Origin of the sequence: Limnoraphis robusta BA-68 BA1, from assembly GCF_034932365.1 — a bacterium.
GTDB classification, from domain to species: domain Bacteria; phylum Cyanobacteriota; class Cyanobacteriia; order Cyanobacteriales; family Microcoleaceae; genus Capilliphycus; species Capilliphycus robustus.
On record NZ_JAYGHR010000010.1, the window covers coordinates 57,672 to 99,649 of the forward strand.

The following is a 41,978-nucleotide window of genomic DNA, read 5'->3' on the forward strand; positions in this document are numbered from 1 at the left end:
GCGAGGTTTGCTGACAATTTAAACCGCTCTCTAACAGTTTGATAAACCTCAGCTTGAATCCTATTCTTGTTCTTGATTTTAGGATTGACGGTGCTATTGATATAGTTGCAAGCATCAGCAAATGCCCCTAAAGTTGAGTCAAGCTTTTTCGCCTGTTCAGGGGTGGGTTGAATTTTGCAAACTATAGTCAATACTTGTTCCATGCCTTGATTATATCACCCAGATGAAAACTTGGCTTAGGCAACTAAAGTTGCTCGTGTCGCTACGGGTCCCCGCAATGAATTACGGGGCTTCCGCTAACCCCGGACTATTCCCCGTGAAACGACTCACTGGTCACTGTAAATTCGCCCTCGCCATTGAGTTGGCTTGCGGTTCGCCGAAACAAACAATCGCACCACCGCCAACGGGTCAGCAAATGGAGACAGCCAAAATATCCATTTTCCTTGAGCAACAGACAAATCGTAAGCTGAAGCGATCGCACCACACAAAGCAAACCGAACCGTGATCCAGAATAAATTTAAACCCAGTAAGACCCCGATCAAGGGATTGGATAAAGGTAAAAATCCCCAACATCCCAGACTCAACAACAAAATCGGTAAAGGTAAACCTTGAACTGCTAAAAGTAATCCTAAATCTCCCCACAGTTGCCCCACAGAGGAAGCATCCTTGAGATCCAGCGATCGCCCCCATCCAGACCAGGTATCCCAAAAACCATCATACATTCTGACTTTCAGTAAATTCGCCCCATCGAGAAACCCGACTTTAAACCCCTGAGCGGCTACATTACGAGCGAGAGTCACATCATCACAAAAAGAACGACTTGCACTGGTGTAGCCGTTCATCGCTTCTAGAACCTCACGCCGACAGAGAAAACATTGACCATTCGCCATCACCCGTTCCGGACTATTGGGGTTGGTATCCGGCGGCCCAAAACGATAAATCAACGTCATCAACAGTGCAGGTTGTAGCCACAATTCCCCCGGATATTTCAGAATAAACCGACAAGATAGAGAAATTAAATCATAACCTTGAGCGATCGCCGTTTGTAGGAGAGTTGCCGCTAAAGCCGGACTCGGTTGAGTATCTGCATCAATTCCCAATACCCATTCACTTTTTGGGGAACTGTGGAGAAAACCCGTGTGTAAAGCCCAAGGTCGTCCTACCCAACCGGAGGGCAAGGGATCATCGGTGATCAGACGAAATCGAGGATCACGCTGGGCTTTCGCCTGCACCATTTCGCGAGTGCCATCCGTTGAACAACTATCGACAATCAAAATTTCCCGTACTTCATAGCTTTGACGACTCAACCCCGATAAACAGGGCGAAATGCGTTCAGCTTCGTTCAAAGTGGGGACAACAATACTCACCGTTCCCAATAAATCAGGGGTTGGGGAATGAGGTTGCAATAGAAAACGACGGTTAAGAGCCTTAAATAAACGAGACAGAACAATAGCCGTAGCCGGAATTTGTACAATCAGGATCAATAAAGCCAGAGCGCCGATCCAGACAGATAAGAAGTCATTGGTCATTGAAAATTGATTTCGCCCATTAACACTTCAGAAAACAGATCTCTATCAGAAAGAACGGATGGGCGTCAGTGCGAACACAGTAGAATTCTAGTCTTTCTCGGATAGAGTCAATCCGTTTTTCCGCTAAAAATCTGTTTCTTCTGAAGATGCTTGCAAATTTAGCACAGAAGGGGACAGGCTTACTAAAGAGGGACTCCAATCAGTAAGGATGCTGTCGCCGGACTCTTCGCTATTAACAGAAAGACGATTGATTCATTGCTTGTCCCCTGACGTAGATAGAATTCCCCCCAAACAGATGCAGGCTTATTTTGCCAAAATCTCAGCCGGAGTGCGGGGAATGTCAGAGGGAGGCGAGTCAACAGAAGCAGGTTCGCTGGGCAAATCTTTGACAGTGGGTAATGTCGGCCCGCCGGCAGTCCACCAGAAAACACAAGCCGGAATGACACCCAAGGCAATACTCAGACTTACCGGGAACAAGAACCGTGCATCTAGAGAAAAAACCGTGATTGCCGCTCCGAAAACGAAGTTTGTCAAATAGACGATTAAAGGTAAAGTCAATTGAGGGCGAGATAAGACAATCGGGACTCGTCGCCACAAAATAGCGCCAACACTCATAAACACAGCCGCCGTTCCCATCCATCCGATGAGGTTGCGGTAGGGCATTCCAAAAAATTCACCAACTTCTTGGAACTCCCAGAATTTTACAGGAGCTTGACTCATTGCCGGATCGAGAACTAAATCCCAAGCCGTTAACAAAATAGCGCTCATTGCTAAAGCCGCCCAGTGACGGAACCAACTTGAACCGACAACCACTTTGAAACCTGTTCGGGCTAATAGATAACAAGTTAGCCCCATGTAAAACCAAGACAGGGGAATGGTAAACGGAACTAAGCCGCCAATCTTATAGCCTAAACCACTGAGGTATTGATAGTGACCAAAGGGAAATCCGGTACTGGTTCCTAACAGTTCACTGCCCAAGGATAAGAACACCGCAGGTATCATGAATGTAGCAGTTGCCCACAATCCTAGAGTTCGGTAAGCGTATAACGCAACGGCGATCGCACCAAAAACGATATAAGCAACTCCGCCACCTGCCATACTCCACCCGAAAACCGTCTGGCCAAAGGCGGGTAAGTTAGCAATGATTTGGGGATTAGGTAGAACAATTAACAGTCCGGCCAAGCCAAACAGGGTTGAGATTACATGGATAGTTAGAAAAAATCGTTCAGCAATTATAAGTTGCTTCATGGAACTCCTCAAGAAAATGTAAAATTCAAATGACGCTCTTTATTAGTTTACAAATCTTTAACAAAATTAAATGAAAGTTGTGATTACTTCTGAGTGATCCCCATAAGCAATCACTAGACCCAAGTTGAACCCATGATCTTGATTTGCCTTGATTTGAATCCCTTTTCCTGATCGGTTTTTTAGGGGTTGGCGGCAAATTAAATAAAATTTAATAATAACTCCCTAGATTCGCTTAAACAAAAGTTATGCAATGGAGAGCAATGATTCGACAAAGTTGCCAACTTATGATATTGATCTGGATTTGAGAGCGAGGTATCCGAATCCACTAAAATAAGTGGAGTTTAATTGGGCAAGAGGAGAGTCATGGCAAGTTTACTGATCGCAATCGTCACACTACTGGCAATCATCGCTATCGGCGGGTTATTAGCGATGGAGATTCGATATCGTCGTTTGCCTGGAAATGACCTAGAACTAACGTCTGGTCAGTGGGATCTCGCCCTCACTCAACCCAATCATTACCTGCTCGTCGGTCAAATGGAGTTCCGCAACCGCACTCGGGGCTTTGAAATCATGGTACCGGAAGTAGAAGCCCAGGTGCAACTCCTGAGTGAAGCCAGTTTAGACAAAATTGAATTAAACACTCGTATTATTCCGATCCATCCCGATGCGCCTGCAAGAGCCGATAACTATTGGTTTGCCTATATTGTCAAGCGCAAACCCACTCAAATCAAAGTTTCTATCGAAATTCAGGGAGAAAACCTCGAACCGCTACAGTCCGCTTGGGTACAAATTCACTACATCACCTATGGCCCAGACGGACGCATTCCCAAAACCCGCCATGTGATCATCCCCTTACAATACCCCGATCCCCAAACTCCCACAACCCCCCGCAAAACGCCGGAATCCGAAGTTTACCCAATTCGCACCCATCTACTCACCCACCTCGATGATCCCGTTGAGATCGTTAAACGATACGTCTTACCTCATGCTCAACCTGGAGATGCGATTACAATAGGAGAAACCCCCCTGGCTTTGATTCAAGGAAGATTTCGCCATCCAAGCGATATTCAACCGGGATGGGTTGCCAAGCGCGTTTGTCAGTTCTTCCTACCGACTTCCAGTTTAGCCACGGCTTGCGGGATGCAAAGTTTAGTGGATATTGTCGGCCCAGCACGAGTTCTATTTGCCTTTATTGTCGGAGCAGTCGCGAAAGTCTTAGGTCAACCCGGAATGTTCTATCAACTGGCCGGAGAACAAGCCCGTCTGATTGATGATGTCACCGGAACCTTACCTCCCTATGATCAATTTATCGTTTTTGGCCCGGAAAATTCCCAGCAAGTTGTTGAACGCATTCAACAAGAAACAGGTTTAGGGGCAGCGATTGTAGACGTCAACGATCTCAAAGCCGTTAAAATATTAGCAAAGACTTCCGATCTTTCCACTCACTTTCTAGAACAAGCCTTAAGAAGTAACCCGGCTGGCAATGCTGATGAGCGAACACCATTGGTTCTGATCCGTCCTCTGTCTCCTTCTGATCGGTGTTAATTTGAGTCATTCCATCGTCAGGGGCGAGTTCAGTTTGATAGAGGGAAGATGCGTCAGTTCACGAAAAGCGTGATCAGTATAAAGACTATAGAAAAAAAAGATGACTTTATCCCTATCCCCAAATTCAAATCAAGTGACTATCCGGCCCTTTCAGTATCGTGACCTGGATCAAATCGAACGGTTGTGCCAGCAAGCTTTATCGGATGTTGCCGTCAATCCTGAAACAGACAGTTCAAGTTTAGCAGCCTACGACATTCAAAAGCTTCGTCGTTGGTACGGATTCCTAAAATTCTTAAGTTGGTTTCCCAACCCCTGTCAACACCTGTTTAATATTCTCGTTGCAGAACAAGAGGATCAAGTTCGGGGCGTGATCAAAGTCTCGCCGTTTAACCTGACCCGTAGTACCTGGCGAGTCGAACAAGTGGCGGTTGATCCCGTTAGTGACCTCAATAGCATTGGCTCTCAACTGCTCCGTCATTGCTTTGAAAGTATTTGGGAAGCCCGCAATTGGTTAGTGGAAGTCAACGTTAATGATAAGGCAAATATTGCCCTCTATCGCCAAAACGGATTTCAACGTCTGGCTCAAATTACCTATTGGTCTGTTGAAGCCGAACTCCTCCAACAACTTGCTGTTACCCAACCGGATCTTCCCAACCTACTCCCGGTGAGTAATGCGGATGCTCAACTGCTTTATCAGTTAGATACAGCATCGATGCACCCCTTTGTGCGACAGGTGTTTGATCGTCACATCACCGATTTTAAATCCAGTGTTTTGGGAGCGCTGATGGATGGATTGAAACAATGGCTCAATCATACCGAACACATTAGCGGTTATGTCTTTGAACCGCAACGTAAAGCCGCCATTGGTTATTTCCAAGTTCAACTCTCACGGGATGGACGTCAACCCCATTTTGCCGAGTTAACTGTTAATCCGTCCTACACTTGGCTTTATCCCGAACTGCTGGCTCAAATTGCCCATCTGACTCACGAATTTCCCCCCCAATCCTTGCGACTCAGCTCGGCGGACTATTTACCCGAACGGGAAGCCTATTTTGAAAAAATGGGCGTGACTCGCATCGAACACAGCCTGTTGATGTCTCGGTCGGTTTGGCATAAAGTTCGAGAATCTAAGCTCTCCTTAGAAGGTTTACAACTGTCGGATGTGCTGCAAAGCTTGCAACCTTCTCGTAAACCAGTACCGAGTCGGATCTCTTGGTTAGGGCCAATGAATCATCCCTCCCCCTCGGATCGCAATTCTAACGTTTCAGACACTCTCAGTGGACAATCCAATGCCATCTCTGAACAGTCTGAGTTCGACAGTCCAAACAAACCCACCGAACAACAGTCTGATTATTAGTCCAAAGGATAGATTATGAGTGAAAACTCCTCACCTCAATTCGTTTCCGCCCTGGGGCTAGATGTGGGTCAGAAGCGGATTGGGGTTGCAGGTTGTGATGGTTTGGGATTGATGGCAACGGGTTTAATGACCCTTAAACGCAGTACCTTTGATCAAGATGTCGCCCAACTGCGAAAATTAGTCCAAGAAAGACGAGTCCAAGTTCTAGTCGTTGGTTTACCCTATTCGATGAATGGAACTATAGGGATGCAAGCGCGAAAAGTTCAAAGATATGCAACCGGACTATCGCAAAGCCTGGAGTTACCCCTAGAGTATATTGATGAACGTCTGACCTCCTTCCAAGCTGAACAAATGCTCAGAGATGCCAATATTTCGCCATCTCGCAATAAAGCACTGATTGATCGCAAAGCTGCGGCTATCATTTTGCAACAATGGTTAGACCAACGGCTCAGACAGAACCCGTAAATGCCGAGTGAGTTGCGAGCGTGTAGCTCTGGACTTGCACAACTGATTTGTAGAGCAGTAACTTAGTAGACGATTTATGGTACAAAACGGTACTATCTGTAAGATCAGATAATAGATCTATGCAACGAGCCTATCATACCAAGTTAAAACTGAACAACAAACAGAAGACTTTAATGGCGACCCACGCCGGATATTCTAGGTGGGTTTGGAATTGGGCGTTAGCGATGTGGAATGAAGCTTACAAACAGGGTTTAAAACCTTCTGCGAATAAGCTAAAAAAGTTCTACACCAATCACGTCAAACCTCAATATTCCTGGCAGTCAACGCTAAGTTCTAGAGTTTATCAATTTGCCTTCATGCACTTGGGAGAAGGATTTAGCCGATTTTTTCAAGGCATTGCTGAACATCCTAAATTCAAGAAAAAAGGCAGAAACGATAGCTTTACGATTGATAACTGTGGCAAGGTAATGAGGTTTTCGGGGAAGAGATTGAAGCTTCCTTTCATTGGATGGGTTAACACTTACGAAGCCCTTCCTGAAATTCAAACCAAACGAGTCACAATAAGCCGTAAAGCTGATTCTTGGTATCTGTCTGTCGCTTACGAATTTGAGCCAGAACAGACTGTTAAATCAAGAGTTTATCTGGGTGTTGATGTAGGGGTTAAGGTCTTAGCGACCTGTTCAGATGGTACTGTTTTTGCCAATCCAGCAGCCCACAAAAAAGCTCAAAAAAATCTGGCTCGACTTCAGCGCGAACTTTCTAGAAAACAGAAGGGTTCCAATAACAGGAATAAAGCCAAACTCAAATTAGCGAAAGCTTATCAGCGAGTCACAAACATCCGAAAAGATGCAATTCATAAACTTACCTCATGGCTATGCAAAAATCACGCAGTCATCGGGTTAGAAGACTTGAATGTTTCTGGGATGTTAAAAAATCATAAGTTAGCGGGTGCTATTGCTGATTCTGCTTTTTATGAAATTCGTCGCCAAGTTGAGTATAAGTCGGAGTGGTACGGTTCAAGAGTAGTGTTTGCTGATAGATTCTATCCGTCAACTAAAACCTGTTCAAATTGCGGTCATGTTCAAGAAATGCCACTGAAAGAACGAGTTTTTAACTGTAATAATTGCGGTGTAAGCGTTGACCGTGATTTGAATGCCAGCCTGAATTTAGAAGGTTATGCCGAGGGCTTCTTGGTGAAATGCCTGTCTGACCGGGTGCTGCTGACAGTCCGGGGTGATGCAGGAAATAAACGTTAACACGGTTTATACCGCGTTATATCAGTTTTATAAAGCAGGGGTCTGTTGAGTATAAGCTGCCTTAAGCATGATATTCTGATCGTGCAGTGGATCGATATTCGACCCATTGAAAACACCCATTCACCCAGACCTGGGGTACTATTTTAGTCTAGCCTACATGATGTTTTCATCTCAATCCCCCCAAGAGAATGGACGCTCTGGAGAAGATGTCGTCACACTCACTGATGATCAAGGGCGAACACTCGACTGCATCATTCAGTCAACTGTACAACTCGAAGGTCAGGAATATGTCTTGCTGGTTCCAGTGGATGCTCCTGTAGAAATTTTGAGTTGGCTCAGTGACGACGAAAGCGATGAGGGTGCAACTCCGATTGAATCTGAAGCCGAACTTGATAAAATTTTTCCCATTGCTCAAGTTGTTCTACAAGAGCAGAATCTAACGCTCAAACGGACTGCTGTCACCCTCACCGTCGCCGGGGAATTACCAGAGGTTGATGAAGAAGAAGATCTCGAAGACGATGCAGACGAGTCAGAAGACGTTGATTATGAGGAAATGATGTGGCTGACCAGCTTCTATTGTGAAGAACAGGAATACGGCATCTATACGCCTGTTGAACCCTTTTTCATCTTGGCTCGTCAAAACGATCAAGGTCAACCTCAATTACTCTCGGCTGAAGAACTTCGAGAAATTGAGCCACTGCTACCGTTAATCGAAGATCAGCTCTTTGACGATCTCGATTAAACTTTATCCCACTCCGGGTAACAAACCACAGACAACTGACAACGGACAAAATTACATCAGATATGGGACGGATATCAAAGATTGTTTTCTACCTGGTGATCCTACCAACGACATGGATTTTTTTAGGTTGGCAGGGTTGGTCATGGTGGAGCTGGGTGAGTTCTGCACCGATGGAGGCTGACTCCATTGATGAATCAACAGAAAACAGTACCGCCGTTCAAATTACGATTCCACCGGGAACTTCCAGCCAGCAAATAGGGCGGGACTTGGAAGCGGCGGGCTTGATTCGTTCCTCCAACGCTTGGCGGTTGTGGGCGCGTTGGCTCGTTTTTAGCGATCCAGAGGGCGAGTTTAAAGCGGGTACTTATCAATTATCTCCGACTCAACCCTTGAGTGAGGTAGCCGAAAAAGTCTGGAAAGGTGAGGTGATGCAGTTAAGCTTCACCATTCCAGAAGGCTGGTCAATTAAACAAATGGCAGAATATTTTGAGGATCAAGGCTATTTTTCGGCTCAGGCTTTTATGGATGCAGCCCAGGAGATTCCTTATGCAGATTATCCCTGGCTTCCTCAAAATTTACCGCTCCTCGAAGGCTTTTTGTATCCCGATACCTATCAACTGCTAGCTGATCAGATCACCCCCGAGGGGATTATCCGCCAAATGCTTGACCGTTTTCAACAGGTGGCGTTACCCGTCTATCAAAAGGCTAAAAATCAAACCAATCTTTCTCTTAATGAATGGGTAGCGTTGGCGAGTATTGTTGAAAAAGAAGCGGTTGTTGCCAGTGAACGTCGGATTATTTCCGGTGTGTTTCACAATCGCCTCAAACAAGGAATTCAGTTAGCCGCAGATCCGACGGTTGAATATGCTTTAGGAATTCGCCAAACGGTTGATCAACCCCTGACGTTTAAACAAGTTGAAACGCCTTCCCCCTACAATACTTATATCAATACGGGTTTACCTCCGACTGCCATTGCCAGTCCGGGTGTCGCGAGTTTAGAAGCCACTCTCGATCCTGAACCGACAGAATATCTGTATTTTATGGCTCGCTATGATGGGACTCACATTTTTAGCCGCACGGAAGCTGAACATCAAGCTGCTATTGCAGAAGTCGAACGTCAACTCTCAAATCAGTAGTTCAGAGGTTAAAAGTCAGGAAACAGTTTTGTAGGGGCGGGTTCAACTTAGATGTCTGTCTCACCAACAATTTTAATCAACCTGAACTGTTTCCTGTTCTCGGATAACTGTAAATAACCGAGCAATTTTCAGCTATGATTGAAAAGCTAAAATTGACGAATGGTTATGACTTGGGGGAATCTGTTACAACCTGATTTGATTCTAGGTGATGCCGTCATCGGTTTAAAACCTGAGATCCTAGAGCAAAATCATCTCAGAGGGTTGGTGTTAGATGTCGATGAAACTTTGGTTCCGATCACCCGATCTCAAGTGTCTGAAGAACTCAAACAATGGGTAGAAAGCATTCGACCTCTGGCGACGATCTGGTTAGTCAGTAATAATATCAGCAACGCTCGGATTGGTACCATTGCTCAAACCCTGGATTTACCCTACATTAGTGGTGCAGGTAAACCTTCTCGGCGCAAGCTTAGACGGGCTGTAGATGCGATGAATTTACCGATGTCACAAATTGGGATGGTGGGCGATCGCTTATTTACTGATGTCTTAGCGGGAAATCGATTAGGAATGTTTACCATTTTAGTCGAACCTATGCTGGACTCGACTCCAGGAAGTACACTGTATTCGATGCGATCGCTGGAAGTCTGGCTCTCGAATATTTTAGGGGCTTCTTTCAAACCTGATTAGATTGACTGCTAGTCAGGGTGTTCAGTCTCTCTCAAATCTCAGAATAATATTCTCACAGTCTCGCAAAAATTGGCATCACTGAAGGGAAAAAAAGAGGATTTGTCCGTTCAATAGACTCTAGATCAAGAAAAGCCGGAAAACACTAAAACCTGATTTTCTGCCTTTGCCAACTCCTATGTCTCAAACAATTGTTATTAAAATTGGTACATCGAGTCTGACTCAAGTGGGAACGGGGCATTTAGCTTTATCCACCCTGGCAACTTTAGTCGAAACCTTGACTCATCTCCGTCAACAGGGAGAACAAGTGGTATTGGTGTCTTCCGGGGCAGTTGGGGTGGGTTGCGATCGCCTGGGACTGACTGAACGACCTCGAACTATTACCCTAAAACAAGCAGTGGCGGCGGTTGGTCAAGGTCGCCTGATGCGGGTTTATGATGACTTATTTACCTGTCTCAACCAACCGATCGCTCAAGTTCTCCTCACCCGTAGCGACTTGGTTCAACGCAGTGGCTATGTGAATGCTTACAACACCTTTCAACAACTGTTAAAATTAGGCGTAATTCCGATTGTCAATGAGAATGATACGGTTGCGGTTGATGAACTCAAATTTGGAGATAATGACACGCTTTCGGCGTTAGTGGCGAGTTTAGTCGAAGCAGATTGGCTATTTTTATTAACGGATGTGGATAAACTTTATTCAGCCGATCCTCGTGATGATCCTCATGCTCAACCGATTGATTTAGTCACTCATATCGAACAACTTCAAGACCTTCAAGTTCAAACCGGAGACTCCCGCAGTGGTTGGGGAACAGGCGGAATGATTACTAAAATTGAAGCGGCTCGTATTGCCACCAGTTCGGGAGTTCGTACCGTAATTACTGATGGAAAATTTCCAAAAAATTTGGCAAAAATTATCCAAGGTGAAAAAATAGGTACTCATTTTGCCGCCCAAACTCGACCTGTGAATGCTCGGAAACATTGGATTGCTAATGTGTTACTTCCCTTGGGAAAACTCTATCTAGATGAAGGGGCAGTTCGTGCGATTTGTCAACAAGGAAAGTCTTTATTGGCGGCGGGAATTACTCAGATAGAAGGGGCATTTCAGGCGCAAGATTCGGTGAGAGTTTGTAATTTAGAAGGCCGAGAAATTGCCAGGGGCTTAGTTAACTATAATAGCGCAGAATTGCAAAAAATAAAAGGATGTCGTTCCGAAAAAATTCCCGAAATTCTCGGATATGTAGGAGCGGAAACTGTGATTCATCGAGATAACTTAGTTCTTTAAAGTTCTCTCTCTCAAGTTGTGAAAATTGAGTTTTAATCGCTTTTAACTCATCCCGGTTAAATTGATTGATACAATCTCAAAAATCTATGTCAAAATATGAGGATATAGCGTTTATATTATTAAATCAAAAGTGCAAGCGAGACGCTAGCAGGAGGATATTCGGTTAATTGATTCACTTTATTTGTTAATGTCAACTTCCCCAAAAGGCTAATTTTTTTATGGCTGCTACCCTTGCTCTGATTGCTCACGATCGCAAAAAAGAAGAACTGGTTGAATTCATTTTAAAATATCAAGGCATTTTTTCTCGTTATCACTTGATAGCCACGGCAACAACGGGACAACGAATTCAACAAGGAACAAACCTGACGGTTGAACCCCTGTTGTCTGGGCCACAAGGAGGAGATCTTCAAATTGCAGCACAAGTGGCTGAAGGAAAAATATTAGCCGTTATTTTCCTGATTGATCCGCTTTTTTCCCAACCCCATGAACCCGATATTCAAGCGTTACAACGCATTTGTGCGGTTCATAATGTTCAACTGGCGATTAATATTGCTACGGCTGAAGCTATTGTTGAAAAACTCCGTCAGTCACGAATTGCTCATCTGATCTTTAACCCAGTTTCTGGAAGTGGAAATTCGACTCAAGAGTTAGCTTTAATTTGCAAATTACTTGAACCTCACCTGCACTTACAGGTTCATCAAACTACCCCAGAAGAAAGTGCAGAAGAACTGACTCAAAAAGCGATTGCAACTGAACCCGATATGATTATCGCCAGTGGTGGTGATGGTACAATTTCGGCGGTAGCGGGAGTGTTAATTGGCACACAAATCCCCTTGGGTGTGATTCCGAGAGGAACCGCAAATGCCTTTGCAGTCGCTTTAGGAATTCCCGTCGCCTTGACTCCGATTAGAAGTGCTTGTCAAGTGATTATTAATGGAAATACTCGGGTTGTTGATGCGGCTTACTGCAACCAAAAACCGATGATTTTACTCGCCGGAATTGGCTATGAAGCCGAAACGATTGACAAAGCGACTCGAGAAATGAAAGAACAATGGGGTGCGTTAGCCTATTTAATTGCGGGTTGGCAACAACTGAATGAGCAAGAATTGTTTTTAACAGAAATTGAAGTTAATAACGAGGTTTATCAAATGAATTCAGCCGCGATTACGATTGCGAATGCTGCACCCCCGACTTCGGTGTTAGCCCAGGGAAAAGGAGAAGTTGTTTTTGATGATCATCTCTTAGATGTTACGATTGCAACGGTTAATATCAATCCCCAACAACTGGTTAATAATCCCAAATTACGAGCGGTTGCCACGATGATTAATATGCTGGGTTCGGCTTTAGTTAAAACAAATCCCGATCATCCTGATATTTATCATTTTAGAACTCAACGAATCAAGGTGACTGCAAATCCGCCTCAAAAAGTGGTTGTTGATGGGGAAGTGATCGGTACAACTCCTGTGGAAATTGAATGTATTCCAGATGGGTTAATGGTGTTCGTGCCTGGAAATAATATTGGTTAACGGCGATTCAAATTCAACTGAATAGCTAGAATTTGACAGGCGATCGCACCACTGCAACATTCGATTCCAAGCCCACCAACGATCCGGATCTTCAGCTTGAAGTTGAGAAGATTTACTGCTAATATAACCCACATGACCGCCATATTGGGTTAATCTCAAATCAATCGCTGAATTTTCGCGGCTAGCGGCTTGCAAATCGGGGATAATCGTCGGGTCAAATAAAGGATCATCCGCAGCATAAAGGATTAACGTGGGTTTCTGCAATTGAGGCAACAAAGCCAGCGCACTACTGGCGTTATAGTAGTCTTCAACCGATGAAAAACCCAGTCGTTCGATCACCAGTTCGTGATCAAATCCCCAAATACTATTCGCTCGTTTAATCGCTTCAGGATCAATCGCTTCAGGATGCGCTGTATAGATGCGTCTGGCTAACTTTTTCAGTTCAGAGGCGATCGCTCTTTCTAGATATTTTCCCCAGGGATGTTGTACCAAATAGGACAGAGAACGGGTAGAATCAAGACTTGGACAAATCACCGCTCCCCCAGCAAAGTCGGACTCGCTGAACTCCAGGTCATTTCCCCAGTCTGAAACCGTTTGAGCCGCTTTCACGCCCCACAGCGCCAACTGTCCGCCCAGAGAATATCCCGTAAACCAAAACGGAGGCGGACAGCCTAAAGCTTTCGCATGGGCGGCGATGCGAACAAAATCTTCTCCCTCATACAGTCCATCTGAGGTTAGCGTCGGAGAAAGTTCTGCGGTTTTGCCATGCGCCCGCCAATCAAACAATACAACGCTGTAGCCTTGAGCGTAGGCTTTACGCCCCAACAGTCTGAGAAACCATTGATTATCTAAATCTCCGGTAATGCCGTAGGTTCCGACAATTGTACCGCGTGAATGTTCGGCAATGGCATATTTACCAAAAATCGGAACATTTTCCGCACCGATAAAAATTTGGTCTTGATAAGGAGGTTCTGGGTGAGGGGTTGTTTGTTCCCAAGTTTTCTTTGCTCTCAACGCCGCATAAACCGTCATGGTTAAGCCATTTTTCAGCAAAAAGGGAGGAGTATACACAAGTTGATCCATGATCGAGAGCAGAGAATAAGTGATTACCCTTAATTAGATTAACAATTTGTTGTTTTCAGGATCGGTTTGGCGTCCAGCTTTAATGATCGTATCCACAAGGCTATCAATTAACCGTTCGGAGTCCATCGGCATCAGTCGATGTCCGTGCAGCACTTTCTGAACGAGAACGAAGTGAACTAAACCCCCGACAAAAATACGGGCGGTGGCTTCAGGATCGTTAATTTCCAGTTCTGAACAATCTCTAAAATACTGGGTTAGAATCACCGTTGAAGGTTGAATCAATTCCTGCACAAAGACTTCTGCCAAATCGGGTCGTTTGCCGGACTCAGCGATAATTAAACGGGCAAAACAAAGCTGTCCATCCTCATCAGCATTTTGTAAAATTCTCTCAGCGAGATCTCGGAGAACGGTTTCGGGTTTACCTTTGAGGGGTTTTGACCAAACCAGGCGAAATTTCTCCGAAGCAATGCGCTTGACAAGGGCGGTAAACAAGCCATCTTTATCGGAAAAATGACTGTAAAGGGTTTGTTTGGAGACTCCGGCTGATTTTGCTATTCTATCCATACTGGTGCAAGCATAGCCATGTGCCAAAAATTCGGGTATGGCACCTTCAAGGATTTGTTCGGCTTTTTCTGCATATCCGGGACGCAAATATTCGGAATTAATTATTTTAGGCATTGTTATCAATACTCCTGTTGTGTTGTGTCTATTATCTTCCTGGCTCCCTGTTAAAAAACAGCACCCAACTGTACAGTCTCAAGGTAACATTACTGACTGTTCACTGTTTCTTATCCCCTGACATAGAGGAGTACGGTTTTGTTCATCTGAAGTATCAGTCTGGAGATAGTCATTCAGCCACAGACAGCCCGCACGAATTTGATAACCTAACTGAAAACCTTGCATATTCCACAGAATCGTTGTTCCATCTTCTCGAGCGATCGCCAAAAGTTTACCATCGGGATCGAAATAGACACTATTAAGAAACACATCTTGATCAAGGGTGTAAAAAGCCTCAATTTCCCTCTGAGCGGAACAGTTTCCATCTACAGGCCAAAGCTGTTGACGATCAAGCTGCCATAGTCGAACTTTTTTATCATCACTCGCACTGGCAATCAGAGTCCCATTAGGATGAAAATCAACACCGCGTACAATGGCTTGATGTTTCAAAGGACAAGATGCTCCCCGGCTGGGACTCCAGAGGATAACCTGGCGATCAACTGCAATCGCTAATAGTCCTTCTTTGGGGGTATAACTAATCTCATTAATGGTTTGATTGGGGTAAGACAAAATCCTGCGCGACTCCCAACCTGCTTTTTGGGAACTCCACAATTGGATCGCAGATCCCGTAGAATCTGAAGTTGCCGTCGCCATCTGATTTCCGATCGCATTGAAACGAATACTCACAACCGGATGATCAAGCTTCAAAGTGTCAATTAAGCTGCCGTCGGGTTGCCAAAGCTTCACGGTGCGATCTTCACTTCCAGAAGCGATCATTCCAGTCGGACTAAACTCTACAGCATTCACGGGTTTCTGATGTCCGCTTAAGGTTTGAACCAACTCGCCTTTGAGGTTCCACAGTTTAACGGTAGGTTGTTGTTGACTAACTGTCGCCAGGGTTTCTCCGTCTGGACTCAAACTCACCCAACGCACTTCTTTTTGATTATTCAACACCAACGGTTCATCGGTTGAGTTTTTCAACGGTTCCGCACTGTCTGTCTTCCACAGTCTAACGGTTTGATCGTCGCTAGCGGTGGCAATGATTCCATTCTGACTCCAACTAATATCATTAACGGCTTGAGAATGACCTTGCAAGATTTGATCGAGGGGATTTCTGTTGCGATCCCAGAGTTTTACGGTATTGTCTGCACTCGCGGAAGCGATCGTCTGACTATCGGGACTAAAACTCACCGTCCAGACATCATTTTTGTGTCCGGTAAACGTTTGCAAAATCGCGCCATTTTTATTCCACAGTTTCACCGTGCTATCGCGACTACTACTGGCAATGGTCTGACCATCGGGGCTAAAACTCACGCCTAAAACATCACTGTTGTGTCCTTTGAGGGTTTCAACGGTATTGGTTTTTAGGTTCCACAGTCTAACGGTGCGATCGCCGCTTGCAGAAGCCAAAATCTGACCATTCGGGCTAAAACTGACTTCATAGACCCCAATGCAGTCTTCTGTCTGTCTGAGGGACTCACAATGCCCTCTGAGGGTTTTTAGGAAGGTGCCGTCTGGCTTCCAAAGTTTCACGGTTGGATCTGAATTCCCACCGGAAGCGAGGGTTTGACCGTCGGGGCTAAACTTGACATCTAAGACTCCGCCTTGATGGGCGTTGAGGGTTTTAATCAGGGTTTCCTGTTCAACATCCCAAAGCTTGATCGTACTATCACCACTCCCGGAAGCCAAAACCCGACCATCGGGACTGAAACTAACACTCGTCACCACATCCTGATGACCTTTGAAGGTTTTTAACAGTTGTCCGTCTCGACTCCAGAGTTTCACCGTCCTATCGACACTGGCTGAGGCGATCTGATTTCCATCGGGACTAAAACTCACGCTAATCACGTTATCCTCATGGGAAACAGGTTGTGAATTGAGAGACGGATCGATCAGATCTTGAATAAATCTGCCATCTTTACCCCAGAGTTTGATCACTTTTTCGTTTCCGGCGGTAGCGATGATTTGACCATCGGGACTGTAGCTTGCGGCTAAAATACTGTCTTCTTGTTCGAGTCGATTGCGCTCGTGTAAACTATTATCAAATAACTTTCGCAGTCCTTTAGCAATCTCGTCTTTTTGTTCTTTGGACGCTTGGGTTTGTTGAATACTTTCACCAATCACCAAAGTCGCTCGTAAAATGCCAATTTGATCGTTTTGATCGCCGACAATTAAAGACTCTTGAGCCGCTTGAATGGCTTCTATTCTTGCTCGGGCTTCTTGTTTTCTTTGAGCCATTGCAAATAGACCCAATCCAGCAAAGACAAATCCGGCTAAAGCCGCCATAATTCGTTCAAGTTGGCGGCTACGTTCTTCAGCTTTGCTACGACGTTCGGTTTCTTTGGCGAGGCGAGAATAGACATCTACATCTTCTTTGAGTGCTTTATTTTTTTGTTGCAGTTGCTCAAATTCTGCATCTCGATCTAAGCGATTTTTATGACGAATAAAATCAGCCAGATAATCGTGAACCAGTTGATAAAATTCTGCCCCATCTATGATTTCTCGGGAGACTAAGCCAGATTTTGCCAGAATATACAGAATTAAATCGAGTTCATATTCTACCGCTTCTTTTCCGAGTTTTCCTTTTAATTCTTCTGTTAATTCTGAACGGGTTTTTAGCGGCCGAGTGTTGTTTTCATCGGTGAGTAAAAACAGGATTAAATTCGCGGTTTGTTGATGTTCTGGGCCACAATCTTGAATGACTTCTTCGAGAAAGCGCTCGACTAATTTTTGATGGGGGCCTTGACGTTTATAGTCGGCTAAAGTAGTAATATCTTCGGCTTGAAGTTGGGCGCCGACGACTTGTAATTCTATCGGACGAACTTCTCCTAATTCCCGCGAGAGGTCATTAACTAAGGCTTGAATTAGGGCATCTTCTAGGAAAAAATGGGAGCGATCAGTTAAACTTTTGATGACGTTGTAAGCTTCTGTCGGGGTCAAGTTGCCCAAATAAAATAGAATGTCTTTATTTAAAATATCGTTGTTAACAATTTCAAAGTCTATTAATCGGGTTCCTTCTAATAAATGATGTAAGTAATCGTCTCGAACGGAGATCATCACTTTTACATAGGGTAAATTGAGACAATCTCTTAAGACTTCAAAAAAAAGGCGGCGAGTGCTGAGTCTTCGATGGGCGAAGAAAAATTCTTCAAATTGATCAAAAATTAATATCGTGATTTGATTATTGTTCGCGTTTTCTTTTAATTTGAGTAAAATATTTTCAATCGCTTCTTGATGGGTTTGTTCTGTCTTGCGGGTTGATTTTTCTGCTTCTTCACGGTTTTCTATCGTTTCCTCTTCTTCTAAAAAGGCTTGAGTTCGATCAGCGTATAATTTCTTTTCAAGTTCTTTTGCATAGGAGTTGTAAGTTCTCAGCAAGATCGGAACAATTTGACGGGCTTCCACACTCAAATCTTGCAACGCCGGAACTAAACCCGCTCGAATAATCGAACTTTTACCGACTCCAGACTGACCATAAATCACCGTTAATTTGTGTTGAGTGCTTCCGATGCGTTGGAGTAAACGATTAATTGCTTCTTCACGACCAGAGGCTTTGATTTCATCGGTAACAGTGGCTTCAGTTGACACCGTTCCTAACATCGGATCAACCGCTTGTTCTCGGGGTTCGAGTCGTCCGGCGCCAATAAAAGCCGTATAGCCAAATGCACTCGATTTTGTACGATGTTCTTTTTTAATATCAAAGGCTTCTCGATATTGACCGAGTTCAAAATAGAGTCGGCGCAACATTCCTAAGATTTGCAGATAAAATCTAGGATTGTATTTAGGAGCGGTTTCTTTGTAGGCAATTTCTAACTTTTCTATAGCCTCCCAAGGTTGGCTTAACTGTTCTAAGGCTTGAGCCAGTATCCAGTAATATAAACCTTGATTTTTATTGGTGAGCGGATCATCAATAATTTTCTGGGGATTTTGATTCAGGATTTCTAAGGCTATTGAGGCGAATTCTTTGGTATTTTGCCAGTCCGATTTATGCCGATAATATTCCGCTAAAAAGCCGTAATCTTGAGCGAGTTGTAGCGGTTGAGAGTTTTGTTGTTGATGTAATTTGCGCGATTTTAGAGCGAGTTTAAACAGAGCGTCCCAATCTTCCAGTTCCCGCAGAATTTCACCCAGTTGATTAATAAATTTTGCGACTAAATCGGGTCGTTTTGCCCTTTCAAAATAGTCTAAACATTGCTCAAAATACATTCGGGCTTCTAGCCATTCTTTGTGACTACTGTGCCTGAGATGTTGTTCGGCTTGGTAAGCTGAACATAACCCTAGATGATACAAAATAATACCCTGCCAAATGAGCGGATTTACCGCAGGGGAAGAATGAACCAATGGATATTCAGCCTCAAAAGCCGATGAACGAGATGAGAGTTTTGTACTCTCTTGTTGCCAAAAGTTCCAACTGAGGTTATAGTTTTCTAGCGCTTCTGAGATGTTTTGATGAGCGTAGTAATGTCGAGCCAGAACGAACCTTAGACTAGCCGTTAAAGCGGGTGTTAAAGTAATTTTTCGGTTTGTTAAATCTTGATAAGCCAGTTGCAGTTCCGAGGCGGAATGTTCACCCAAAATTTTGCTATTGGAAACAAATGAACACCCCCCTAGTTCTAAAATGGTGGTGAAGAGTTGCTGAGATTTGCTCGAAAGAAAGTGAATTAATTCGCTAGAACTTTGTTGAAAAACATAAGTCGTCGCGTAGCCAGTAAAATCCGGCGCTCGTCGATTTAACTTTTTCCACAGTTGATCATTAATCCACAGCAATACCGGAAAGGGAAAGTTTAAAAAGGCTTCTCTCGCTAAGTTAGTCGCCGCTAAGACTTCATCTAGCGTTTCCACCCTCTCTAAACCAAACACCATGACAACAGCAGGATGTTCTTCTGAGAGTTCTGTTTCTAGGGTACGATAGAGGTTATCAATAGAAGCACTCAGATGAATTTCTCGAATGGGTAAAGCTGATTTTTTGTGGAGTTGCTTAACAATTGTTTTCCGCAGACTAATATAGTTACAGCGAACCAACACCAATGAGAATTCTCCCTCTGACAGTTGTAAGGTTCGAGAGAGAGTATCAAGCTGGCTTTGATTGTGGGTTACTGTATCATCTTGGGGATATACATTCATTGGGCTGGTCAATTTTTTCTCCGATACGCCTAGATTAGCTTGATCTCAGATTGATGAATATAAAAATATACTTTAGGATAGCACTGCTTTATAGAGACTCGGAAAAGCCATAAAATATCTTTACTTGTTTGCATCGGGAACTTTTTAGGCGATCGCATCGTCTACTCCGCTATTGCCCATACCATATATGACATATGTTAAAGTATAGGGGATGAAAGTAGTCAGATCGGACAAAATCATAGCAGTCTGTGGTCAATTCTTCAATCTCGGGAAAATGCTTTCAGTCGAATCAGATACAATGAAAGCTTACCCAATGAAAGCCAATCGATCGAACAATAAACTCCTCACACGATGAGTTTTTGCTGTTTTTAGCATTTCCCGTAGAGTTTACAGGGTGTACGATCATAAAGAATCTCAGGGGAGAGTAACTTCTCATCCTCAAAAGAAGTAGAATCTTGGATCTCCATTTGCAAAACGCCATCCGGTTGGGAGATCGGGGGTTTTATTTTCCCGCTATCTGCCAAGCTAGAATTTCCACTGAGCATCAGTAGCATTGGAAGTGCTATCATTAGATCTAACCTTTTGGGTGTCATCGGAACCATTTTGCTCACCTCGTTTGTTATTTGAATTTAGGGTTCATCAGGGTTTGATTGTTCTGCGTTCTTCTCTACTTTATTCTTCTCAATCTCCCAACTTTAGCCGGAATTTTAGGGAGATTATCCCCCTGTATCCGTTGTTTGTAAGCGTTTTAGCGATTGACGGATTAATTGTGATGTTTGCAAGTCAATCCTTTCTCACCTGTTTAAGAAGTGACGAGTGACAAGCCAAGAAACGGGAAACCCACTCTGATCAAGCTGTTAACAGATCATCAATTTAAAGAGTAGGTTCTTCTTCAGCTTGAGGGAACGAGAGAGAAAAAAAATCATCCGTAGGGATGAAAGCCTCAAGACAACTTTTCACGAAAATATACTGACAGATAGAACAGGATTATTGTTCCAATCATCTAGTCGGAAAATAGGGCTTGAGACGGCACAAAATTCGGGTTAAGTCGAGAACAGCAAAGGATCAGTTTTGGGAATATAGCAGAAGTCAGGAGACAGGAGACACCCTTCGGGTTCGGCAGTTGCTCCTCAACGGAAACCGCCAAGTCCGCACTGCCTCACCGAGACAGGAGACAGAATTGAAACCTTTATCATAAAAGGATTTGACAGAAAAACACTGTCCTAATCAAAGGCTTCGACTGCTATATAACCCAATGGTTTAACTGTTCGTTGCTATAGAGAAGGTCTACTTCATCAATCTACAAGAGTATTGACACCAAAATCCGGAACATTTATCACCTTTACTTAATGTGTTCCAAAAACCCGATTTCTCCAAGAAACCGGGTTTCTCTGTATACTTAGGTAATAACAGTGGGTTCTGTACGACCTGTTATCGACTTAATTTGAGCAATTTCATCGGCAATTGAAATGAAATCCCCTAACGCTACTTGTGGATCTAAACCCTGTTTACTGGCATCGGGTTCATAACTTTCTAAATACAGTCGTAATGTTGCCCCTTTTGTTCCAGTGCCAGACAGTCGAAAAACAATCCGAGAACCATCAGTAAACCCAATGCGAACCCCTTGTTTATCAGAAACACTATTATCAACCGGATCGGTATAACTAAAGTCGTCCGCGTATTCCACTTCATAACGTCCGAACGTTTTGCCTTTCATCGTCGCTAAACTCGAACGCAAACGAGTAATTAACTCATTGGCTTTATCGCTTTCGACTTCTTCGTAGTCATGGCGAGAATAGTAATTTCGCCCGTAAGTTTTCCAGTGTTCTTTGACAATATTCTCAACGGATTCTCCCCGAACTGCCAGAACATTCAACCAAAACAAAACCGCCCACAAACCATCTTTTTCGCGGATATGATTTGAACCTGTTCCGAAGCTTTCCTCACCGCAAAGTGTGGCTTTTCCAGCATCTAATAAATTCCCGAAAAACTTCCAACCTGTGGGCGTTTCATAGCATTCTATTCCCAATTTTTCCGCGACTCGATCCGGTGCTTGAGATGTTGGCATCGAACGCGCAACCCCCGCCAAACCATCTTTATAACCCGGAACTAAATGAGCATTAGCCGTTAAGACTGCTAAACTATCACTGGGAGTCACAAAAAAGTTGCGACCTAAAATCATATTGCGATCGCCATCCCCATCAGAAGCCGCTCCGAAATCCGGTGCATTTTCGCCAAACAAAACTTCAACTAAATCGTGAGCATAAACTAAATTTGGATCAGGATGACCGCCCCCAAAATCTTCTAAAGGTTCACCATTTTGTACCGTTCCTTTTGGCGCACCTAAACAGTCTTCAAAAATCGCTTTAGCATAAGGCCCGGTAACAGCATGGAGCGAGTCCATACACATTCTAAAATTGCCGGAAGTTAGCATTTGGCGAATTTTGTCAAAATCAAATAAAGACTCCATTAATTCTCTGTAAGGCGCAACAGAATCAATCACCTCAACTGCCATTGTTCCGAGTTTAAAACTCCCCGGACTTTCTAAGTTGATATCAGCCGCTTCTAAAAGTTTGTAGGAGTCAATAACTTTGGTGCGTTGATAAATTGCCTCGGTGACTTTTTCCGGTGCCGGCCCGCCATTGCTGGTATTAAATTTAACGCCAAAATCTCCATTGGGGCCACCTGGGTTGTGACTCGCCGAGAGAATAATCCCCCCCAAGGCGTTATGTTTACGAATAATACAAGATGCAGCCGGAGTTGAGAGGATACCGCCACATCCAACTAATACCTGTCCAATACCGTTAGCGGCCGCCATTTTGAGGATAATTTGAATGGCTTGACGGTTGTAGTAGCGACCATCTCCCCCAACCACAAGTGTTTGACCCTCAAGGCTTTCTTGGGTGTCGAAGATAGATTGAATAAAGTTTTCTAGATAATGAGGTTTTTGAAAATCAGGAACCGATTTGCGTAGCCCAGAGGTTCCAGGCTTTTGATCCGAAAAGGGCTGAGTTGAGACCATGCTTATATTCATACCAATCTTACAGCAGGAACTTCTGCCCACATTGTATCGGGAATGATCCCCTTTTCTTCAAGTTTTCTATCTTCGGAGTGATAAGCCAGAGGCAACAGGCAATCTTGCAACAGGCAAAAGGCATGAGGTAGACAAGAGTTTCTAGGAGTAGACTTGAGAGCTTTATTATGGTGTATAACAAAAAGAGTTGAGAATTTCTGAGTTTGGTCAGAAGTTAGAAGTCAGAAGTCAGAAGTACCTTTTTCAGCGTTCATAATTTAGTTTTTATTGTTTCATTTGACGTCTTAACTGTTCTAATTCGTCTTCGGTTTCCCAACGTTTAAATTCTTGTTCTAACGGGTCTGCTGCGGCGCTAAAACTGTTATAATTAGGAGTCTGATTCCATGCTTTTGTTTCCCATTGTTGTTGCTGTTGAGTGGCTTTAGCTTGGGTGCGGGCTTTAACGGCTTCTGCGGCTTTAACGCTCACTTCTTGGCGACGCAGTTTAATTTGCTGATAAAGTTCTTTCGACTGTTCGATGCGTTGTTTAACGCCTTGCATTTGTCCCCAACGTTGGTTTCCCTGACGTAATAATACCGCTTCTCTTTCTCTAGCGGGTTGGGCGAGATCTTGACGGTTAGCGGCTTCAGCTTTAGCGATGCGTTCATGCCAACGTTGAATATCTTGAGCAATTGTGAGAATTTGGTCTTGTAAACTTTTTTCCTGACGTTGAAGATCGGCAATTAAACGTAATGTATCTTCTTGTTGTTCGCGAAGTTGTTCTTCTAAAGCTTGCAATTCTAGATGAGGATTAGACCGTAAAAATTCCTCTAATCTTGTTTCTAAAAAGCGACTAAAATCATCAAATAAACCCATAACTTTAATTCAAATTTCTACTTTTAAATATAGCGCTAATGTTGGGTTTCGTTCCTCAACCCAACCTACAGTTGTGATACCGTATTCGATAGCGTAGGTTGGGTTAAACGAGTTTAAAATGTAGCAGACGTAGGTTGGGTTAAACGACAGTGCAACCCAACAAAGCCTTGCCTATTTTGGATTTCGTTCCTCAACTAACCTACTATTTTAGCCCTAATGTTGGGTTTCGTTCCTCAACCCAACCTACTTGATTGTATTCGATTGTCAAGTTGGGTTAAAACTGCTGTCCGACATAGATGGTGAGAACTTCGCCATTTCGACGAATCACCGCTTCTTGGTTAACGACTTCTACTAAAGTCCAACCACTGGCAGCAATACTTTCTCCCACATAAACCCGACGCGCCACCCCGTTGACTTCAAACAACGCCGCAGAGCGATCGCCCAGTTCCAAAATACCGACTAATGTATGAATTGATCCCTGAGTTGGGTTCGTCGTTGCTGCTGCGGTTTCGCTGGGTTGTTCTTCTGCGGTAGGAGCGGGAGCCGGTTCTGGGGCGGTTTCTGGGGCGGGTTCTGGGGCGGGTGCAGGAGCCGTTGCCGGAGTCGGTATGGAGACAGACGCCGTTGCAGGTTGCTGTTCGGCTTGGGGTTCGGGTTGGGGTTGCGGTTGCGCTTGGGGTTGGGGTTGCGGTGTAGCGGTTGGCTGTTGAGTGGCTTGGGGTTTGGCTGGAGTTGGTGAAGCTTGAGCCGTTTGAGTCGCAGGCGCGGAAACACTACCGGAAGTTTGTCCGCCCGGAGTGGGAGTCTGAACAGGCTGTTGGGCTTGAGGTGTAGGTTGTTGCTGCTGCTGGGCTTGCTGTTGTAACGTCTGCATCACCTGATTAGACAGGCTAGCGGTACGGTTTGAAGCGTCTTGAATCGAGTCAGCCATGCGATTAATCGCAGCAATTAAATTATTGGTGTCGGCGCCGAGGGGTGTATTAGTATTCGGAACGGGAATCGGTGCGACATTCTCAACCGGAGGGGTACCCGGAAAGGGCGGTAACAGAGGTATCGTTTGGGGGGCGTCTTGTTCAATCGCAACTAAGGAGCGTTCGATATAGTCAGCGAATTTTATATCGGCTTGGGTTTTGGCACTCAACGGTTTGTCCGCCGGAACTGCTACAGGTGCGGGGGCAAATAAACGATTAATTCCGCCGCGAGTTGCCACCCACAGCGATAACGTAATCAGCAACGATGCAAAAGCGGTTCCGAGTAAAATCCGATCAAAGGACTGATCTTTTCCGGCGCTGGCATCGCGTAGTTTGACTTCTGTATCAATCGCGCCATCCTCTCCATCCCGACGCGCCAGGGGAGGGAGTATAATTTGAGGAACTTTTATCGATTTGAGGGAGATGAACTCGGGTTCTACCGGGTCTTTGGGCAGTTTAGCGCCTCCGTCGAGAACTCGTTCAACATCATCAAAGATATCGTCCATCAGTCGATCTGCGTAGATCTCGATGGATGCTGGATCTCTAATCAGTTGTTCTTCTGACAGGGTTTGAGTTGTTTGGTTCATCGTTGTTGTTTCTTGAGGCATTGTCACTGCTCCCTCACGCTCGTTTACCAAAAATTGCCGCACACGCCCCTACCTTTAGGTATGGGGATACAAGGCAAAGAAAATGCTATAATAATTATACTGGTAGGGTATTCAACCAGGTTAAAAACCCAGCATCTAATCGATGCAATGAATCTTGAAAACTTAAGGTATGGGGTTCTTGCTAGGAATGCTTTGGCCTGATAAAACCTTGAAGCACCAAGTACAGAGAACAAAGCATTTTTTTCTCAAGTACGGTAGGGCATACCGAAACTATCTCTGAAATGGGATGAACGACTGGGGAGACTCACCCCTCTGGAGTTGATTGGGAAACCAGTTGGCTGTAAGGGTTGTCAATGAACCAGTAATCCAAATCCGCTAGTGTTTGGAGAATCCCCTTTCTTTAGAAATGGGGAGTATGTCAATATGAAATCCCTCAACTGGGCTAATTTCACATAATTTTAAGAAGGCAATAGGCCAAATTTTTGTAGGGGCGGGTTCAGAACAGTTATCAGTTATCAGTTATGCAGTGACCAGTGAAAACAGTTTACAGTTCTTGCAGATATTCGTGATCAAGATTCTCTGTTCACTGTCTACTGTTCACTGTCTACTGTAAACTGTTTAAACCCGCCCCGACGTTGTGAAAGGGCGGGTTTTGTTGGGACGGGTTCCGCGCTCAATGTATGTCTCCCATCAATAACTTATAGCGGTTTTCAATTGCATGAGGCACACTGGGGATTAAAAAGCAGGTTTGTCAATAGAAACCGGCTTTTTGGGATGTACCTGATCGCAACGGCACTGATTTCACATAATTTTAAGCAGGCAAGAGGGAGTTTACAGTCACCAGTCACCCTCCGGTTGTTAATTTTAATTGATTTTAAGACAATGATTACAATTCTCGAAAAAATGAATAATTTTTATTGATAGTTGTCGAAAATACTTTTTTTTGTTAATACTTATGAAAGACTGTTCATGTATTTAACTTTAGATAAAATAATCAATGAATACCCAGTCAGAATCTCAAGGCTGTTGTAGTTGTCATCAAGATAATAAGCCTAATTCTAATTCGACCCCAGAGTTTGACCTGAAAGAAGAACTCCTTCCCATTATTGCGGTTGTTTTACTGTTGGTTATCGGGTTAATTTTCCAAGAACAACTGCAAGCAACACCCTATTCTATTGGTGAATATCTTGTGTTTATTTCCGCTTATATTTTAAGTGGTTGGACGGTTCTTGCTAAGGCGGGAAGAAACATTTTACGAGGGCGAATATTTGATGAAAACTTCCTGATGACGATTGCTACATTGGGAGCGATCGCGATACATCAACTCCCCGAAGCTGTAGGCGTAATGCTATTTTATCAAATTGGGGAATTAGTTCAAGAATTAGCCGTTAGTCGTTCCCGTCGTTCGATTAAATCTCTGTTAGAAATTCGCCCCGATACCGCCAACCTCAAAGTTAATGATTCTGTTAAAAAAGTTTCTCCCGAAACCGTTAATATTGGGGATATTATTCTCGTTAAACCGGGTGAAAAAATACCCTTAGATGGGGAAATTATCGAGGGGAATTCTCAAATTGATACCTCAGCTTTAACGGGTGAACCCGTACCCCGTAGCGTGAAAGTTGGAGAAACTGTATTCGCAGGAATGATTAATAAAACCGGAGTTTTAACCGTAAAAGTCAGTAAAACGTTTGGGGAATCTTCCATTGCCAAAATTCTGAATTTAGTTGAAAATGCCAGCAGCAAAAAAGCAAAAACGGAGAAATTTATTACTCGGTTTGCCCAATATTATACACCAGTTGTTGTATTTTTGTCTCTGGCTGTTGCGCTGTTACCGCCTTTATTTATTCCCGGTGAAACTTCAGCCGAATGGGTTTATCGGGCTTTAATTTTATTGGTGATTTCTTGTCCTTGTGGGTTGGTGATTAGTATTCCTCTCGGTTATTTTGGGGGAATTGGAGGGGCGGCTAAAAATGGAATTTTGGTGAAAGGAGCGACGTTTTTAGATACGTTAACTGCGGTGAAAATCGTTGTTTTTGATAAAACAGGAACGCTAACAAAAGGGATATTTAAAGTGAGTAAAATTGTTTGTAAAAATAGCTTTACTGAAACGGAACTACTCAAGTTAGCTGTTCATGCTGAATCCCATTCTAATCATCCTATTGCCCAATCTATTCGAGAAGCATACAGTCAAGAAATAGATGATAAAATAGTTAGTGACTATGAAGAAATTGCAGGTCATGGAATTAAAGCAAAAGTCAAAAATCAGGTTATTTTAGCGGGAAATGATCGCCTCTTACATCGAGAAAATATTAACCCTGATAGCTGTAACGTTGCTGGAACAGTGGTTCATCTGGCTGTTGATGGGCAATATGCGGGTTATATTGTGATTGCAGACGAACTGAAAGAAGATGCAGCAGAAGCAATTTATAGCTTGAAACAAATCGGCATTGAACAAACAATAATGCTGACGGGAGATAACAAAACCGTTGCTCAGTCTGTAGCGGAAAAATTGGGTTTAGATCGCTATTTTGCAGAACTATTACCGGAAGATAAAGTAGACTCTTTTGAAGAAATTATCCACAAAACGGGAGCCAAAAATAAAGTGGCTTTTGTGGGTGATGGAATTAACGACGCTCCGGTTATTGCCAGGGCAGATGTGGGGATAGCAATGGGCGGATTGGGTTCGGATGCGGCGATAGAAACGGCAGATATTGTGATTATGACGGATGCGCCTTCTAAAGTTGCAGAAGCGATTAAAATTGGCAGAAAAACCCACAAAATTGTTTGGCAAAATATTCTGTTTGCCTTGGGAATAAAAGGGTTATTTATTCTGTTGGGTGTGATCGGAATTGCGACATTGTGGGAGGCGGTTTTTGCTGATGTGGGTGTGGCATTATTGGCGATTTTAAATGCGAGTCGCGTGTTACGAACTTAACCCTAAAACCCCTAAAAACAGAAACCGGGTTTTTGATCTACAAAAAGAACGGTTAACCGTAATCAACAATTCTAGAAATAGATTAAAATAACCATTACTGGGTGAAAGTGAAAAAAGGTGCTAAAATATGGCTCAGTTAATACTCTTGCGTCATGGTCAAAGCCTGTGGAATGCTAGCAATAGATTTACAGGTTGGGTAGATGTTCCCCTGAGTGAACGAGGACGGGCAGAAGCAACCATCGCCTCTTGTAAACTGAGAAACTATCGCGTGCAGGTTTGTTTTACCAGTATGTTAATGCGGGCGTTAGAAACTGCGGTGATTTGTCTAACGGAATGTGATGAAATTTGTGGGGGTAAAATTCCCATTATTAAACATAATGCAGATGACCCCCAATGGCAGGGTTGGGATCAATATGGAGGGAATGTAAATGATGAATTACCCATTATTCCCAGTGCGGCTTTAGATGAACGCTACTATGGAAATTTACAGGGACTCAATAAAGCAGAAACCGCCGAAAAATATGGCGAAGATCAGGTTTATCTGTGGCGACGCTCTTTTTCTGAACGTCCTCCAGGGGGTGAAAGTTTAGAAGATACGATGAACCGCACAGTTCCTTTTTTCAAAGATCGAATTCTCGCACACATTAAACAAGGAGAGAATGTATTAGTTTCCGCTCACGGGAATTCGTTGCGTTCTATTTTGATGTATCTCGATCATCTTTCTCCCGAAGACGTTCCCCAGTTAGAACTGAAAACAGGTGTACCCATTGTGTACGAAATTGATGCCAAGGGCGAAGTTCAAAGTAAAGTCATTCTCAACGACTAAAATTTAAAAAATTTTCCCGATTTCTCAGGAAAAGTGAAACTCGTTTCTCTCAGGGAAATTAGTTAGCTTGTCCAGAAATTGAGAACTGATAGGAATGCTGACCAGAAGCGCGATCGCCAACATAAATGTTATAAGTCCCAGAGGGAGCATATCCTGAAAATTGTAAATTTCCGCCCGCTCCTTCTGGTAAGACACAATAGCGTCCAGCAGGTCCCTCGATCAACAAGGTTGGCGATCCTGAAGTTTGTACCCGAATTAGCATATAGGCTAAATCTTCAGCAACATCAATGGTATGATTGGGGGCGGCAGCAACAAAACCACAATCTCCGCTATTACTTTGTCCACCCGAAGTCCCCGCAGCCGTCAAAGATGCCCCAGGAGTAAGGGTTTGTCGGTCTGCAAGGGCGAGATCAGGCGTTCCCAAATGGATGGCAACAGTCAGTGCAACAACAGCCAAATAGCCTAACTTCATTTTTTCCTCCTCTCAATAGCAACAAAGCCCTCAGTAAAATACAGAAAGTCAAGAACTTAAGCAGGTGAGTTTGCGGAGTCGAGTTAGACCTTGATGAAAAAGATCAATTTTTGTAACCTTCTGTATCAACAGTCTGTGCCTAAATCTCTTAAAATTTTCAAGCAAGACCCTAAAACCTCAACTCATCGGAATCTCTCCTGGTTGTGAACTTGAACCTTTAAAACTCCATCAAACAAACTCCTATGAATTACCCACAAGACGATCCTAACGTGAAGCGCAGATTAGAAGAGCTAGAAGCCGAACTCAAGCAACCTCAGCCGGTCAGTAGTAGTAGTTCAAGCCCCAATTTCATCGAAACCGTCAAAACCCTCTATAATCAGTTCCTGGTCTGGTTTAAAGAACTCCCCAAACTCGGACAAGCGGCTATTGTTGTCGTCGGTTTGGCAATGGGGTTAACCCTACTGCGAACCCTGGCGGAATTAATTTCTTTAGCGATCAGTCTTGCAGTTATCGGGGGAATCCTGTACATAGGATACAAAATCTTTAAATCATCCAAATTCTCAAAATAGAGAATTCTTGTTTAGCCCGTTATCCACAACTCAACTATGACCAGCCCAACAGCAAGCAGAGATACAGAGATTCATTCATCCGATCCGTCGTCTTGGCCTCTTCAAGTCAGACAACTTCCCCTGTGGGTTCGTAGGTGCGGGGCTTGGGCTGTCGAAGTTTCATTAGTCGTCGCCAGTGGGGTAATTCCCTACAGTCTGGGTGCCTTAGCTAACCGTACTCCAAGCGTGCCTCTCAATCCGGTTCTGCGAACCACAGGCCAAGCTGTCGGCGCGACACTAGGCTTACCTGTGCGCGATCGCAATCCCCAAGTCAATCCTTTAACGAATCTCTTTTGGTGGGGGGCGTTGTTGACACCCACCGTCATCGGGGGATGGCAGGTTTATTTATTAGCCACACGGGGACAAACTCTGCCCAAACGGTGGTTTGGGGTACAGGTGATTAATGGGTCTTCTATCGCTCCTCCGGGCTTGCTGCGGGCTTTTTATCGTGAGAGTGTGGGGCGTTGGGGAATTCCGGTGGGAATTGCCTATATCATTTGGCGAGCAACAGGGGCTTTCCCGAATTTAGTCATCCTCACAGGCTTATCGGGTTTGATGATATTGGCTGATGGGTTAATCGCTAAACGCCTCCAGGGTCGAACGGGACATGATCTTTGGGCGGGAACGAGGGTGCGAGAAGTTCATCTTCCGAGTTCTAATCCCTTTACCAGCTACGACTGGAGTAGCTCTCAAGAAGCAGTCCGGGCGATTGTCTTCCGCTCGGAAAAAGGGGGGACGGCGATCAACCTCTGGGCTTGGATGCGCCAACATCCCGGAACGACTCTAATAGCGGTGAGTAGTGCGAGTATGGCGGCGGTATTGGGAACGTTTGTCGGAACTCAGGTTTATATTCAAAATCAAGCCAATCGTCGGGAATTTAAACACCAAGATAACGAAGTGTTTTTAGCCTTGGTCAGCAAACTTTCGCCCAGTGCGCCCACTGATCCGGCTCAACGTCGAGGGGCGATTTTAGCCTTGGGAACGTTGAATGATTCCCGTGCCATTCCCTTATTAGTTGATTATTTGGGACAAGAAAGTAATCCTCTTTTATTAGACTCGGCTCAACAAGCGCTCGTCAGTACAGGACCTGAAGCTCTGCCCTATTTGCGACAGTTAAATCAAGCCCTGAAAAATGATTTAGAATCAATGCAATTTGGGGCAAATGCGAAAGATAAACAACTCGTTGCTCAACGTCAACAAGCCACTCAAAGAGCGATCGCCAAAATTCTCACGGTTCACGAAGGAAACATTCACAATATTGATCTCAGTCGTGTTAATTTAGGTCAATCCACGACACCTCCGACCCAATTTACATTAATTCTGGAGCAAATTGACTTATCTGGTTTTAATTTTAGAAGCAGTATTCTCAACAATGCTAACTTCAAAAATAGTACCTTTTATGGCACGGGTGAAGATGGTCGGTACGGTACATTTGATGATTGGATTTCTGACTTAAGCGGCGCGGATTTAACGGAAGCCAATTTGAGCGGTGCTTTTCTCAGTCATATTGATATGAAACGGGCGAATCTCCTCAAAGCCACTTTAAATAAAGCAGATTTATCTCAAGCGGATTTAACCGGAGTTAACCTCAGCAGTGCTAAATTAATCGGAGCGAATTTAGCAGAAACGAAGCTAAAAGAGGCTAAATTAACAGGCGCCGATTTAGCGAATGCTAACCTGTCTAATGCTAATCTTAGAAATGCTAGTCTGAGTCAGATGAATGCTCAAGGTGCTTTGTTCATTTCTGCTAATTTAGAGGACAGTCTGTTACAAAATGCTGATCTTTCTGGTGCAGATTTGAAGGGGGCGAATTTAAAGAATGCTGACTTGAGTTCGAGTTTACTCACAGGTGCGAACTTTAGAAATGCTGACTTGCGAAATGCCAATTTACAAAAGGCTGATTTGAGTTTAGTGAGTTTGAAAGGAGCAAATTTAAGGGGTACAGATTTTCAAGGGGCAGTCTTTTCTTGGAGTAAGCCGGAACAGAAAAATCCAGACCCATTTATTGAAGATGTGGGAACTCAGACTCAATCAAATCGCATGAAAGGAGTTAATTTTTCTAAGAGTAAAAATCTCAGTTCAGAGCAAATTAACTATCTGTGCAATCAAGGTGCAATTCATCCGGACTGCAATCAATAATCAATCAGGTAAGGCAAAAGGCAAAAGGCAAAAGGCAAAAGGCAAAAGGCAAAAGGCAAAAGGCAAAAGGCAAAAGGCAAAAGGCAAAAGGCCATCTTGCGTTCATGCAAAATTTGGGAGGAATTTAAAGTGCTACTCTAGCAATCGAATTTGGTATTAATATTAAACTCTAACCCATTCTATAAAATCATCAAGCCACCCCCCTGAAAATTAACGAAATTGTCTGTTGATCAGGACTCTTAATCAATGGCGAGGGGAGTTCTCTGAAATCCTTTAATATTTGCTACAGATAACAAGGCTTAAATTCGTGATAGATTTGCTGCCAATATTTTTTTCAAACAATATCTGAACAATTGACGGTGTAAACATTTAACTGAATTAATGATTTTAAGATGAAAGATTCTCAATCAGCAGCTAGGCTTTCTAAAGAATTTGTAAGTTTTTCTGATTCCCAATTAAAGTTTGAGTCATTGCGGCTAAATTCTCTAAGTTTTCTTCAAGTTCTTGAGCGCGTTTTTCATAAAAAATCTTTCGTTGCAAAGCTTGACGAGCTAAATCTTCTCGATTCCGTTTTAAAGCTTCCTTCGCAACTTTTTGCCAACTCTTCATTTCTTCGAGAGCTTGTTTATATTGGGGATGAACATCATCCCAAGCCGTGCGGATGTCGCCTAATGCTTTATCTAATAAGAGGGGTGCATTATCTTTTTTAATCCCGGTTAAAGCTTCTTGAATGGGTCGATACCATTGATCAACATCAATTTGATTGAGAAGCGGAACAAAATTTCTAATTTGACGACTATCATTAATACCCGTCACGCACCAGGTCGCAAAATGTTCGCAGTTGTTGAATAATAGATTATATTTGCGCTCTCCCAAACGACTCTCGGCTCGTTGAATTACGGTATCAGGAATATAACGCACAGGATAAGGTCTAATATAAATTTTACCTCCCCGCGCAAACGTTTCTAGAGAAGTTCGTTCAATCACTTCACTCGGTTTGCGATAGTGAATGACGGTGCCATCTCCACAGTCTATTCCATGATGCTCATAAACGCCATCTAAATTTAAAAATTCTCGATAAGCATAAATTTGATCGCCTCGAGCCATATTTACCCCCTTTGTCAAGTTCAAATGGTTGGTCTCTAAAAGAGCTGTTAATCTAGAAAGTTGATTAACCTTTCCGGAAGTATCCTAACATATACTGGATTGGTCTTATTAATAGGATATAGAAGGATCAGTCACGATGAGTATTAATTCAGCCAATTGGCAAGTTATTGGTCATGCCAATAATGTTGTTGCGATGACGGCATTCAATGGAGCGCTTTATGCTGCAACTTCCGAAAATAAACTTTGGGTACGAGTCGCTATTCCCGGTGATATTAACTGGCAAGTTATTGGTCATGCGAATAACGTAGTTGCAATGGCGGCAATGAATGAAAAACTCTATGCTGCGACATCTGAAGGTCAACTGTGGATGAGAGCTATTATAACAGAAGATATTGGTTGGCAAGCGATCGCTTCTGCTCAGAATGTGCTAACAATGACTGCTATGAATGATCAACTCTATGCAGTGACTTCAGATGATAAATTTTGGGTTCGAGATGGTCAAATTAATCTCAATTGGAAACCGATTGGAAAAGGCATTTCTGTGATGGCTTTAGCCGCCACAAATAATCAACTCTATGCCGTTACTTTTGATCATAAACTTTGGCTGGTTAATTTCACTCCTGACGGGATAAAATGGCAAGAAATCGGTCATGGGAATAACGTTGTGGCAATGGCGGGAATGGATGGAAAATTATACGCTGCGACTTCTGATAATAAACTTTGGTATCGAACTGTAGATTAAGTTTATAAAAAAGAGTAGGGTTTGTCAAATGATCACCGTTTTTTCTTCTATGAAATCAACGAGTTTGACGTACCCTACCTATCCTACAGGTCATTTGGAGTTATTGAACGTCAGAGGCTTCTAACTCTTCTGCTTGATGGGTTTCCATTAAGTTAACCTTGACAACCCGATTGACAACTTCAGGAACTTTCGGTAAAGTCAGGGTTAAAATCCCGTTGGTATAATCGGCTTTAACTTCGGTATTGATAATCGCTTCTGGTAAAGCAATGACCCGACGAAATTCACCCACTGGGAATTCACTGAAGAGACATTTTTCTCCTTCACTCAGTTGGGGATTTGCTGTTTTTCCCGAGAAGACAATGGCTTTCTTTGTCACTTGAATATCGAGGGTTTCACTATCTAAACCCGGAATGATCGCCCGTAAAATCAAGTGATCAGACTTTTCTTGTAACTCAACTGCGGGAGTCCAATGGGTCTCTGTTGTGGCTGTGGTAATTTCTGTAAAGAGATGATCAAATTGCTGTTGCATTTTTTCGACTTCAGCGAAGAGGTTGTAACGAGTAACTAACATCATATTGTTTTCTCCTAGTCAGTTGTGTTTTTCTTGCTTACAGTTTTAATCATGGCGGAAAAATAAGCCATCTTAAAGAGTAGAGAACCCCACCTTAAAGGCGAGGTTTCCACACTGATTCTGAAGGTTTAATTTTAGGGAGGAAAACCGAACTTCAGGGGAGGAAAACCGAAAAATTAGCTAGAAGACTGAGGAACTCCTGAACCATTTTTCGCCAGGAATTTTGTGTTTTGAACTTTCCGTAAAGCTTGAATTGTAGAAATAGTGTGTTCGGCGACTTGATCAATGTCTTCGGGTGTATTAAACCGACCGATACCAAAGCGAATAGAAGCATAAGCTAACGCATCGGAACGTCCTAAAGCCGCTAAAACATGAGAAGGTTCTATTTTGGCGGAAGTACAAGCGGAACCGGAGGAAACCGCCATTACAGGTTGTAGTCCTAAGAGTAAAGCTTGACCATCGACTCCTGCGACACTCACATTCAAATTTCCAGGTAAACGTTGGCTGGGGTGTCCGTTGAGATAAATATCCCCAAGCGTTGCTAATTTTTCCCAAAGTTGTTGTCGTAATTTTATTAAACGTTGGGTTTCTGAGGTGATTTCTGTTAACGCAAGTTCAACCGCTTTGGCAAAACCAACAATTTGAGGGGTGTATAATGTACCCGATCGCATTCCTCGTTCATGTCCGCCTCCATGCAGTTGAGGGGCGAGTTTAACTCGGGGGTTGCGACGACGAACATATAGGGCGCCGATGCCTTTTGGGCCGTAAATTTTATGGGCCGTTAATGACATTAAATCAATCTTCATTTCCTCAACATCTAGAGGAATTTTACCCAAAGCTTGGGCGGCGTCGGTATGAAAGAAAACATTGCGATCGCGACACATCGCCCCAATTTCAGCTAAGGGTTGTAAGACGCCAATTTCGTTATTCGCCGCCATCATTGAGAGGAGGATGGTATCAGGACGAAAGGCTTTTTCAACTAAGTTGAGGTCAATTAAACCATCCGTTTGAACGGGAAGTAAAGTTAATTCAAAGCCAAGTTTTTCTAAATAGTGTAACGGATCAAGAACAGCGTTATGTTCGCTAACAACAGTAATCAGGTGACGACCTTTGCTAAAATAGGTTTCAGCGATGCCTTTAATGGCTAAATTATCCGATTCTGTTGCACCGCTTGTAAAGATAATTTCTTCAGGTGTCGCGTTAATAGCATTTGCTAAGATTTCTCGGGCTTGTTTAACTGCGGCTTCGGCTTCCCAACCGTAAAGATGATTAACACTGGCCGGATTGCCAAAGTGTTCGGTAAAATAGGGAATCATCGCTTCTAAAACCCGTTGATCAACAGGTGTTGTTGCGTTGTTATCGAGATAGATTGGACGTTGAGACATGATAATTTTTTGATAAAAATACGAGTTTTTAATGGAGAGTAAAATTACTATTTTTAGGGTGACTTTACCGAGTTAATTAGACAGAGAAATTATGCCTTTTTTTCCTTGAAGTTCAAGATTTAATTTCTTTTGAGAGGGAATAATTGTAAATTCTGATAAAACTCAATGTCTATTATATAATAGATAGACGTTAGTTTTTGACGACCACACTTCCATGACCGAATCAACAAACGCTCGTGACCTTTTTAAAGCGGCTTACGAACACCGCTACACCTGGGACTCCAATTTCCCCGGTTATAGTGCTGACATTGAACTCAAGCAGGGATCGGAGGTTTACAATGGTCAGATTCGTATCAATCCTGACATGAGTGCAGAAATAACGGGGATTGAAGATGAAGAGGTAAAACAAAGCGTTTACACTCAATTACGCGATATTATCACACACCGCAAACGCACTTCCTTTGAAGACTCTCACGGTAAAAATAGCTTTAGTTTTGGCGAAAAAGACGAGACGGGCGCTGTAGAGATTTTAGTTCAAGGGGACTCGATGGGTTCCAACTACAAAGTCCGAGGCGATCAAATTTGTTTGGTCAGTCGGGTAATGGGGCGGATGGCGTTTGTCATCAATACCCACCAAAGCCTTGATACCGGGGAAGGTTATGCTGCGAGTCACTACGATGCGGTTTTCCGCAATCCCCAAACCAATGAAATCATGCGAGAATTGGAATTTGAGGATCACTTTGAAAAAATTGGCGATTACTATGTGATGACTCGTCAAGTGGTTCATTCCAAGGAAAATGGAACAGTAACAACAACCGAGTTCAACTATTCCAATATCAAACTGTTAGAACCTGCAACAGTCAGCTAAATTTTGAAGTCTTAATGTTTCTTTTGTGATGTTAGGATTAAGATGAGTTTAGGTTGAACGTTTTGAAGTTCTGAAATAAAATCAATAGGTAAGCCATGACAACTCTAGCTTTAACCCCAGAAAATGTTGAAACCGTTTTAGATGAACTTCGCCCCTATTTGATGGCGGATGGCGGTAATGTCGAAATCGTTGAACTCGATGGCCCTGTTGTGCGATTACGTCTGCAAGGGGCTTGTGGGTCTTGCCCCAGTTCAACGATGACGTTAAAAATGGGAATTGAGCGTCGTTTACGGGAAAAAATTCCCGAAATTACTGAAGTTGTATCGGTTGCATAATTCAATTGCATCGTTCAATTGCCTAAACATTAGGGATTAGAGAAAAGGAAACTCAAAAAGGCGATCGCTACTAAATCTCCTTTCAACTTTCTTAACTCTAATCCTTTTTTAATTGGGCAACATTAATTATTAAATATGACTAATAATCGAAAACCTGTTGCAGCGATACTACCATATAATATTTGTTCGATCAACTAGAATTAGGAAAAGCAAGAAAAGATGGATATAGCTCAATTAGGAACTGATGGAACGAGACAGATTGTTATACTACCCGATAAGTTTCGCTTGTCTGGGAGTGAAGTTTATATCAAAAAAATGGGAAATGCAGTCGTATTAATTGATAAAGATGACCCCTGGCGATTGCTGATTGACAGTCTAGATGTGTTTTCTGACGATTTTATGGAAACCAGAGAACAACCCAATTTACAAACTCGTGAGGATCTATTTTAATGCAGTTTTTATTAGATACAAACATTTGTATCTACATTATAAAACGTAAACCTCAAAAAGTATTTGAACGATTTCAGTCTCTCAATCCTTCTGATATCGGTATTTCATCTATAACTGTTGCAGAATTAGAATATGGTGCCTATAAAAGTCAACGCTTAGAGCAAAATAGAGCCGCATTGAACCAATTTATACTTCCTCTAGAAATTGTACCTTTTGACGAAAAATCCACTCAAACTTATGGAAATATTCGGGCAGAATTAGAGCGAAAAGGTATCATTATTGGAGCAATGGATCTGTTGATTGCATCTCAAGCTAAAGCACTCGGACTCATATTAGTCACCAATAATGTAGATGAATTCTCACGCATTGAAAACTTAACGATTCAAAACTGGACAACGTAACTTGATTGACAAGTTGAGACGGATAAGGAACTAGGATTTATGTAGACTTCATCTACTCTGACTTAAGGCAAAAACAACAAGCCCTAGACTATTACAATCAAGCTTTACCATTGTTTCAGACAGTAGGCGATCGCTGCTAAATCTCCTTGAGTTTTTCCTCACTCTAATCCCTTTTGAATTAGGAAATCTTCAGATCACGAATGCTTTAAGTGCTGAGTAATTCAACTAACTCCTGTTTTTTCTTCTTACTGTAACCTGTCAGTTGACGTTTTTTCGCGATCGCTTTCAATTCTGGAGTCGTTAAACTATTGAGGATAGCTGGATCTTTTATGACATCTGGCATGGGTTGAGGAACCAAATAAAAGACTTCCTCTAATGCTTTTAACTTACCTTTTGTTGTAATATTACACTTGAGTTTTGTAATCGGATCTAAAGTCTTCCAGTATTGACGGGGTGCTTCATCAATTCGGTTGGTTGCTGTGAGTAGATTAACCCCTTTGAGAAGGCTTCCTGGCTTTTCTATTAAATACTGCAAGGCATCTTTAATTTCATCTCTTGTTGCTTGACAGAGATTGATTTTTGGTGTTACTTCACCGGATAACACCTGAGATAGCTTTTCGGTTTCCTCGCGTTCATCTGCGATAATGCACCAAATCTTTTCTAATCCGGCTTCTTCTGCAACAGCATAGATAAATGTATTACCAATCACTTGATATCGATCTTCACCGATTTCTTTAACAATTACAGGAACCCAGTTGCGATCGCCATATTGATTTAAAGCTTTTGCTGCTGCTGTAATTAAAAATTTCGGCGCATCAGTTCCATTTCCGGGATCAATCTCATCGAGATAGAGATACATTAAGTTACCAATATCACTTAAGTTACTCATTGTAAAAAATACTCCTTAGCTAAGGCTAAATAATAGTCACGCGCTGTTTTGTTTTTATACACAGCAGGAATTTGCTCAAACGCTGCATTAGCGATGCGTGCGTAGCTTGGCAAATCAAAAATGTAACGATCTTTTTGAGCATTGGTATAACGGGGATAAAAGTAAGGGAGCAAATTAAACTCTCGCTTGGCTTGTAAAATAATTTTGTCTATAGCTTTATGAGCAGCCGTTTGCTGAAAGTCTGTAATATTCTCTCCATTTAAAAAAATTGGCAGTGCAACTGGCCCCCCATCTTGTCTGTATTCCTGAACCTCCGGAATATATTTCTGAATTGCTGTTGCTGCATTTTTTAATGAAAAAATATTGTTATGTTTGGTAGGAATTAACACAACATCTGCCGCATAAATCGCACTTGTACTGACAAAACGCCAGTTGGGAGGAGTATCAATCAAGATGTAGTCATATTGAGACTTGAGAGGCTTTAAAAATTGCCGAAGTCTATGAATTTTCAGTTCTTGTCGCAACTCATTTTCACTTTTATCAGCAAATGTTTGATCTGATGGAATAACATCAATTACAAATCTCTTATTTTTTAAACTCACCGTGTGATGCTGAATGACCTGATCATCAATATTTGCTCGTTTGTTTTTCATACAAGCGTAGAAACCTTGTTGACCTACCTCTATCCCAAGAGAATGAGTTAAATCTTGCTGATTTGGATCAAAATCAATGACAAGAACTTTTTTACCAGACAGGGTTAAAACGGCAGCTAAATTTACAGTTGTAGTTGTTTTTCCTACGCCTCCTTTATTATTATAAATAGCAACAGTTAAGGCTTTTTCAGGTGCTTCAATTTGTTGGCGAACTTTTGCAACAGTATCAACTGCATTATCTGTATTAAGTTCTAAACAATCTGTTGCTGGGTATATAACTTTATTATGTTTTCTAAATAGTTGAATTTGTTGTGAATTGCTAATGATTCCCCAGCACACACTTTTACAATTCGGAGAAAGTAAATATTTTTTGAGTTGTTGAACAGTTGCTTCATACTGAGGAGAATTTTTACAAAGATTGATAGACCTTGCCTTTGCTTCAATTAGTAAATAGGGATTGGTTTTAGTATGAATAAATTGATCATCTTCAGTGCTTTTTCTCGCAGCATAGTCCACTAACTGAGATCCTAAACCCGTGCGAAAATTAGGCACTTGATCTGCCTGTCCAAAACCAAGTGCAAGCAATAGCTTAGAGATAAAAACACTGTTAACTATTGCTTCAGACGCATTTTCAGGAAGATGAAGTAAGGCTTGCTTAAGATCTTGATGATTCATTGTAACTTAATCCCCATATTCATCTGAAAAAGCTTTTTTACAATTATTGAAACCCTTTCTAACAAAAAACTTTGGACTTTTTCTAAAAGAGCCATAATTCAACTAAATTTGGTATGAAATTTATCCTTATCACAATAGATCACTAAATCAAAAAAAACAACCCCACCTGTGAAGGCGGGGCGTTTATTCTAACTAAGCGATTAACTCAACAATTCCAGAGGAATTAGTCGAGGTTAGGCATAGCAAGTACGGGTTCAGTTTCACGATCAATTCCTTTCTCGAAACCAGCAGCAGCAGCACGAGCGCGGCCAGCGTGCCACAGGTGTCCGATCAGGAAGAAGAAACCAACAATGAAGTGGAAGCCTGCTAACCACGCACGGGGGTTAACGTAGTTGAAACCTTGAGCTTCTGTGATGATACCGCCTACCGAGTTGATAGAACCGTTAGGAGCATGAGTCATGTACTCAGAAGCACGGCGAATTTGCCAAGGTTGGATGTCGTTCTTGAGCTTGTTGAGGTCAAGACCGTTCGGCCCACGTAGAGGCTCTAACCAAGGGCCTCGGAAATCCCAGAAGCGCATGGTTTCACCACCGAAGATGATTTCACCTGTCGGAGAACGCATCAGGTATTTACCCAGACCAGTCGGGCCTTGAGCAGAACCAATGTTCGCACCGAGTTTTTGGTCACGAACTAAGAATACAAAAGACTGAGCTTGAGAAGATTCAGCGTTTGTGGGGCCATAGAACTCACTGGGATAAGCAGTGTTGTTGAACCACACATAAGAAGCCGCGATCAAGCCCATCAGGGACAGAGCGCCTAAGCTGTAGGACAGATAAGCTTCTCCAGACCAGATGAAGGCACGACGCGCCCAACCAAAAGGCTTGGTCAAAATGTGCCAGATTCCACCAGCAATACAAATTAAACCAATCCAGATGTGACCACCGATGATGTCTTCCATGTTGTCAACACCGATGATCCAACCTTCACCCCCGAAGGGAGCTTTGGTGAGATAACCAAAAATCACAGCCGGGTTCAACGTGGGGTTGTTGATGATCCGAACATCTCCACCACCAGGCGCCCAAGTGTCATAGACACCGCCAAAGAACATAGCTTTGAACACCAGCAACAAGGCACCACAACCCAACAGGATTAAGTGATAGCCAATGATGTTGGTCATTTGGTTCTTATCTTTCCAGTCGTAACCGAAGAAAGAAGAATATTCTTCTAAGGTTTCCGGGCCACGAACGGCGTGATAAATACCGCCTAAGCCGAGAACCGCAGAGGAAATCAGGTGCAGAACACCAACAACGAAGAACGGAAAAGTATCAATGACTTCTCCACCCGCACCAACACCCCAACCGAGGGTGGCAACGTGAGGAATCAAAATCAAGCCTTGTTCGTACATCGGCTTTTCGGGGACAAAGTGTGCAACCTCAAACAAGGTCATTGCACCAGCCCAGAACACAATCAATCCAGCGTGAGCGACGTGAGCGCCCAGCAGCTTACCAGACAAGTTAATTAAGCGGGCGTTACCTGCCCACCACGCGAACCCAGTAGATTCTAGGTCGCGTCCTCCAACGTATGAATTAGAGAGCGTTACCACGCGGTAATACCTCCTCAGGGAATATAAAGGTTTCGTGAGGTTGATCGACGGGAGCCATCCAAGCGCGGATACCTTCGTTCAACAAAATGTTCTTGGTATAGAATGTTTCAAATTCCGGATCTTCTGCCGCCCGTAATTCTTGTGACACGAAGTCATA

Annotated in this window: 35 protein-coding genes and 1 pseudogene (1 of these 36 only partly in view); 18 read left to right on the forward strand and 18 right to left on the reverse strand. The window is 43.2% G+C overall.

Going from position 1 to position 41,978, the window contains the following annotated elements:
- The 3 genes from VB836_RS07035 to cruF form a co-directional block, all read right to left on the reverse strand.
- A protein-coding gene (locus tag VB836_RS07035; RefSeq protein WP_323218658.1) for an RNA-guided endonuclease InsQ/TnpB family protein crosses the window boundary here: on the reverse strand, window positions 1-203 show its beginning. It extends 976 nt beyond the left edge of the window; only the first 203 of its 1,179 coding nucleotides appear in the window; the start codon lies at window positions 201-203; its stop codon lies beyond the left edge, outside the window.
- Window positions 204-326: 123 nt separating this feature from the next.
- A complete protein-coding gene (cruG, locus tag VB836_RS07040) occupies window positions 327-1,529 on the reverse strand; it encodes a 2'-O-glycosyltransferase CruG (protein ID WP_323218659.1) in 1,203 nt (400 codons plus the stop codon).
- A 303-nt stretch (window positions 1,530-1,832) separates the two neighbouring features.
- On the reverse strand, window positions 1,833-2,777 hold the full coding sequence (gene cruF, locus VB836_RS07045) for a gamma-carotene 1'-hydroxylase CruF (protein ID WP_323218660.1): 945 nt from the start codon (window positions 2,775-2,777) through the stop codon (window positions 1,833-1,835).
- Window positions 2,778-3,140: 363 nt separating this feature from the next.
- Here cruF and VB836_RS07050 point away from each other — a divergent pair, with 363 nt between their 5' ends.
- From VB836_RS07050 to mgsA, 9 genes are all read left to right on the forward strand, one after another.
- Window positions 3,141-4,322: a F420-0:Gamma-glutamyl ligase gene (locus VB836_RS07050; RefSeq protein WP_323218661.1), complete on the forward strand. Its 1,182-nt coding sequence runs from the start codon at window positions 3,141-3,143 to the stop codon at window positions 4,320-4,322.
- A 100-nt stretch (window positions 4,323-4,422) separates the two neighbouring features.
- Entirely contained in the window at window positions 4,423-5,679 is a 1,257-nt protein-coding gene (locus VB836_RS07055) for a GNAT family N-acetyltransferase (RefSeq protein ID WP_323218662.1), read from the forward strand.
- Window positions 5,680-5,694: 15 nt separating this feature from the next.
- Window positions 5,695-6,144 carry a Holliday junction resolvase RuvX gene (gene ruvX / locus VB836_RS07060; RefSeq protein ID WP_323218663.1) on the forward strand — a complete coding sequence of 150 codons (450 nt, stop codon included), beginning with the start codon at window positions 5,695-5,697 and terminating at the stop codon, window positions 6,142-6,144.
- A gap of 119 nt (window positions 6,145-6,263) precedes the next feature.
- Window positions 6,264-7,400, forward strand: coding sequence for an RNA-guided endonuclease InsQ/TnpB family protein (locus VB836_RS07065; protein ID WP_323218664.1), 1,137 nt, complete (start codon window positions 6,264-6,266; stop codon window positions 7,398-7,400).
- A 157-nt stretch (window positions 7,401-7,557) separates the two neighbouring features.
- Entirely contained in the window at window positions 7,558-8,142 is a 585-nt protein-coding gene (locus VB836_RS07070) for a DUF3727 domain-containing protein (protein ID WP_407659588.1), read from the forward strand.
- A gap of 62 nt (window positions 8,143-8,204) precedes the next feature.
- Window positions 8,205-9,278, forward strand: coding sequence for an endolytic transglycosylase MltG (gene mltG, locus VB836_RS07075; RefSeq protein ID WP_046280029.1), 1,074 nt, complete (start codon window positions 8,205-8,207; stop codon window positions 9,276-9,278).
- Window positions 9,279-9,443: 165 nt separating this feature from the next.
- A complete protein-coding gene (locus tag VB836_RS07080) occupies window positions 9,444-9,962 on the forward strand; it encodes a YqeG family HAD IIIA-type phosphatase (protein ID WP_046280034.1) in 519 nt (172 codons plus the stop codon).
- Window positions 9,963-10,137: 175 nt separating this feature from the next.
- Window positions 10,138-11,244: a glutamate 5-kinase gene (proB, locus tag VB836_RS07085; protein ID WP_046280028.1), complete on the forward strand. Its 1,107-nt coding sequence runs from the start codon at window positions 10,138-10,140 to the stop codon at window positions 11,242-11,244.
- A 218-nt stretch (window positions 11,245-11,462) separates the two neighbouring features.
- Window positions 11,463-12,770 (forward strand): methylglyoxal synthase, encoded by a 1,308-nt coding sequence (gene mgsA, locus VB836_RS07090; protein ID WP_323218666.1) that lies wholly within the window; start codon window positions 11,463-11,465, stop codon window positions 12,768-12,770.
- Here the strand turns inward: mgsA and VB836_RS07095 are convergent.
- The 7 genes from VB836_RS07095 to VB836_RS07125 form a co-directional block, all read right to left on the reverse strand.
- Complete coding sequence (locus VB836_RS07095; protein WP_323218667.1) at window positions 12,735-13,853, reverse strand: YheT family hydrolase; 1,119 nt, start codon at window positions 13,851-13,853, stop codon at window positions 12,735-12,737. The genes mgsA and VB836_RS07095 overlap by 36 nt on opposite strands.
- Window positions 13,854-13,886: 33 nt before the next feature.
- The gene (locus tag VB836_RS07100) at window positions 13,887-14,531 is read right to left on the reverse strand and encodes a TetR/AcrR family transcriptional regulator (RefSeq protein WP_323218668.1); all 645 of its coding nucleotides are present in this window, start codon (window positions 14,529-14,531) and stop codon (window positions 13,887-13,889) included.
- A gap of 78 nt (window positions 14,532-14,609) precedes the next feature.
- Complete coding sequence (locus VB836_RS07105) at window positions 14,610-19,694, reverse strand: nSTAND1 domain-containing NTPase (RefSeq protein ID WP_323218669.1); 5,085 nt, start codon at window positions 19,692-19,694, stop codon at window positions 14,610-14,612.
- Window positions 19,695-20,062: 368 nt separating this feature from the next.
- Window positions 20,063-20,263, reverse strand: a complete 201-nt coding sequence (locus VB836_RS07110; RefSeq protein ID WP_152964692.1) for a hypothetical protein — start codon at window positions 20,261-20,263, stop codon at window positions 20,063-20,065.
- Between the two features lie 830 nt (window positions 20,264-21,093).
- The gene (locus VB836_RS07115; protein WP_456085753.1) at window positions 21,094-22,716 is read right to left on the reverse strand and encodes an alpha-D-glucose phosphate-specific phosphoglucomutase; all 1,623 of its coding nucleotides are present in this window, start codon (window positions 22,714-22,716) and stop codon (window positions 21,094-21,096) included.
- Between the two features lie 276 nt (window positions 22,717-22,992).
- On the reverse strand, window positions 22,993-23,583 hold the full coding sequence (locus tag VB836_RS07120; protein WP_323218673.1) for a TIGR04376 family protein: 591 nt from the start codon (window positions 23,581-23,583) through the stop codon (window positions 22,993-22,995).
- Between the two features lie 274 nt (window positions 23,584-23,857).
- Window positions 23,858-25,162 carry a hypothetical protein gene (locus tag VB836_RS07125; protein WP_323218674.1) on the reverse strand — a complete coding sequence of 435 codons (1,305 nt, stop codon included), beginning with the start codon at window positions 25,160-25,162 and terminating at the stop codon, window positions 23,858-23,860.
- A gap of 997 nt (window positions 25,163-26,159) precedes the next feature.
- Between VB836_RS07125 and VB836_RS07130 the strand changes: the two genes are divergently transcribed.
- Both VB836_RS07130 and VB836_RS07135 read left to right on the forward strand, forming a co-directional pair.
- Window positions 26,160-28,097, forward strand: coding sequence for a heavy metal translocating P-type ATPase (locus tag VB836_RS07130; RefSeq protein ID WP_323218675.1), 1,938 nt, complete (start codon window positions 26,160-26,162; stop codon window positions 28,095-28,097).
- Window positions 28,098-28,224: 127 nt separating this feature from the next.
- On the forward strand, window positions 28,225-28,923 hold the full coding sequence (locus VB836_RS07135) for a 2,3-bisphosphoglycerate-dependent phosphoglycerate mutase (protein ID WP_323218676.1): 699 nt from the start codon (window positions 28,225-28,227) through the stop codon (window positions 28,921-28,923).
- Between the two features lie 58 nt (window positions 28,924-28,981).
- Here the strand turns inward: VB836_RS07135 and VB836_RS07140 are convergent, their stop codons facing one another.
- Window positions 28,982-29,395, reverse strand: a complete 414-nt coding sequence (locus tag VB836_RS07140; protein WP_323218677.1) for a hypothetical protein — start codon at window positions 29,393-29,395, stop codon at window positions 28,982-28,984.
- A gap of 242 nt (window positions 29,396-29,637) precedes the next feature.
- Between VB836_RS07140 and VB836_RS07145 the strand changes: the two genes are divergently transcribed.
- Complete coding sequence (locus VB836_RS07145) at window positions 29,638-29,964, forward strand: hypothetical protein (RefSeq protein ID WP_323218678.1); 327 nt, start codon at window positions 29,638-29,640, stop codon at window positions 29,962-29,964.
- A 36-nt stretch (window positions 29,965-30,000) separates the two neighbouring features.
- Window positions 30,001-32,142: a pentapeptide repeat-containing protein gene (locus VB836_RS07150; protein ID WP_323218679.1), complete on the forward strand. Its 2,142-nt coding sequence runs from the start codon at window positions 30,001-30,003 to the stop codon at window positions 32,140-32,142.
- Between the two features lie 423 nt (window positions 32,143-32,565).
- On the opposite strand, the gene VB836_RS07155 is transcribed toward VB836_RS07150, so the two are convergent.
- Complete coding sequence (locus VB836_RS07155) at window positions 32,566-33,249, reverse strand: lecithin retinol acyltransferase family protein (protein ID WP_323218680.1); 684 nt, start codon at window positions 33,247-33,249, stop codon at window positions 32,566-32,568.
- Between the two features lie 136 nt (window positions 33,250-33,385).
- On the opposite strand from VB836_RS07155, the gene VB836_RS07160 reads away from it, so the two are divergent.
- Window positions 33,386-33,991 (forward strand): hypothetical protein, encoded by a 606-nt coding sequence (locus VB836_RS07160; protein WP_323218681.1) that lies wholly within the window; start codon window positions 33,386-33,388, stop codon window positions 33,989-33,991.
- 100 nt (window positions 33,992-34,091) lie between these two features.
- Here VB836_RS07160 and VB836_RS07165 read toward each other — a convergent pair whose 3' ends face one another.
- The gene (locus VB836_RS07165; protein WP_049558892.1) at window positions 34,092-34,565 is read right to left on the reverse strand and encodes an Hsp20/alpha crystallin family protein; all 474 of its coding nucleotides are present in this window, start codon (window positions 34,563-34,565) and stop codon (window positions 34,092-34,094) included.
- Window positions 34,566-34,738: 173 nt separating this feature from the next.
- Entirely contained in the window at window positions 34,739-35,947 is a 1,209-nt protein-coding gene (locus tag VB836_RS07170; RefSeq protein WP_323218682.1) for an IscS subfamily cysteine desulfurase, read from the reverse strand.
- Window positions 35,948-36,161: 214 nt separating this feature from the next.
- Here VB836_RS07170 and VB836_RS07175 point away from each other — a divergent pair, with 214 nt between their 5' ends.
- From VB836_RS07175 to vapC, 4 genes are all read left to right on the forward strand, one after another.
- Window positions 36,162-36,815 carry a DUF3386 domain-containing protein gene (locus tag VB836_RS07175; RefSeq protein ID WP_323218683.1) on the forward strand — a complete coding sequence of 218 codons (654 nt, stop codon included), beginning with the start codon at window positions 36,162-36,164 and terminating at the stop codon, window positions 36,813-36,815.
- Between the two features lie 95 nt (window positions 36,816-36,910).
- Window positions 36,911-37,150, forward strand: a complete 240-nt coding sequence (locus VB836_RS07180; protein ID WP_323218684.1) for a NifU family protein — start codon at window positions 36,911-36,913, stop codon at window positions 37,148-37,150.
- Window positions 37,151-37,369: 219 nt separating this feature from the next.
- A complete protein-coding gene (locus VB836_RS07185) occupies window positions 37,370-37,600 on the forward strand; it encodes an antitoxin (RefSeq protein ID WP_323218685.1) in 231 nt (76 codons plus the stop codon).
- A complete protein-coding gene (gene vapC, locus VB836_RS07190; protein ID WP_323218687.1) occupies window positions 37,600-38,001 on the forward strand; it encodes a type II toxin-antitoxin system tRNA(fMet)-specific endonuclease VapC in 402 nt (133 codons plus the stop codon). Before VB836_RS07185 ends, vapC begins: the two co-directional genes overlap by 1 nt.
- Before the next feature lie 205 nt (window positions 38,002-38,206).
- Here the strand turns inward: vapC and VB836_RS07195 are convergent, their stop codons facing one another.
- The 4 genes and pseudogenes from VB836_RS07195 to VB836_RS07210 form a co-directional block, all read right to left on the reverse strand.
- Window positions 38,207-38,890 carry a Rho termination factor N-terminal domain-containing protein gene (locus VB836_RS07195; protein WP_323218688.1) on the reverse strand — a complete coding sequence of 228 codons (684 nt, stop codon included), beginning with the start codon at window positions 38,888-38,890 and terminating at the stop codon, window positions 38,207-38,209.
- Window positions 38,887-40,218: an AAA family ATPase gene (locus VB836_RS07200; protein WP_323218689.1), complete on the reverse strand. Its 1,332-nt coding sequence runs from the start codon at window positions 40,216-40,218 to the stop codon at window positions 38,887-38,889. Before VB836_RS07200 ends, VB836_RS07195 begins: the two co-directional genes overlap by 4 nt.
- A gap of 223 nt (window positions 40,219-40,441) precedes the next feature.
- Window positions 40,442-41,821, reverse strand: a complete 1,380-nt coding sequence (psbC, locus tag VB836_RS07205) for a photosystem II reaction center protein CP43 (protein WP_046280681.1) — start codon at window positions 41,819-41,821, stop codon at window positions 40,442-40,444.
- Window positions 41,805-41,978, reverse strand: a pseudogene (locus tag VB836_RS07210) (photosystem II D2 protein (photosystem q(a) protein)); the annotation flags it as partial. The pseudogene VB836_RS07210 and the gene psbC, both read right to left, overlap by 17 nt.

What these genes read in the sequence shown, in the direction of transcription:
- cruG (WP_323218659.1), bottom strand. Translation starts at nt 1,529, where the DNA reads ATGACCAATGACTTCTTATCTGTCTGGATCGGCGCTCTGGCTTTATTG.
- cruF (WP_323218660.1), bottom strand. Translation starts at nt 2,777, where the DNA reads ATGAAGCAACTTATAATTGCTGAACGATTTTTTCTAACTATCCATGTA.
- VB836_RS07050 (WP_323218661.1), top strand. Translation starts at nt 3,141, where the DNA reads ATGGCAAGTTTACTGATCGCAATCGTCACACTACTGGCAATCATCGCT.
- VB836_RS07055 (WP_323218662.1), top strand. Translation starts at nt 4,423, where the DNA reads ATGACTTTATCCCTATCCCCAAATTCAAATCAAGTGACTATCCGGCCC.
- ruvX (WP_323218663.1), top strand. Translation starts at nt 5,695, where the DNA reads ATGAGTGAAAACTCCTCACCTCAATTCGTTTCCGCCCTGGGGCTAGAT.
- VB836_RS07065 (WP_323218664.1), top strand. Translation starts at nt 6,264, where the DNA reads ATGCAACGAGCCTATCATACCAAGTTAAAACTGAACAACAAACAGAAG.
- VB836_RS07070 (WP_407659588.1), top strand. Translation starts at nt 7,558, where the DNA reads ATGATGTTTTCATCTCAATCCCCCCAAGAGAATGGACGCTCTGGAGAA.
- mltG (WP_046280029.1), top strand. Translation starts at nt 8,205, where the DNA reads ATGGGACGGATATCAAAGATTGTTTTCTACCTGGTGATCCTACCAACG.
- VB836_RS07080 (WP_046280034.1), top strand. Translation starts at nt 9,444, where the DNA reads ATGACTTGGGGGAATCTGTTACAACCTGATTTGATTCTAGGTGATGCC.
- proB (WP_046280028.1), top strand. Translation starts at nt 10,138, where the DNA reads ATGTCTCAAACAATTGTTATTAAAATTGGTACATCGAGTCTGACTCAA.
- mgsA (WP_323218666.1), top strand. Translation starts at nt 11,463, where the DNA reads ATGGCTGCTACCCTTGCTCTGATTGCTCACGATCGCAAAAAAGAAGAA.
- VB836_RS07095 (WP_323218667.1), bottom strand. Translation starts at nt 13,853, where the DNA reads ATGGATCAACTTGTGTATACTCCTCCCTTTTTGCTGAAAAATGGCTTA.
- VB836_RS07100 (WP_323218668.1), bottom strand. Translation starts at nt 14,531, where the DNA reads ATGCCTAAAATAATTAATTCCGAATATTTGCGTCCCGGATATGCAGAA.
- VB836_RS07105 (WP_323218669.1), bottom strand. Translation starts at nt 19,694, where the DNA reads ATGAATGTATATCCCCAAGATGATACAGTAACCCACAATCAAAGCCAG.
- VB836_RS07110 (WP_152964692.1), bottom strand. Translation starts at nt 20,263, where the DNA reads ATGATAGCACTTCCAATGCTACTGATGCTCAGTGGAAATTCTAGCTTG.
- VB836_RS07115 (WP_456085753.1), bottom strand. Translation starts at nt 22,716, where the DNA reads ATGGTCTCAACTCAGCCCTTTTCGGATCAAAAGCCTGGAACCTCTGGG.
- VB836_RS07120 (WP_323218673.1), bottom strand. Translation starts at nt 23,583, where the DNA reads ATGGGTTTATTTGATGATTTTAGTCGCTTTTTAGAAACAAGATTAGAG.
- VB836_RS07125 (WP_323218674.1), bottom strand. Translation starts at nt 25,162, where the DNA reads ATGCCTCAAGAAACAACAACGATGAACCAAACAACTCAAACCCTGTCA.
- VB836_RS07130 (WP_323218675.1), top strand. Translation starts at nt 26,160, where the DNA reads ATGAATACCCAGTCAGAATCTCAAGGCTGTTGTAGTTGTCATCAAGAT.
- VB836_RS07135 (WP_323218676.1), top strand. Translation starts at nt 28,225, where the DNA reads ATGGCTCAGTTAATACTCTTGCGTCATGGTCAAAGCCTGTGGAATGCT.
- VB836_RS07140 (WP_323218677.1), bottom strand. Translation starts at nt 29,395, where the DNA reads ATGAAGTTAGGCTATTTGGCTGTTGTTGCACTGACTGTTGCCATCCAT.
- VB836_RS07145 (WP_323218678.1), top strand. Translation starts at nt 29,638, where the DNA reads ATGAATTACCCACAAGACGATCCTAACGTGAAGCGCAGATTAGAAGAG.
- VB836_RS07150 (WP_323218679.1), top strand. Translation starts at nt 30,001, where the DNA reads ATGACCAGCCCAACAGCAAGCAGAGATACAGAGATTCATTCATCCGAT.
- VB836_RS07155 (WP_323218680.1), bottom strand. Translation starts at nt 33,249, where the DNA reads ATGGCTCGAGGCGATCAAATTTATGCTTATCGAGAATTTTTAAATTTA.
- VB836_RS07160 (WP_323218681.1), top strand. Translation starts at nt 33,386, where the DNA reads ATGAGTATTAATTCAGCCAATTGGCAAGTTATTGGTCATGCCAATAAT.
- VB836_RS07165 (WP_049558892.1), bottom strand. Translation starts at nt 34,565, where the DNA reads ATGATGTTAGTTACTCGTTACAACCTCTTCGCTGAAGTCGAAAAAATG.
- VB836_RS07170 (WP_323218682.1), bottom strand. Translation starts at nt 35,947, where the DNA reads ATGTCTCAACGTCCAATCTATCTCGATAACAACGCAACAACACCTGTT.
- VB836_RS07175 (WP_323218683.1), top strand. Translation starts at nt 36,162, where the DNA reads ATGACCGAATCAACAAACGCTCGTGACCTTTTTAAAGCGGCTTACGAA.
- VB836_RS07180 (WP_323218684.1), top strand. Translation starts at nt 36,911, where the DNA reads ATGACAACTCTAGCTTTAACCCCAGAAAATGTTGAAACCGTTTTAGAT.
- VB836_RS07185 (WP_323218685.1), top strand. Translation starts at nt 37,370, where the DNA reads ATGGATATAGCTCAATTAGGAACTGATGGAACGAGACAGATTGTTATA.
- vapC (WP_323218687.1), top strand. Translation starts at nt 37,600, where the DNA reads ATGCAGTTTTTATTAGATACAAACATTTGTATCTACATTATAAAACGT.
- VB836_RS07195 (WP_323218688.1), bottom strand. Translation starts at nt 38,890, where the DNA reads ATGAGTAACTTAAGTGATATTGGTAACTTAATGTATCTCTATCTCGAT.
- VB836_RS07200 (WP_323218689.1), bottom strand. Translation starts at nt 40,218, where the DNA reads ATGAATCATCAAGATCTTAAGCAAGCCTTACTTCATCTTCCTGAAAAT.